The sequence below is a fragment of the Blastochloris sulfoviridis genome, assembly GCF_008630065.1.
GTDB lineage: Bacteria > Pseudomonadota > Alphaproteobacteria > Rhizobiales > Xanthobacteraceae > Blastochloris > Blastochloris sulfoviridis.
This window is the reverse complement of the sequence record NZ_VWPL01000002.1, coordinates 111628-169298: the sequence shown is the minus strand read 5'-3', so window position 1 is coordinate 169298 and position 57671 is coordinate 111628. Positions and strand designations below refer to the sequence as shown.

50 protein-coding genes and 1 other RNA gene (1 of these 51 running past the window's edge) are annotated in these 57671 nt (G+C 68.3%); 23 read left to right on the top strand and 28 right to left on the bottom strand.

The window, feature by feature from the left end; translation table 11 throughout:
* Positions 1-5: 5 nt before the first annotated feature.
* The 4 genes from F1193_RS01820 to F1193_RS01805 all read right to left on the bottom strand — a co-directional run bounded on the left by F1193_RS01820 (position 6) and on the right by F1193_RS01805 (position 6698).
* Positions 6-1568, bottom strand: a complete 1563-nt coding sequence (locus tag F1193_RS01820; protein ID WP_170263266.1) for a methyl-accepting chemotaxis protein — start codon at positions 1566-1568, stop codon at positions 6-8.
* A gap of 329 nt (positions 1569-1897) precedes the next feature.
* On the bottom strand, positions 1898-4363 hold the full coding sequence (gene hrpB, locus F1193_RS01815) for an ATP-dependent helicase HrpB (protein ID WP_150095957.1): 2466 nt from the start codon (positions 4361-4363) through the stop codon (positions 1898-1900).
* 19 nt (positions 4364-4382) lie between these two features.
* The gene (locus F1193_RS01810) at positions 4383-5687 is read right to left on the bottom strand and encodes a UDP-glucose dehydrogenase family protein (protein WP_150095956.1); all 1305 of its coding nucleotides are present in this window, start codon (positions 5685-5687) and stop codon (positions 4383-4385) included.
* 114 nt (positions 5688-5801) lie between these two features.
* Entirely contained in the window at positions 5802-6698 is an 897-nt protein-coding gene (locus tag F1193_RS01805) for an EamA family transporter (protein ID WP_150095955.1), read from the bottom strand.
* A 495-nt stretch (positions 6699-7193) separates the two neighbouring features.
* On the opposite strand from F1193_RS01805, the gene F1193_RS01800 reads away from it, so the two are divergent.
* Together F1193_RS01800 and F1193_RS01795 are read left to right on the top strand one after the other, a co-directional pair.
* Complete coding sequence (locus F1193_RS01800; protein ID WP_170263263.1) at positions 7194-8489, top strand: D-alanyl-D-alanine carboxypeptidase family protein; 1296 nt, start codon at positions 7194-7196, stop codon at positions 8487-8489.
* 97 nt (positions 8490-8586) lie between these two features.
* The gene (locus F1193_RS01795) at positions 8587-9696 is read left to right on the top strand and encodes a CobW family GTP-binding protein (RefSeq protein ID WP_246164063.1); all 1110 of its coding nucleotides are present in this window, start codon (positions 8587-8589) and stop codon (positions 9694-9696) included.
* Between the two features lie 1028 nt (positions 9697-10724).
* On the opposite strand, the gene F1193_RS01790 is transcribed toward F1193_RS01795, so the two are convergent.
* A complete protein-coding gene (locus tag F1193_RS01790) occupies positions 10725-11561 on the bottom strand; it encodes a HAMP domain-containing protein (RefSeq protein WP_150095952.1) in 837 nt (278 codons plus the stop codon).
* Between the two features lie 414 nt (positions 11562-11975).
* On the opposite strand from F1193_RS01790, the gene F1193_RS01785 reads away from it, so the two are divergent.
* A complete protein-coding gene (locus F1193_RS01785) occupies positions 11976-13121 on the top strand; it encodes a GNAT family N-acetyltransferase (protein ID WP_150095951.1) in 1146 nt (381 codons plus the stop codon).
* Positions 13122-13143: 22 nt separating this feature from the next.
* Here the strand turns inward: F1193_RS01785 and F1193_RS01780 are convergent, their stop codons facing one another.
* From F1193_RS01780 to F1193_RS01745, 8 genes are all read right to left on the bottom strand, one after another.
* Positions 13144-14766 carry an AMP-binding protein gene (locus F1193_RS01780; RefSeq protein ID WP_150095950.1) on the bottom strand — a complete coding sequence of 541 codons (1623 nt, stop codon included), beginning with the start codon at positions 14764-14766 and terminating at the stop codon, positions 13144-13146.
* A gap of 78 nt (positions 14767-14844) precedes the next feature.
* Positions 14845-15357, bottom strand: a complete 513-nt coding sequence (locus F1193_RS01775; protein WP_150095949.1) for a CAP domain-containing protein — start codon at positions 15355-15357, stop codon at positions 14845-14847.
* Positions 15354-17810 (bottom strand): DUF3772 domain-containing protein, encoded by a 2457-nt coding sequence (locus F1193_RS01770; protein ID WP_150095948.1) that lies wholly within the window; start codon positions 17808-17810, stop codon positions 15354-15356. The genes F1193_RS01775 and F1193_RS01770 overlap by 4 nt, the downstream gene beginning before the upstream one ends.
* Positions 17811-18058: 248 nt before the next feature.
* Complete coding sequence (locus tag F1193_RS01765; protein ID WP_150096011.1) at positions 18059-18787, bottom strand: amino acid ABC transporter ATP-binding protein; 729 nt, start codon at positions 18785-18787, stop codon at positions 18059-18061.
* Between the two features lie 100 nt (positions 18788-18887).
* A complete protein-coding gene (locus tag F1193_RS01760) occupies positions 18888-19580 on the bottom strand; it encodes an amino acid ABC transporter permease (RefSeq protein WP_150095947.1) in 693 nt (230 codons plus the stop codon).
* Between the two features lie 7 nt (positions 19581-19587).
* Positions 19588-20325 (bottom strand): amino acid ABC transporter permease, encoded by a 738-nt coding sequence (locus F1193_RS01755; protein WP_150095946.1) that lies wholly within the window; start codon positions 20323-20325, stop codon positions 19588-19590.
* 216 nt (positions 20326-20541) lie between these two features.
* On the bottom strand, positions 20542-21447 hold the full coding sequence (locus F1193_RS01750; RefSeq protein ID WP_150095945.1) for an amino acid ABC transporter substrate-binding protein: 906 nt from the start codon (positions 21445-21447) through the stop codon (positions 20542-20544).
* 735 nt (positions 21448-22182) lie between these two features.
* A complete protein-coding gene (locus F1193_RS01745; protein WP_150095944.1) occupies positions 22183-22929 on the bottom strand; it encodes a YebC/PmpR family DNA-binding transcriptional regulator in 747 nt (248 codons plus the stop codon).
* A gap of 270 nt (positions 22930-23199) precedes the next feature.
* Here F1193_RS01745 and F1193_RS01740 point away from each other — a divergent pair, with 270 nt between their 5' ends.
* Positions 23200-23688: a hypothetical protein gene (locus F1193_RS01740; protein ID WP_150095943.1), complete on the top strand. Its 489-nt coding sequence runs from the start codon at positions 23200-23202 to the stop codon at positions 23686-23688.
* A gap of 247 nt (positions 23689-23935) precedes the next feature.
* Here F1193_RS01740 and F1193_RS01735 read toward each other — a convergent pair whose 3' ends face one another.
* The 7 genes from F1193_RS01735 to F1193_RS01705 form a co-directional block, all read right to left on the bottom strand.
* A complete protein-coding gene (locus F1193_RS01735; RefSeq protein ID WP_150095942.1) occupies positions 23936-24595 on the bottom strand; it encodes an exopolysaccharide biosynthesis protein in 660 nt (219 codons plus the stop codon).
* Between the two features lie 417 nt (positions 24596-25012).
* The gene (locus F1193_RS01730; RefSeq protein ID WP_150095941.1) at positions 25013-25849 is read right to left on the bottom strand and encodes a TIGR00282 family metallophosphoesterase; all 837 of its coding nucleotides are present in this window, start codon (positions 25847-25849) and stop codon (positions 25013-25015) included.
* Positions 25849-26472, bottom strand: coding sequence for a 5-formyltetrahydrofolate cyclo-ligase (locus tag F1193_RS01725; RefSeq protein WP_150095940.1), 624 nt, complete (start codon positions 26470-26472; stop codon positions 25849-25851). The genes F1193_RS01730 and F1193_RS01725 overlap by 1 nt, the downstream gene beginning before the upstream one ends.
* Positions 26473-26484: 12 nt before the next feature.
* Positions 26485-26643, bottom strand: a non-coding RNA gene (gene ssrS, locus F1193_RS01720) — 6S RNA.
* A 103-nt stretch (positions 26644-26746) separates the two neighbouring features.
* A complete protein-coding gene (locus tag F1193_RS01715; protein ID WP_150095939.1) occupies positions 26747-27925 on the bottom strand; it encodes an AAA family ATPase in 1179 nt (392 codons plus the stop codon).
* A 66-nt stretch (positions 27926-27991) separates the two neighbouring features.
* On the bottom strand, positions 27992-28375 hold the full coding sequence (locus F1193_RS01710) for a cell division protein ZapA (protein WP_150095938.1): 384 nt from the start codon (positions 28373-28375) through the stop codon (positions 27992-27994).
* Between the two features lie 127 nt (positions 28376-28502).
* Positions 28503-28784 (bottom strand): DUF4164 domain-containing protein, encoded by a 282-nt coding sequence (locus F1193_RS01705; protein ID WP_150095937.1) that lies wholly within the window; start codon positions 28782-28784, stop codon positions 28503-28505.
* Between the two features lie 310 nt (positions 28785-29094).
* On the opposite strand from F1193_RS01705, the gene gap reads away from it, so the two are divergent.
* The 6 genes from gap (at position 29095) to F1193_RS01675 (ending at position 34684) form a co-directional block, all read left to right on the top strand.
* Entirely contained in the window at positions 29095-30102 is a 1008-nt protein-coding gene (gene gap / locus F1193_RS01700) for a type I glyceraldehyde-3-phosphate dehydrogenase (RefSeq protein WP_150095936.1), read from the top strand.
* 18 nt (positions 30103-30120) lie between these two features.
* The gene (locus tag F1193_RS01695; RefSeq protein ID WP_150095935.1) at positions 30121-31314 is read left to right on the top strand and encodes a phosphoglycerate kinase; all 1194 of its coding nucleotides are present in this window, start codon (positions 30121-30123) and stop codon (positions 31312-31314) included.
* 181 nt (positions 31315-31495) lie between these two features.
* Positions 31496-32119, top strand: coding sequence for a thiamine phosphate synthase (locus F1193_RS01690; protein ID WP_246164062.1), 624 nt, complete (start codon positions 31496-31498; stop codon positions 32117-32119).
* Between the two features lie 20 nt (positions 32120-32139).
* A complete protein-coding gene (locus tag F1193_RS01685; RefSeq protein ID WP_170263261.1) occupies positions 32140-33240 on the top strand; it encodes a tetratricopeptide repeat protein in 1101 nt (366 codons plus the stop codon).
* Between the two features lie 94 nt (positions 33241-33334).
* Positions 33335-34123, top strand: a complete 789-nt coding sequence (locus F1193_RS01680; RefSeq protein ID WP_150095933.1) for an inositol monophosphatase family protein — start codon at positions 33335-33337, stop codon at positions 34121-34123.
* A 105-nt stretch (positions 34124-34228) separates the two neighbouring features.
* Positions 34229-34684, top strand: coding sequence for a GNAT family N-acetyltransferase (locus tag F1193_RS01675; RefSeq protein WP_150095932.1), 456 nt, complete (start codon positions 34229-34231; stop codon positions 34682-34684).
* 388 nt (positions 34685-35072) lie between these two features.
* Here F1193_RS01675 and F1193_RS16985 read toward each other — a convergent pair whose 3' ends face one another.
* The 3 genes from F1193_RS16985 to F1193_RS01665 all read right to left on the bottom strand — a co-directional run bounded on the left by F1193_RS16985 (position 35073) and on the right by F1193_RS01665 (position 37603).
* Positions 35073-35231, bottom strand: a complete 159-nt coding sequence (locus F1193_RS16985; protein ID WP_170263258.1) for a hypothetical protein — start codon at positions 35229-35231, stop codon at positions 35073-35075.
* A 119-nt stretch (positions 35232-35350) separates the two neighbouring features.
* Positions 35351-36301: a tyrosine recombinase XerC gene (locus tag F1193_RS01670; RefSeq protein ID WP_170263256.1), complete on the bottom strand. Its 951-nt coding sequence runs from the start codon at positions 36299-36301 to the stop codon at positions 35351-35353.
* 27 nt (positions 36302-36328) lie between these two features.
* Positions 36329-37603 carry a RelA/SpoT domain-containing protein gene (locus F1193_RS01665; RefSeq protein ID WP_150095931.1) on the bottom strand — a complete coding sequence of 425 codons (1275 nt, stop codon included), beginning with the start codon at positions 37601-37603 and terminating at the stop codon, positions 36329-36331.
* 412 nt (positions 37604-38015) lie between these two features.
* On the opposite strand from F1193_RS01665, the gene ffh reads away from it, so the two are divergent.
* From ffh to rplS, 5 genes are all read left to right on the top strand, one after another.
* Entirely contained in the window at positions 38016-39536 is a 1521-nt protein-coding gene (gene ffh / locus F1193_RS01660; protein WP_150095930.1) for a signal recognition particle protein, read from the top strand.
* A gap of 39 nt (positions 39537-39575) precedes the next feature.
* The gene (gene rpsP, locus F1193_RS01655; protein ID WP_150095929.1) at positions 39576-39917 is read left to right on the top strand and encodes a 30S ribosomal protein S16; all 342 of its coding nucleotides are present in this window, start codon (positions 39576-39578) and stop codon (positions 39915-39917) included.
* A gap of 280 nt (positions 39918-40197) precedes the next feature.
* Positions 40198-40803 (top strand): ribosome maturation factor RimM, encoded by a 606-nt coding sequence (gene rimM, locus F1193_RS01650; protein WP_150095928.1) that lies wholly within the window; start codon positions 40198-40200, stop codon positions 40801-40803.
* The gene (gene trmD, locus F1193_RS01645) at positions 40800-41501 is read left to right on the top strand and encodes a tRNA (guanosine(37)-N1)-methyltransferase TrmD (RefSeq protein ID WP_150095927.1); all 702 of its coding nucleotides are present in this window, start codon (positions 40800-40802) and stop codon (positions 41499-41501) included. Before rimM ends, trmD begins: the two co-directional genes overlap by 4 nt.
* 117 nt (positions 41502-41618) lie before the next feature.
* Positions 41619-42017: a 50S ribosomal protein L19 gene (rplS, locus tag F1193_RS01640; protein ID WP_150095926.1), complete on the top strand. Its 399-nt coding sequence runs from the start codon at positions 41619-41621 to the stop codon at positions 42015-42017.
* 263 nt (positions 42018-42280) lie between these two features.
* On the opposite strand, the gene F1193_RS01635 is transcribed toward rplS, so the two are convergent.
* A complete protein-coding gene (locus F1193_RS01635; RefSeq protein WP_170263253.1) occupies positions 42281-42661 on the bottom strand; it encodes a VOC family protein in 381 nt (126 codons plus the stop codon).
* Positions 42662-43024: 363 nt separating this feature from the next.
* Between F1193_RS01635 and leuC the strand changes: the two genes are divergently transcribed.
* The gene (leuC, locus tag F1193_RS01630; protein WP_150095924.1) at positions 43025-44431 is read left to right on the top strand and encodes a 3-isopropylmalate dehydratase large subunit; all 1407 of its coding nucleotides are present in this window, start codon (positions 43025-43027) and stop codon (positions 44429-44431) included.
* Between the two features lie 85 nt (positions 44432-44516).
* Here the strand turns inward: leuC and F1193_RS01625 are convergent, their stop codons facing one another.
* Positions 44517-45797 carry an Hsp70 family protein gene (locus F1193_RS01625; protein ID WP_150095923.1) on the bottom strand — a complete coding sequence of 427 codons (1281 nt, stop codon included), beginning with the start codon at positions 45795-45797 and terminating at the stop codon, positions 44517-44519.
* A 561-nt stretch (positions 45798-46358) separates the two neighbouring features.
* The gene (locus F1193_RS01620; RefSeq protein WP_150095922.1) at positions 46359-46652 is read right to left on the bottom strand and encodes a GlsB/YeaQ/YmgE family stress response membrane protein; all 294 of its coding nucleotides are present in this window, start codon (positions 46650-46652) and stop codon (positions 46359-46361) included.
* A gap of 222 nt (positions 46653-46874) precedes the next feature.
* On the opposite strand from F1193_RS01620, the gene F1193_RS01615 reads away from it, so the two are divergent.
* From F1193_RS01615 to F1193_RS01605, 3 genes are all read left to right on the top strand, one after another.
* A complete protein-coding gene (locus F1193_RS01615; protein ID WP_150095921.1) occupies positions 46875-47414 on the top strand; it encodes a Fur family transcriptional regulator in 540 nt (179 codons plus the stop codon).
* 106 nt (positions 47415-47520) lie between these two features.
* Positions 47521-48831, top strand: coding sequence for a flavodoxin-dependent (E)-4-hydroxy-3-methylbut-2-enyl-diphosphate synthase (gene ispG, locus F1193_RS01610; RefSeq protein WP_150095920.1), 1311 nt, complete (start codon positions 47521-47523; stop codon positions 48829-48831).
* A 413-nt stretch (positions 48832-49244) separates the two neighbouring features.
* Positions 49245-51302 (top strand): potassium transporter Kup, encoded by a 2058-nt coding sequence (locus tag F1193_RS01605; RefSeq protein WP_150095919.1) that lies wholly within the window; start codon positions 49245-49247, stop codon positions 51300-51302.
* Positions 51303-51548: 246 nt separating this feature from the next.
* Here the strand turns inward: F1193_RS01605 and F1193_RS01600 are convergent, their stop codons facing one another.
* Positions 51549-52484 carry a polyprenyl synthetase family protein gene (locus tag F1193_RS01600; protein ID WP_150095918.1) on the bottom strand — a complete coding sequence of 312 codons (936 nt, stop codon included), beginning with the start codon at positions 52482-52484 and terminating at the stop codon, positions 51549-51551.
* Between the two features lie 178 nt (positions 52485-52662).
* Between F1193_RS01600 and rpmF the strand changes: the two genes are divergently transcribed.
* Both rpmF and F1193_RS01590 read left to right on the top strand, forming a co-directional pair.
* Positions 52663-52848, top strand: a complete 186-nt coding sequence (gene rpmF / locus F1193_RS01595) for a 50S ribosomal protein L32 (RefSeq protein ID WP_150095917.1) — start codon at positions 52663-52665, stop codon at positions 52846-52848.
* A 282-nt stretch (positions 52849-53130) separates the two neighbouring features.
* A complete protein-coding gene (locus F1193_RS01590; protein WP_246164061.1) occupies positions 53131-53529 on the top strand; it encodes a hypothetical protein in 399 nt (132 codons plus the stop codon).
* Positions 53530-53670: 141 nt separating this feature from the next.
* Here F1193_RS01590 and F1193_RS01585 read toward each other — a convergent pair whose 3' ends face one another.
* Positions 53671-54504: a YihY/virulence factor BrkB family protein gene (locus tag F1193_RS01585; protein ID WP_150095915.1), complete on the bottom strand. Its 834-nt coding sequence runs from the start codon at positions 54502-54504 to the stop codon at positions 53671-53673.
* Between the two features lie 631 nt (positions 54505-55135).
* On the opposite strand from F1193_RS01585, the gene F1193_RS01580 reads away from it, so the two are divergent.
* A complete protein-coding gene (locus F1193_RS01580; protein WP_150095914.1) occupies positions 55136-56017 on the top strand; it encodes a DMT family transporter in 882 nt (293 codons plus the stop codon).
* Positions 56018-56100: 83 nt separating this feature from the next.
* On the top strand, positions 56101-57671 hold the 5' portion of the coding sequence (locus tag F1193_RS01575) for an acyl-CoA dehydrogenase family protein (RefSeq protein ID WP_150095913.1). It continues 106 nt past the right edge of the window; the window shows 1571 of its 1677 coding nt (coding positions 1-1571); it begins with the start codon at positions 56101-56103; the stop codon falls past the right edge of the window.

Genomic DNA, 57671 nt, shown 5'->3' with positions numbered 1-57671 from the left:
GACGGTCAGGCCGCCACCTGCTTCAGGAAGGTGTCGACCGAGCCCTGCAGCCGCTGCGCGGCCTGGGCCAGTTCGCCGGTCGAATCCAGCACGTGGCGGGCCGAGCGGTTGGCCTCGCTGATCGCCGTGGTGACGGAGGAAACGTTCTGGGCCACCGTGGCGGTGCCGGTCGAGGCTTCGGAGACGTTGCGCGAGATTTCGTGGGTGGCGGCGCCCTGCTCCTCCACCGCCGCCGAGATGCCGGCGGTGAAGCGCTGCACCTCGTCCATGGTGGCGCTGATCGCGCCGATCGCCTGCACCGCCTCGCCGGTGGCCGACTGGATGCCGGCAACCTGGGCGCCGATGTCCTCGGTGGCCTTGGCGGTCTGGCTGGCCAGCGTCTTGACCTCGCTCGCCACCACCGCGAAGCCGCGGCCGGCCTCGCCCGCGCGCGCCGCCTCGATGGTGGCGTTGAGCGCGAGTAGATTGGTCTGCTCGGCGATGGCGCGGATCAGGTCCACCACGTCGCCGATCTTCTGCGCCGAGGCGGCGAGCGCGCCGACCTGGCCGTTGGTCGTCTCGGCCATCGCGGCTGCCTTGGTGACGATGTCGTTGGCCTGGGTCACCTGGCGGGCGATCTCCTGGACCGAGGAGCCGAGCTCCTCGGCGGCCGAAGCGACGCTCTGGACGTTGCTCGCCGCCTGCTCGGAGGCGCCGGCGGCGGAGACCGCCTGCTCGCTCGCCTCCTGGGAGACGCCGGTCAGCGACTTGGCGGTGGCCTCCAGCCCCTCGACATTGACATTGAGGGCGCCGAGCACGGTTTGGACGTCGGCGCGGAAGGTCGAGATCGCCGCCTCGATACGCGCCTGACGCTCGGCGCGGGCGGCCTCTTCGGCCTTGGCCTGCGCTTCCAGCTCGGCGCGCTTCCTGGCATTGTCGCGGAACACCAGCACCGCGCCGGCCATCTCGCCGAGCTCATCCTTGCGGGAGGTGTCGATGGCGGCGATGTCGCGCCCTTCGGCGAGGTCGAGCATCGCCTTGCGCAACGACTGCAGCGGCCCGGCGATGCCGCGGGCAATCCAGAACACCACGGCACCGAGCGCCAGAACGATGACCAGGGTCACGGCGCCGCTCTTCAGCGCCGCCTCGGCCACCTCGGCATTGATGTCGTCGACATAGACGCCGGTGCCGACCGCCATGCCCCACGGCTTGAACAGCTTGATGAAGGTGGTCTTGTCGGCGGCCACGTCGCTGCCGGCGCGCGGGAAGGCGTAATCGACGAAGCCCTGGCCGGCACGGTCGACCGCGTCCTTCAGTTGGCGTCCGAAATAGACGCCGTTGCTGTCCTTCAAATCGAGAAGCGTCGCCCCGACCAGCTTGGGGTTGGGATGCACCCGGATGACGCCCTCACGATCCTGCACGAAGAAATAGTCGCCCTCGCCGAAACGGATGTTGCCGAGCACCGTGAAGGCGGCCTCGCGGGCCTTGTCCTCGGCCATGGCGCCGGACTTGGCGAGCTTGTCATAGGCGTCGAGAATGCCGAGGGTGGACTGGACCAGCGCCTCAAGCTGGACACGGCGGGCTTCCACCAATTGTCCGCGTTGCAGCCAGACCATTGCACCCGCGAGGATGCCGCACCCCAGTGCGAACAGGCCAACCAACAGATAAAGACGTCCTCGCACACCCAGGCGCATGGCAGTTCCCCGTACAGGCGACCCCCGGAGGCAGGGCCGATCCCGGATTAGGGACTCAAATCCCTGTATGAATGGTTACAGAGGGGAACATTGGCGCCTAATACTTTCGCACCGCAAAATAATATCGAGCAATCGCCACGCGCTGAAACAGCATTACGCTACGCAATACGCGCTGAGGGTGCAGACTCTTCTTACAACGAACACGCGCATGTGATCGGCCGCGCTCAAGTGCCGCGGGGCTTGGCGCGGGTGGTGGGCACGGCCGCCGCCGGATCCTCCGGCCAGGGGTGCTTGGGGTAGCGGCCCCGCATGTCGGCCCGCACCGCGCTCCACGAGCCGGTCCAGAAGCCCGGCAGGTCACGCGTCACCTGGATCGGCCGGTGGGCGGGCGACAGCAATTCCAGCACCAGCGGCACCCGGCCGCCGGCCAGCGCCGGATGGGTGGAAAGGCCGAACAGCTCCTGCACCCGCACCGACACGGTGGGCCCGGCCTCGGCGGCATAGTCGACGGCGAGGCGCGAGCCGGTTGGGGCGACAAAATGAGTCGGCGCCTCGGCGTCGAGCCGGCGCGCCAGATCCCAGGGCACCAGCGCGTGCAGCGCCGTCGCCAGCGTGTCGGCGCCGATGTCGGCCAGCGCGCTCTTGCCGACGAGATACGGCGCCAGCCAGTCGCCGGCGGTGGCGGCGAGGGCGGCGTCGGCGAGATCCGGCCACCCCTCGCCTTCCGCCTTGCGCAGGAAGGCGACGCGGTCGCGCCATTGCAGGAGCGCCTTGGTCCAGGGCAGGCGGGCGAGCCCGAGCTTCGCGATGCCCTCGGCCAGCGCGCGGGCGGCGGCGTCATCGCCTGGCACCGGCAGCGGCGCCTCGGCGAGCACGAGCGCGCCGAGCCGGCGGACACGGCGCGCCCGCAGCGCCGCCGCGCCCTGGTCGAAGACCAGCTCGGTGCGGCCGACGATGTGTGCCGCGAAATGCGTCTCGATATCGGCAAGGTCGAGCGCACCGGCGATGAGGATGCGCGGCTCGGCCGCCGCCCCGGCCAGTTCGCCGACCGCCAGGAACGGGCTCTTGGCCAGCGCGTGCGCCGGATCGAGCCCGGCGCCACGGCCATTGGCGAGCAGGAAGGCGCCGGGCCGGCCGCGCGCCTTGGCGAGGCGGTCGGGATAGGCCAGCGCCAGCAGCAGCGCCGGCGACAAGGCGGGGGCCTGCCCTTTCGACGACCCACCGGCAAGCCGCGCCCAGCCGGCCGCGGCCCGTCGCGCGTCCTCGGCCCGGCGAGACCGGTCGCGCCGGAAGGATTGTAGCCGGCTATCGACATCGACGTCGTCGGCGCCAAGGCCGCGTTCCGACAGGATGGCGGCGGCCTCTGCGGCCAGCCCCGCCGCGCCGGCACGGGCGCCGTCCACCACCATGCGGGCAAGCCGCGGATGCAGCGGCAGGCGGCGCAGCGCCCGCCCCTCCTCGGTCAGCCGCCCCCCGGCATCGAGCGCGTCGAGATCGACGAGCAACGCGCGGGCCTCGGCCCAGGCCGCGGCCGGCGGCGGGTCGAGCCAGGACAGCGTCGTCGGGTCGGTGACGCCCCAGGCGGCGAGATCGAGCACCAGCGAGGCCAAGTCGGCGGCCAGGATTTCCGGGGTGGCGAAGGCCGGCAGGCTCATGGTCTGCGGCTCGTCCCACAGCCGCCAGCACACGCCGGGCTCGGTGCGCCCAGCGCGGCCGCGCCGCTGGTCGGCGGCGGCCCGCGACACCCGCACGGTCTCAAGCCGCGTCAGGCCGACGTCGGGCTCATAGCGCGGCACCCGGGCGAGCCCGCAATCGATGACGCCCCGCACGCCCGCGATGGTCAGGCTGGTCTCGGCGATCGAGGTCGCCAGCACCACCTTGCGCCGGCCCTTCGGCGACGGCTCGACCGCCCGGTCCTGCGCCGCGGCATCGAGCGCACCGTAGAGCGGGGCGATGTCGACCGCCGGGTCGCGCACGCTCTCGCCGAGGCGGTCGGCGACGCGGCGGATCTCGGCAGCGCCCGGCAGGAACACCAGGAGCGAGCCGTCTTCCTCCGCCAGCGCGCGGCGCACGCACGCCGCGACCTCCTCCTCCAGCCGCAGCGCCGGATTGCGGCCGACATAGCGGGTCTCGACCGGAAAGGCGCGGCCTTCGCTCTCCACCTTCGCCGCATCGCCGAGCAGGCGGGCGACGCGGGCGCCATCCAGCGTCGCCGACATCGCCAGCAGCTTGAGATCAGGGCGAAGCGCGCCTTGGGCGTCGAGCGCCAGCGCGAGGCCGAGATCGGCATCGAGCGAGCGCTCGTGATACTCGTCGAAGATCACCGCCGCGACGCCCTCCAGCGTCGGGTCGTCGAGGACCAGCCGGGTGAACACGCCCTCGGTGATCACCTCCAGCCGGGTGCGGGCGGAGACCTGCGAGGCGAACCGGACGCGCAAGCCCACCGTGTCGCCGACCCGCTCGCCGATCGTCGCCGCCATGCGGGCGGCCGCCGCACGGGCGGCGAGACGCCGCGGCTCCAGAAGCAGGATTCGTTTGCCGGCTGCCCAATCCTCGCCGAGCAGCACCAGCGGCACGCGCGTGGTCTTGCCGGCGCCGGGCGGCGCCACCAGCACGGCGTTCGCGCGCTGGCGAAGCGCTGCGGTCAGCGCCGGCAGCGCCTCGTCGACCGGGAGCGAGCCTCCCGCCATCGCGTCCGTGCGCACCCGCTCAGACGCGCCCGACGCAGGTATAGGTGAAGCCGGCCTTGGCGACGTCGTCCGGACGGTAGATGTTGCGCAGATCGACCAGCGCCGGCTGGTTCATGATGGTCTTGAGCCGGGCGAAATCGAGCGCACGGAAGGCGTCCCATTCGGTGACGATCACCAGCACGTCGGCGCCCTCGGCGGCCTGATAGGGGCCCTCGCAATAGGTGACGTTGGGCAGCAGCGCGCGGGCATGCTCCATGCCCTCGGGGTCGAAGGCGCGCACCGTCACCCCGGCATCCTCGAGCGCGGTGACGATGGCGAGCGCGGGCGAATCGCGCATGTCGTCGGTGTTGGGCTTGAAGGTGAGCCCCAGCACCGCCGCGGTGCGGCCGCGCGGCGCGCCGCCGAGTGCCGCGATCACCTTGCGGGCCATGGCGCGCTTACGCACATCGTTGACCGCCACCACCGTCTCGACGATGCGCAGCGGCACGCCGGCATCCTGCGCCGTCTTGACCAGCGCCTGGGTGTCCTTGGGAAAGCACGAGCCGCCATAGCCCGGCCCGGCGTGCAGGAACTTCGAGCCGATGCGGTTGTCGAGGCCGATGCCGCGCGCCACCTCCTGCACATTGGCGCCGACCTGCTCGCACAGATCGGCGATTTCGTTGATGAAGGTGATCTTCATCGCCAGGAAGGCGTTGGCGGCGTACTTGATCAGCTCCGAGGTGCGGCGCTGGGTGTAGAGGAGCGGCGCGGCGTTGAGATAGAGCGGCCGGTAGAGCTCGGCCATCACCTCGCGGGCGCGCGGATCCTCGGTGCCGACGACGATGCGGTCCGGCCGCTTGAAGTCGGAGATCGCCGCGCCCTCGCGCAGGAATTCCGGGTTGGAGACCACCGCGAAATCGGCATCGGGCCGGGCCTCGCGGATGACGCGCTCGACCTCGTCGCCGGTGCCGACCGGCACGGTCGACTTGGTGACGACGACCGTGTAGCCGGACAGGCTCGCCGCGATCTCGCGGGCGGCGGCATAGACGTAGGACAGGTCCGCGTGGCCGTCGCCGCGGCGCGACGGCGTGCCGACGGCGATGAACACCGCATCGGCATTCTGCACCGGCTCGGCGAGGGCGGTGGCAAACGACAGCCGGCCGGCCTTGACGTTGTTCGCCACCAGATCTTCGAGCCCCGGCTCGTAGATCGGCATCACGCCACGCTCCAGCGCAGCGATCTTGCCGGCATCCTTGTCGACGCACACCACCTGATGGCCGAAATCGGCGAAGCAGGCGCCGGATACCAGCCCGACATAGCCCGTTCCGATCATTGCGACCCGCATCGGCTCGACTCCCCGCTGCAGCCGGCGCCCAAGCCGGACAGAGGCCACGTTCTAGCAATGGCGGCGGCGGAAGGCGAGATCGGCCTTGGCGCCACCACAGGATGATCTGCCGCATCAGCCCAGCAGCAGCACCGCCACCCCCGCCACGATCAGCACCATGCCGGCGATCTCGCGCCGCGACACCGCCTCGTGCAGCCGGCCGGACACGACGTGCGCGAACGGCACCTCGACCAGCGCCAGGGTGCGGACATTGGCGGCCGAGGTGAGGGCGAAGCCGATGTACCAGAACTGCGAGGCCAGCGCCCCGGTGAAGCCGGCCGCCAGCGACGCCCGCCAGGCCGCGAGCGTCGCGGCCAACCGTGGGCGGTCGGCAATCATCAGCCAAAACACGAGAACTGCCGTCTGGAAGGCGAGCGCCACGACCAGGATGGTGGACGCCGCCAGCACCGCATTGGCCGCCGGCACCGCCAGGATGGCCCCACGGAAGCCGACCGCCGCGACCGCGAACAGCGCCCCCGCGGCGAGCCCGAGGCCCGCCGCGCCGGGATCGGCCCCGCCGCCACGGCCGCGCGTTGGCGACAGCGACACCAGCACCACGCCGCAGGTGGCGGTTGCAATGCCGGCGGCGTCGGCGACGCTCGGCAGGTCGTTCAGCATGTAGACGCCCGCCAGCGCCACCAGCACCGGCTCGGCCTTCAGCATGGCGATGGTGACGGCGAACGAGCGGCGCCGCATCGCCGCCAGCATCATCGCCGTGCCGCCGATCTGGGCGAGTCCGCCGCACGCGGCCCAGGCCAGCGCCCCCTGCCCCGGCAGCGGCGGCAGCGCGCCCGAGCCGGCCGCGACCAGCGCCAGGAACAGGAGCGAGAACGGCAGGCCGTAGAGGAAGCGCACCAGCGTCGCGCCGACCGTGCCGAGGCTGTCGGTGAGGTTTCGCTGCAGCACGTTGCGGGCGGTCTGGGTGGCGGCGGCGAACAGGGTCGCCGGTATCCACAGGAGTTCGAAGGCCATTCGCGTCGGCCGCTCCGCAGCGTCATGCAAGGTCCGGCGGACCAAGCCGGAGCTTCGCGTTCGGTTCGCCGCAACACCCGGATCCGAACATGGGTTTTTCGGCGGGATCGTTTCCGGTACCCGAAGCGATCGACCGGAAACCGCACCGGGCGCGTTCGCACGGCACACGAGCGGCTCCGGCGGCCGGTGCAACGGGCCGTTCCAGCGTTGTATACCCCAGATCCGGCGCTGTTGCGCGCAAACCGCATCTCGCCCACAGCGTGTCTGCCGCCCGGCCGGCGCGGTTTGCGCCCCGGTCCAAATGGGCTAGAAAGGCGTGTTGTGCCCGCTCCATGCGGCGGGCTGCCGGCCGGCGGAAGCTTGACCGGGACGGCAGTGGCGCGGGCCAATTCGCGCATCAACGGACAGTGCCGGAACAGGAGCGAGGTCTTGCCGACGTTACATTCTCGTTCGGTTTGTCATTCTCGTTCGGTTTGCTGGCTCGCCGCGGCCGGAGTGCTTCTCGCGGCCGCCCCAGCCGGCGCGGCGCCGGCTTTGCTGGTTGAGGCCGACAGCGGTCAGGTTCTGCAGCAGCGCGAGGCCGGACGGCCCTGGTATCCCGCCTCGGTCACCAAGCTGATGACCACCTATGTGGCGCTCGCCCGCATCCGCGATGGCCGCGCCTGGCCGGAGACGATCGTCACCTTCTCGGACAATGCGGTGGCGCAGTCCCCCTCCAAGATGGGCTTCAAGGCCGGCACGCAGATCACGCTGGAGAACGCCCTGCGCATGCTGATGGTGAAGTCGGCCAACGACGTCGCCGTCGCCGTCGCCGAGACGCTGGGCGGCTCGGTCGCAGGCTTTGCTGCCGACATGAACGCCTATGCCCAGCGGCTCGGCATGAGCGGGTCGAACTTCGTCAATCCGCACGGCCTGCCCGACGCCGAGCAGTACACCACCGCGCGCGATATGGCGGTGCTGACCCGCGCGCTGATCCACGAGTTTCCGCAGGCCGAGGCGCTGTTCCGCATTCCGGCGATCCAGCTCGGCAAGATCAAGATGCGCAACCACAACGCCTTGCTGCACCGCTACGACGGCACGGACGGGATGAAGACCGGCTTCATCTGCGCCTCGGGCTTCAATGTGGTCGTGACTGCGACGCGCGGCGGCAAGCGGCTGATCGCGGTGGTGTTCGGCGGCGCCACGGCGAACGAGCGCAACGAGACCGCCGCCGCCCTGCTGGAGAAGGGGTTCCAGCCGCGCTTCAGCCTGTTCGAGTCCTCGTCCAGCGTCGAGTCGATTTCCAACACCGGCGGCGGGCCGGCCAATATCAGCGACGTGGTGTGCGGCAAGGGCCGCAAGCAGGCCGAGGACACCGACGACGAGCCGGCGGGCGCGGCGGTGCCCAGGACCACCTCCGACCCCGACGACATCTACGCCACCATACGCGGCGACCGGTCGGCGGCGGCCAGTGCAAATGCGGCCGGCGCAGGCGCGGCCAAGCCCGGCAAGGTGGCGCGACCGAGCCTGCTCGGGCCGGTGGTGATCCGTCCGGCGGTGCCGGTCTATGTCGGCCCGGCGCGCGGCGACACCCTGCTGGCCGGGATCGCCTCCACCCCGGCGACGCTCGCAGCAGCCCCCCGCCGTCTCAATCCCGACGGCCGGGCGGTCGCGGCAAGCGTGGCGGCCGGCGGCGCACCCTTGCCGCTGACAAAGCCCATAACACCGGCCATTCCCAACCTCTCGGCCTATGCCCCCGGCGGCGGCACAGCCAGCGTACCGGTTCCGCGGCCGCGGCCGCGCAGCAACTGAGGCGGGGCCGACCGGTCACGCCGGAATGCCGGAAACCGCACGAGCCGCCTGCGGCTTGGCGCACACGGCGCTGCACTTTTCGCGAATGGATGTTGAGATGACCCCTCGTCCGGCCCCCCTGCCGGTGACCGTGCTGACCGGCTTTCTCGGCGCCGGCAAGACGACGCTGCTCAACCGCCTGCTGCACGATCCGGCGATGGCCGACACCGCGGTGCTGATCAACGAGTTCGGCGAGATCGCCCTCGACCATCTCCTGGTCGAGCACGTCGACGAGGGCGTCGTGCTGCTGTCGTCGGGCTGCCTGTGCTGCAGCGTGCGCGGCGAGCTGGTGTCGGCGCTGGAGGATCTGCTGCGGCGGATCGACAATGGCCGCGCCCCGCCGATCGCCCGCGTCGCGATCGAGACCACCGGGCTGGCCGACCCGGCCCCGGTGCTGCACACCTTGATGGCGCACCCCTATCTCGTCCAGCGCTACCGGCTGGACGGCGTCGTCACCGTTGTCGACGCCATCAATGGCGCGGCGACGCTCAACACCCACCCCGAGGCCGTGAAGCAGGTGGCGGTGGCCGACCGCATCGTGCTGACCAAGACCGACCTCGTCACCGGCGCCATCCGCGCCGCGTTCCACGGCCTGCTCGCCCGCCTCGATCGGCTGGCGCCGGGAGCGCTGAGGTTCGACGCGGCGGCTGGCGAGGCCACCCCCGCGGCGCTGCTCGGCGCCGGGCCCTTCGATCCGGCGAGCAAGCCCAGCGACGTCATGCGCTGGCTGTCGGACGAATCGGTCGCCGCCGCGGAGGCGCAGGGCCGCTGCGACAGCCCGAACCGCCACGACGAGCGCATCCGCGCCTTCACCGTCACCACCGAGCGGGCGATTTCAAGTGCCGCACTCGACGGGTTCGTCGATCTCCTGCGGGCCGCGCACGGCCCGAACCTTCTCCGCTTCAAGGGGGTGGTGAAGCTCGCAGAGCATCCGGACACGCCGGTCGTGCTGCACGGCGTCCAGCACATCTTCCACCCGCCGCTGACGCTGCCGGCCTGGCCGGACGGCGACGCGCGCACCCGGCTCGTTCTGATCGCCCGCGACCTCGACGCCTCCGTGGTCCGCCGCCTGTTTGCGGCATTCCTCGGCGAGCCGCAGATCGACACGCCGGATGCCACGGCACTCATCGACAACCCGCTGGCGGTGCCCGGCCTGCGCCTGTCCTGAGCACAGCCCTCCGCTCACGGTCCCCCTCGGCGTCCGGTGCGCCGGACGGTCCGAACCAATCGGCCACTTTCGAGGATCGGATCGATCTTGAAAACCGGGTCGATCTTGGGAGACGCCGACGATTTGCCGGCTATCCTCCCCGGCCCAACGTCCGCCGCTTCACTCTTTCCGCACGCCGTCTTTGGATCCGCAAGAGCGGCGTGCGGCACACGCTGTCTTCGATTTCGTCTTCAACCTCCCTGCCGGCGCGAGCATCCCGGGACCGCAACCGGTCCGTCGATCCTGCAATGGGCAGGCACTCCACCCGGCGTCCTATGAACCCCGCCGGGTTTCAGCACTCCGGTGACGCATCCCGGCTCCTGCCCGAATCCAACACCCGGAACCGAAGCTCTCGACACCACGTCGCCGGAACCACCCCGTCAACCACGCTGTCAAGCCCCCCCTCCAGAACCGTCCCTCCGGGACCGGCCACCGTCCGCCCGACACTGCCACCGCGAACACCGCCCCGCTCGATCGTCCCGCCTTCGGCCTCTCCGGCTGAACCCTCGACCTGGAACCGCGAGCCCGGTGGTCTCCCCCCTTCCGGCGGCCTGACCGCTTCGACCCGCTGTGTCCGCCGCACGTCCGGCGGCAACCGATACTCCCAATGGCCAAGTTCGATTTACAGGTTCGATTTCCAAGTTCGATTTGTCTGCGCGTTCGTCCGGGATTTGGCGTCTCGATGCTTTGCCGCATACCGAACGGTCGTCTTTTGGAAGCTGGCTTTTCGCCCTGCCGTCGTCCGGTCGGAAGTCTTCTTCCGCTCGGAAATCGTCTTCGGTTCGAATTTCCCGTCGCTTAAGTTCGTGTCGCTTGGGTTCCTATCGTTTGGGTTCCGGCCTCCCGTCGTTTCCGGTCTCCGCCGCTTCTGGTGTCCGCCTCGGGCGCCCGGCGCCAAGCGCCCGAGGAACGGATGTCAAGAAGCTTGGAGACTTCAGTGACCGTCTAAGTTCTTAACCGAGCGAAGTCCTTGACCGAGGTCGTCCGGATCAGGCCCGGGCCTGCTGGCCGAAGAAGCCGCGGATGGCGCCGCCGAGATCGAGCTTGACGACCTCGCGGCCGACAGAGGCCAGTTCGTTGGTGACGATCTCCAGGACGCGGATGATGCCGCGGCCAAGCTCGAACGCCGTGTCGCTGAGGCGGTCGACCGCACCGTTCAACGCCGCGCTGTCCAGACGGAGGCCGGAGAACATCTGGCCGAGGCCGGCGCCCTGGCTGTAGGTCTGCTTCGAACGGCCGGCCTCGACGATCGAGTCACGGACGGTCTCGAGAGCGCGCGACATTTCGCCGACTTCGTCATACCGGCTGCTGTTGGTGAACTTGAGGTTGGTGTCGCCCTTGGCGAGGCGCTTCATGTCCGCGGTCAGGCGGGCGAACGGCGCGGTGACCGAGCGGGCGACGAACAGGCCGATCACGCCGGCGAGCAGCATGACGATGGCGGTGGTGCTGATCAGGGTCGAGCGCATCTGCTCGATCGGAACGAGCGCGTCATCCGCGCCGCTCATCGCCGCGGCCGAGATGAACACCACATCCTTGGCGGACGGGGCGGTGTTGGAGGCCTTGATGATCGTCGGCTCGTTGGCGGCGCCGCCGCGCACAACCAGGATGCCCACCACGCTGCCATCGGCCCGCACAACCGGCGTCACGGAATCCGTGGCGGTGATCTGCGCCGTGTTGATGTGGTTGAGGCGGGCCTGCTTCAGGTCGGTGCCGACTCGGCGAAGGGTCCAGTCGCCCACCGAGGCGATGGCCACGCCGACAAAAAGGGCGATGCCGAGAACCAGCAGTGTAATCTTTTCCGTCAATCGGAGATTAGCCATGGACATTGTCGGTCTCCAAGCTTTTCAAGGGCTTACCTGCCCCAGGGTCATATGTTTGTGCCAAGATCGGCACATGTAACAGATACGAACGCGTGGTTAATGGATGGTTAACGCAGGCGACTCCGCCGTGAACAAACAGCGCACCACAATCACCCCGAGCGCCTTCGTTCGGATACACGCGATCCGCCCGAAACCTACCCGGGTACCGAAAATCCCGATCGACAACGCCGAGTTACCCACACGCATGGCGCCGCCCCCCGCGACTCAGTGTGGTAAACGTATACGACTCCCGCGATTAATTGTCTTCTGGATTTCGCCCGCGGACCGCAGATTCCGATTGACTCGCAATTTCATTGCAGACGAGATCGCTCGAGATTCCCCGCACTTGTGCCCCTCCAAGCAACCCTGACGGACTCACCAATGGCGATCGCCGAGACCGCGAAGTCTCAAGGAGACAACTCTTCCGAGTCCCGTCCGCTCTTGGGGTGGCAGCCGGAATCCGCCGCCTGGGAGGCGCTGATCGGCCGCGCTACCGAACGCAATATATTCTATGTGCCCGCCTTCGCCCTTGCCGCTGCCCGCTCTCTTCTTGCCGCCCGCGCTGCCAATACCATTGGCATTTGGCGTAACGGTGCCCTTGCCGGCCTGTTTCCGGGATCCTTAGCCGGGGGGGCGCTACCGGTGTGGCGAGCCCTGGCGCATCCCTACGGGCCGCTGTCGACCCCCCTGGTCGACCGTTTCTCACTCGAATCAACACTGGGCTCGTGGATCGATGCGGTGGCGGCGCTGCACCCCCGCCCGCGCGCCATCCTCCTGCCGCTGATGACCGACGACGGGCCAGTCGCAGGAGCCCTTAGCCGGCTTCTCGCGCAGCGCGGGCTCGAATTCGTGCGACTCGACGCCCACCGGCGCGCCGCGCTGGTGCCCACGGCCGGTGCCGCCACGCCAAGCGGCAAGCGCCGCAAGGAGCTGGCGCGGTTGCGCCGCCGCCTGGAGGAAACCGGCACGCCGACGCTGGCCATCGCCCCCGCCGATGCCCCGATCGCCGAGGCGATCGACACCTATATCTCTCTGGAGCGTACGGGCTGGAAGGGCCGCGGCGGTAGCGCGCTTGCCGCCGACCCGGACGCCGAGGCCTTCTTCCGCCAGGCGATTACCGCGCTCGCCGCCAAGGGCGAGGCCGAGATCGCCGTGACGCGGCTCGACGGCGCACCGCTCGCGGCCACCGTCACGCTGCGCAGCGGCCCGCAGGCCTGGTATTGGAAAACCGCCTACGACGAGACCCACGCCCGTTTCTCGCCGGGCGTGCTGGCGACGCTCGACCTCACCGCCCGGCTTGCCGCCGACCCCACCCTCGCCCAGGTCGACTCCTGCGCCATCGCCGGCCACCCGATGATCGACCGGCTGTGGAGCGGCCGCCTCGCGGTGTCCGACTGGATCGTCGCCCTGCCGCCGGCCGGCGCCGGCTTCGCCCTCGTGGTTGCGCGCGAGCGGCTGCGGCGCGCAGCCCGCCGTGCCGCTCGGCGGATGCGCGACGCCTTGCGTGCCATGTTTCACGGCCGGTGAGCGCCCGGCGGATCGCCGCCGCTCACCCCAGCGCCCGCAAGGCCCGGCGGATGATCTTGCCGGTCGTCGTCATCGGCATCTCGTCGATGAAGGCCACTTCGCGCGGATATTCGTGCGCCGACAGGCGCTGCTTGACGAACATTTGTATGTCGCCGGCTAATTTATCGCTCGCCGCGACATTTTCCTTCAGCACCACGAAGGCCTTGACGATCTCGGTGCGCAGCGGATCGGGCTTGCCGACCACAGCCGCCAGCGCCACCGCCGGGTGCTTGAGCAGGCAGTCCTCAATCTCGCCCGGGCCGATGCGGTAGCCAGACGAGGTGATGACGTCGTCGTCGCGGCCGACGAAATGGACGTAGCCGTCCTCGTCGCGGCTGCCCTGGTCGCCGGTGGTCATCCAGTTGTCGATGAACTTCTCGGCGGTGGCGTCGGGCTGGTTCCAGTATTCGAGGAACATCACCGGGTCGGGCCGGCGCACCGCGATCTGCCCGGTCTCGCCGATGTCGCAGGTGGTACCATCGGGTCGAATCACCGCCACCTCGTGCCCCGGCACCGGCAGGCCGATCGCCCCCGGACGCGACACGCCGATCGCCGCGCACGACGACAGCACCAGATTGCACTCGGTCTGACCGTAGAATTCATTGATCGTCAGCCCCAGCGCCGTGCGCCCCCAGTCGAGCGTCTCGGCGCCGAGCGCCTCGCCGCCCGAGCCCAGCGTGCGCAGCCGCAGCCGGTGGCGGCCCTTCGGCGAGGGCACCGCCCGCAGCATGCGCAGCGCCGTCGGCGGCACGAAGGCATTGGCGACATCGAGTTCGCCCATCAGCCGGAAGGCGTCCTCCGGATCGAAGCGCTCGGCCCGCCGGCCGACCACCGGCACGCCGAGCTTCAGCCCCGGCAGCAGCACGTTGAGCAGCCCGCCGGCCCACGCCCAGTCGGCCGGCGTCCAGTAGCGGTCGCCCGGCTGCGGCGTGAACTCGTGGAACATCTGCACGCCGGGCATGTGGCCGAGCAGCACGCGGTGGCCGTGCAGCGCCCCCTTGGGATTGCCGGTGGTGCCGGAGGTGAAGATCATCATCGCCGGATCGTCCGGCGAGGTGTGCTCCGGCAGGAAGTGCGGCGCCCCGGCCTCGACGAGCGCCGAAAAACTTTTAGCCGGCTTTTCATCTCCATCGATCGAGATGACAAGCTTGAGATCCGGCAAATCATCCGACACCGCGGCGAGCTTGCCGAGGCCGGCCGTGTCGGTGACCAGCGCCTTGGCGCCGGCGGTGGCGAGGCGATAGGCGATGGCGTCCGGCCCGAACAGCGCCGCCAGCGGCACCGCGATCGTCGCGAGCTTGTAGAGCGCGAGGTGGGTGACCACCGTTTCGACCGCCTGCGGCAGCAGGATGGCGACACGGTCGCCGCGCCCGATGCCGTGGGCGGCGAGCGCATTGGCCAGCCGGCTGGAGGTCTCCGACAGCCGGCCATAGGTAACCTGCTCGACGCGGCCATCGGCGTGCTTGAAGATCAGCGCCAAGCGGTCCGGGTCGGCCGCCGCCCAGCGCTCGCAGGCATCGACGGCGATGTTGTAGCGGTCCGGAATGCGCCAGCGGAATTCGTCGTACAGGCTCCGGTAGTCGCGTCTGTCCGGCAGAAGACCCATCGGCGGCCCCCATCAAGAGAGCGCCGACGCTAACCTTACGCGCGAGCCCGGTCCAGATCGGCGCCTCGCCCCGGTCCGTCAGCTCTCGGGCGGCCGCGCCACGATCATCGCCCAGAAGATCTTGTAGGCGGAATTGGGCGCCTGCACCGCGGCGATGCCCATGCGGGTCGCGTCGCCGCTCAGCATCACCGAGCGGTGGCCGGGCGAGGCCCGCCAGCCGCCGAACACGTCGACCAGCGTATCCTGGCCAGCGGCAATGTTCTCGCCGGCGGTGGCGAAGCGGTAGCCGCCGCGACGCAGCCGCGAGGGCAGGTCGCCGCCGACCTCGTGCGACAGTCGGCCGGCTGACGCCATGGTGCGGGCCTGCTCCTCGGCGAGCGCGCTCAGGTGCGAATCGAGCGCCAGCGTCCCGAGCCCGTTGCTCCTGCGGAACGAATTGACGAGATCGACGGCCTGCTGGCGGTCGAGCTTGGCGCCCGGCCGGGTGAGCGAGGCGCCGGAGCTTTCCGGCAGGTCGATCTTCGCGCTTTCGCAAGCGGCGGTCAGCCCCGCGAGTCCGCCGGCCAGCAGCAGGCGTCGAGTCAGGGTCATGGCGTGACATCCCCGGTTGAGATCGCCGGTGGCATGCGCGGCACCGGCTCGGGCAGCGGGGGAATCACCGGCATCACGATGCCGGCTTTGCGCAGGCGGTAGAGAATCGAGAAGTGCAGATCGCTGCGCACCGTCAGCGAATAGTCGACATTGGCGACCACGCAGCGCAGTTCGAACTGCAGCGCGGAGTCGCCGAACTTGAGCAGGAACACCCGCGGCGTCGGGTTCTTCAGCACCTGCGGGTGCTCGCAGGCGGCGGCGATCAGGATGTCGCGCACGTCGTCCGGATCGGCGTCGTAGGGGATGTTGACGGCGACGATGATCCGGCCCGTCGGGTTGCCGTGCGTCCAGTTCTTGACGACGCCGGTGATCAGGTCGGTGTTGGGGATGATCACGCTCGACCGCTCGAACGTCTCGATCTCGGTGGAGCGCACGCTGATGCGCCGCACATAGCCTTCCTCGCCCTTCACCGCGATGGTGTCGCCGACGCGGATCGGCCGCTCGGTGAGCAGGATCAGGCCCGAGACGAAGTTGGAGACGATCGACTGCAGGCCGAAACCGATGCCGACCGACAGGGCACCGGCGACCAGCGCGATGTTCTGCAGGTCGATGCCGAGCTGGCCGAGCGCCAGCAGCACCGCTACGATGATGCCGAGATAGCCGATGATCTGCTTCACCGAGTGCTGCAGCGAATGCTCGATCCGCGTCCGCGGCAGCAGGTTGCGCTCCAGCCAGCCCTGCAGCAGGCGCGTCACGACCAGCATGCCGACGAGCAGCACCACCGCGCCGGCGACCGCCATCACCGGGCCGACCAGCGAATCGAGCTGCACGCTGAAGAACGCCTCCGAGAAGGTGGAGGTGACGTCGACGACGTGCACGCCCCAGGGGCCGACCGCGACCAGCGCCGCGAACGCCACCAGCACCACCTTGACGAAGCCGGACAGCACGGTGCCGGTGACGTCCAGCGTCGACGGCGACACGCCGAGCATGCTGGCGACGCGGCGCCCGCGCGACGCCGACGCGGACATCGCTTCCTGCACCACGGCATCGATCAGCGCGATCGCCAGATAGATGATGCCGATCAGGATGGCGGCGATCACCAGCCGGCCGATGAAGAACGCCGCAAAGCCCACATAGCCGAGCGACAGCGAAACCAGGCAGACCAGGATGACGATCCAGCCGAACAGGCGCAGCCAGCGCTGCGCCCGCGAATCGTCATCCTCCGGCTCGGAGGCCAGCGCCTGATCGGGCTCGACGGCTTCGGCATCGTCCTCGGGCGCCTCCGGCCTGGTCGCCAACAGCGTCCAGGCCACCAGCGCCAGCATCGCCAGCACCATCACCGCACTGGTGGCGAGCGTCAGCGCCAGCGGCGCCACCACCGCCTTGTGCAGGGCGTTGAGCACGACGGTGGCGGCGAACACCCGCGACCCCCACACCACCAGGCGGTGAAGGTGGCCGGCGCGCACGCTGTCGAAATTGAGCAGGCGGCGGGCCTGCCGGTCGGGTGCCAGCACCGCCCGGCTGGTGGACCGCGCCAGCGCCATCACCGCCACCGCGACGAGAATGCTCTGGCCGAGATCGACCAGCCGCGGCGGCAGCAGGTCGTGCGACTGCAGCACCCACAACAGCACCGCGGCGACAGCGATGGACGGAACCGCGCCGGCCAGGAACACCCGCCAGGCCGACAGCGCGTGCGCCAGCCGCGGGGCATCGAACGCCAGATCCCGCGAGGCGCGCTTGCGCCCCCACCAGCGGGCGACAATGAGGCCGATGACCGTCATCGCCGCCAGCACCAGCGCCGGCTGCACCAGCGCGGACTGTCCGCCCCGCGCCTCCACCCAGGTGCGCCAGTCGGTGCCGAGATACGCAACGCCGCGCATCTCATCCGGCGCCACGGCAATGGCCCGCGTCCAGAAGCCGGGATTGAAGATGCCGCTGGAGCGCGAGAACACCTCGGCCGCGAACAGCGCGCGGCGGCGCTCGGTGATGCGTTCGCCAACCTGATCGATCCGCAGCAGCAGAACCCGTGCCTGCTTGAGATCGGCATCGAGCGCGCTGATGGCCTTTTCGAGCTCCTCGCGCTCGGCCGTGATGCTGCCATCCTCCGGCGGCGCGTCGGCCTCGGGCTTCTTGCCGAGCTCCTTCAGGCGGGCGCTGATCTCGGCAAAGCGCGGCTCGGTGGTGTTGATCGCCGTCTGCAGCGCCTCGCGCAGCGGGTCGAGCTTCAGTTTGAGCTGTTCGAGATCGCGGTCGCGCAGCGTGTCGCGTCCCAGCAGCGCCTCGACCTGCTCGACGTCGCCGCGCGCGTCGTCCAGCTTGGACGAAGCCGGCGTCGTGGCGGTCGCCGCGAGCGCCACCAGCGGCACGAGCACGACCAGCGGCAGCAGGCACAGCACGGCCACGGCGGCCAGCCGGCGCACGGCCAGGGCGAAGCGGGTGAGGAATATCGTCATGGGTGGAACCGATCCGGCGTCTCGCCCAGGCGGGCGGCGTCTGTCAGACCATCGTCCGGCGGGACCCGGGCGCAGGCACATCAGTTCGCCGTGCCTTGCCGGCTCACTCGGGCCGAAATGCGGCAGAACGCTCAAACCTGCGGTTTGCGCGCGCCAGATGGCGGGCCGTCCCGGTCGGGACCACCCGCCGGCCTTCCCTTGCGAAAGACGGCGCGGCGCCGCCGTCCCCACTCAGTGCGACAGGAGGTTCAGTGCGAGAGGATCTTGGACAGGAACGCCTGCGCCCGTTCGCTGCGCGGGCTGCCGAAGAACGTGTCGGTCGGCGCATCCTCGACGATCTCGCCGGCATCCATGAACACCACGCGGTTCGCCACCTTGCGGGCGAAGCCCATCTCGTGGGTCACCACCATCATGGTCATGCCCTCCTTGGCGAGCGCCACCATGACGTCGAGCACCTCGTTGATCATCTCGGGGTCGAGCGCCGAGGTCGGCTCGTCGAACAGCATGGCGATCGGATCCATCGCCAAGGCACGGGCGATGGCGACGCGCTGCTGCTGGCCGCCGGACAGCTGGCCGGGATACTTGTCGGCGTGCATCTTGATGCCGACGCGGTCGAGCAGCTTGAGGCCCTTGGCATTGGCCTCCTCGAACGAGCGGCCGAGCACCTTCATCTGCGCAAGGCGCAGGTTCTCGATGATCTTGAGGTGGGGAAACAGCTCGAAATGCTGGAACACCATGCCGACGCGAGCGCGCAGCTTGGGCAGGTCGGTCTTCGGATCGCCCACCGGGATGCCGTCGACGGTGATGCGGCCCTGCTGGAACACTTCGAGCCCATTGACGGTCTTGATCAGCGTCGACTTGCCCGATCCCGACGGGCCGCACACCACCACCACCTCGCCCTTCTCGACGCGGGTGGTGCAGGTCTTCAGCACCTGGATCGGACCGTACCATTTGCTGACGCCCTCGATCTGGATCATCGGCGCCACCGTCTTCGCCGGCTCAAGCGCACGGCCGATGGGAGCGGCGGTCTCGGGGCCAGCGGTCTCGGGGCCGTTCGTCATGGACATGGGACGCTCCTCAACGCACCACCGCGATACGCATCTGCAGGTGGCGCACATAGGTCGATGCGGCGAACGAGATGATGAAATAGACCGCGGCGGCGAACAGATACATCTCCACCAGCCGGCCGTCGCGCTGGGCGACCTTGCTCGCCGCACCGAGGAAATCGGGAATCGACAGCACGTAGACCAGCGAGGTGTCCTGGAACAGGATGATGGTCTGGGTGAGGATGAGCGGGATCATGGCGCGGAACGCCTGCGGCAGCACGACATGGCCCATGGTCTGCCAATAGGTCATGCCGAGCGCCTGGCTCGCCGCGATCTGGCCCTTGGGGATCGACTGGATGCCGGCGCGCATGATCTCGGCGAAATAGGCCGCCTCGAACAACGTGAAGGTGACCAGCGCCGAGGTGAAGGCGCCGACCTGGATCGGCCGCGATGCGCCCGTCACCCACTGGCCGATCCACGGCAGCAGGAAGTAGAACCAGAAGATGATCAGCACCAGCGGCAGGGCCCGCATCAGGTTGACGTAGCCCATCGCCAGGAGGGACAGCGCCCGGATGCTGGAGAGCTGCATCAGCGCCACCAGCGTGCCCAGCACCAGGCTTCCGGCCAGCGACAGCCCGGTCAGCGTGAGCGTGAACGCCATGCCGTGGAAGAACAGATAGGGCAGCGACCGGACGATGACGTCGAAATCGAAATCCGCGAACATCGGCGCCTCACGTCCGGCTTGAGCCGATATAGCCCGGCACCGCCACCGACTTCTCCAGCCAGCGCATGCCGAACGTCACGACCAGATTGATGGCGACATAGAGCAGCGTCGCCGCGGTGAAGGCCTCGAACACCTGGAAGGAGAATTCCTGCATCGAGCGGGCGCGGGCGGTGAGCTCCATCAGGCCGATGGTCAGCGCCACCGAGGAATTCTTGATGCAGTTGAGGAACTCCGATGTCAGCGGCGGCAGGATGATGCGAAACACCATCGGCATCAGCACGTAGCGATAGACCTGGGTCAGCGTCAGGCCGAGCGCGGTGCCGGCCATCCTCTGGCCGCGCGGCAGCGCATCGACGCCGGCGCGCACCTGCTCGGCGACGCGCGCCGAGGTGAAGAAGCCGAGGCTGATCACCGCCGTATAGAACGGCGCGTTGGGCATCTGCTTGAGCCAGCGGCCGAAATCCTCCGGCACCAGCTCCGGCATCACGAAGAACCACAAGAACATCTGCACCAGAAGCGGGATGTTCCGAAACAGCTCGACATAGGCGTAGGCAAACGCGGCCGGGATCCGGTAGGGCATGGTGCGCAGCACGCCGACGATGACGCCGAGCACCAGCGCCATGATCCAGGCGGCGATCGAGGTGGCGAGCGTCCAATAGAGCCCCGACATCAGCATGTCGGCATAGCTGCCCCAGCCTTCCGGCGACGGCTCCCAGAAGATCGCCCAGTTCCAATGATAGTTCACGCGCCTCACTCCCGCCCTTGCGAGTGGCGCCGGGGCTGGCCCTGGCGCCGGATCGTCGCCTGCAACGCCGGCTCTTCAGGCCGGATGCCGCACCACACGGTTTCCGGTTGATCCCTTCGGGATACCGGAACCGGTCTCGCCGAAAGATCCTTCAACCGATGAGGATCTTTCGGCGATCGGAATACGGTTCTCCGGCTTGATCAGCCGGGCACCGCATCACTTGTAGGCGGCAGGATCGCCCGAATCGGTGGGGTTGGCGACCACCTTGGCGAACGCCTCGCTCATGGGCAGGTTGAGATTGACGCCCCGCGGCGGGATCGGGGCGAGGAACCACTTCTTGTAGATCGGCTCGATGGCGCCTGACGTGTAGGTGTTGATCATCGCCTTGTCGACGACGGCCTTGAACTGCGGATCGTCGCGGCGGAGCATGATGCCGTAGGGCTCCACCGACAGCGCATCGGCGGAGATCACATAGTCGTTCGGCGCCTTGGAGTTCGCGGCCAGGCCGTAGAGCAGGATGTCGTCCATCACGAAGGCGGCGGCGCGGTCGGTTTCCATCATCAGGAAGCCCTCGGCGTGGTCCTTGGCCGCCAGGATGGTCATGCCGAGGTTCCGCTCGGCGTTGATCTGGTTGATCTGCTTGATGTTGGCGGTGCCGGACGTCGAGACGATGGTCTTGCCCTTGAGGTCGTCGAGCGTCTTGAGGTTGTTCGCCTTCTTGGAGACGAAGCGGTTGGCGGTGACGAAGTGGGTGATGGTGAAGCCCACCTGCTTCTGGCGCTCCAGGTTGTTGGTGGTCGAGCCGCACTCGAGATCGATGGTGCCGTTGGCCATCAGCGGGATGCGGGTCGCCGAGGTGACCGGGTTGAGCACGACCTTGAGGTCGGGCAGCTTCAGCTCATCCCTCACCGCATCGACGATGCGGTAGCACAGGTCCATCGCATAGCCGATCACCTGCTGCCGGTCGTCGTAATAGGAGAACGGGATCGACGAGTCGCGGTGGCCGATGGTGATGGTTCCGAGCTCCTTGATCTTCTTCAGCGTGCCGGTCAATTCCTCGGCCCCGGCCGGAGCGGCCACCAAAGCGAGACCCATGGCGGCGGCGATTAGGCTTCGTTTCATCGCGATGTTCCTGTCTCTGTGACGTCTTCACGCCGCCGTTCGGCGGCGGCTCGTTGGGCGTGCTCCCGGATCACGAGGTGCCCGGAAACCATGGGATCTAGAGCATTTTCCGCAGAAGTAGATACCGCTTTTGCGGACGAGAGTGCGCCGGATCAAAGACTTGAGGCGCGTCCGATCCGGTGCGGTCGAATCGGATGACGCTCCAAAGCGGACGCCCGTCCGCAGCAGACCTCCTTCCCCGGCGCGGCCGGAAAGAACGCCAGACGCGCCGGAGCCGGACGGCGGCCTCCGGGCCGCAATCCGTACGCAGTGTCCGACGCCCGGCGGGCGCCTGCAAGGTCGTTGCGGGCGAGTCTGGTGGTGTCGGGATGCGAGCGCGGACGGGGCACACGCCTCTGCTGGCGGGCGCAGGCCCGCCGCCGCCGATGCCGCTCTCCTGCTGCCGCATGCGCCCCGACCCGCCCGGCCTGCCCGCGATCGGCGCTTTCCGCGCGGATTTGCCTATTGGCTGGGCACGCGCGCCCCGTGCACGTTCCGAAGGCTGACATCGGGCCAGCGGCAGGCAGCGATGTGCCAGCCCGCCGGGCGCGCGGGCTGGCGAAAGCCGGCCGGGCGGGGCCTTGGACCAGGCACCCGATCAGGGCAGGCCCGAATCAAGGGCGCTTCCCTGCCCTGCGGCTTCCGGCCGGTCGGGCCTTCGGGCCCCGTGCGGATTGCCGAAAAATCCCTTGCGGATCAGGAGCCCATCTTGGCCATCAGCGCGTCGGACACCTCGAAGTTCGAATAGACGTGCTGCACGTCGTCATTGTCTTCGAGCGTCTCGATCAGCCGAATCAGCTTCTCGCCAGCTTCGTCGTCGACGGCCACGGAGGTCTGGGGCTTCCACACCAGCGCCGCCTTGCGCGGCTCGCCGAAGCGCGCCTCCAGCGCCTTGGACACCGCCGCCAGGGCATCGCCGCCGCAATAGATCTCGTGGCCGTCGTCGGAGGACACCACGTCGTCGGCGCCGGCATCGATCGCCGCCTCCAGCATGGCCTCGGCGCCGGCCTTTTCGGCGTCGAATTCGACCACGCCGACGCGGTCGAACATGAAGGACACCGCGCCGGTCTCGGCGAGGTTGCCGCCATGCTTGGTGAAATAGGAGCGCACCTCGGAGGCGGTGCGGTTGCGGTTGTCGGTCAGCGCCTCGACGATGACCGCGACGCCGCCGGGGCCGTAGCCCTCGTAGCGGATCTCGTCGAAATTCTCGCCGTCATTGCCCATCGCCTTCTTGATGGCGCGCTCGATATTGTCCTTGGGCATGTTTTCGGCGCGCGCGGCCAGGATGGCGGCCCGCAGGCGGGCGTTCATCGTGGGGTCGGGCAGGCCAAGCTTGGCTGACACCGTGATTTCGCGGGCCAGCTTGCTGAACAGCTTGGAGCGCATCGCATCCTGGCGCCCCTTGCGATGCATGATGTTCTTGAATTGCGAATGTCCGGCCATGGCTAACTCGAAGCCTGAGGACGGCGCTGCACAGGCAGCGCCGATCTACCATCGTGGAAAGGGCTCGCTATAGCGTGGCAAAGCGCGAAAATAAAGAAAGCGGCGATTCGCCGCCCATCCGCCTCAGCCAACGGGTTCGTTGATCCAAACTTTCGCCGAAAACACAACGACTTTTCGCAAGCGACTTCCACGCGCGGATGTTTCAAGGCACTATCGTCCGCGCGGATGCGACTGTTGCGCCGCAACACGCAGCAAACGGGGGACGCTGCCATGGCTGCCACTTCTGGTTTTGAAAATATTGTCACAGGCCTGCTGTTTCGCGGGTTCCAGGGCTATTTCCGCGGATTCCAGACCGCGATTGCCCAGGTTGCTCCGAACTTCCGCCTGTTCAGGGAGGACCAGACCTTCACCAATGAGAGCCTGAAGGGTCGCTTCGATGCGATCGAACAGGCACGCGCGAACGCGGAAACCACGCTGAACCAGCTTGCCGAGCTCCGTCGTCAGACCGAGCAGCAGCAGGCGGAACTCGCCCTCGCGCTCAGTCAAATCAAGGATCTCCAGCAGGCGAAACCGGAGCTGACGCAGGAAACGGCGGCGCTGGAAAATATCGCTGTTCTCGACACCAACACGTTCCGCGAGACGATCGGGGCGCCGTCCATCCTGGACATCTGGCGCGAGCGGGCGCTCGGTTTCGGCAGCGGCTTCGTCGGCTGCATCCTTTTCTATCTTATTCTCAAGTTCCTGTCGGTCCTTCTGTAAAGACAGTCAGCGGCGCGGCTCCCCCGAGGCCGCGCCGCGATATCTTGTTGCCTGCCGGCGGCGCCTCGCTCCGCCGAAGTGGAAGGTTTTGCCGTTTTCGGCACGCCAGCGGGCCGCGAGCGCCCGTCCGGCCCATTCAGCTCGGCCCGCATCAGGCTCGATCCGCATCAGGCTCGGCCATCATCAGGACCGCGGTCGTACCGCAGCAATGCGATTCGGGATTGGCTGATCGGGGCCGCGAGATATCTCACATGCCCAGCACGCTGCGGGAGGCGGCCACCGCCGCCCAGGCCACCGCACCGCCGACCAGCGTGGTGTAGATGAGGCCGAGACTGCCGATGGTCAGGCCGACCGTCAGCACCACGCCGTCCTCCTCCAGCATCGCCAGCGACATCAGGACAGACGCGATCGCCGGGGGAAAATTGCTGCCCGGCAGCGGCAGGATCACCGAAATGGCGGCCAGCACGAAGAACGCGCCCATCAGCCGGTCGGCCGCATCCGAGAACAGGAAGGTGTAGCGCGGCTTGAGAACCGACTCGACCTTGCGCAGGCGCGGCTCGGCCACGTCAATCAGCCGAATATAGTCCTTCACCTTGAACCGCCGATTGAGCACCGCCGCCGGCAGCCACGGCTTGTGGCGCCCCATCACCATCTGCATGGCGACCAGAAGCATCGGAAAGCCGAACACCAGCCCGACACCGGGCGGCACCGGCACGCAGTTCGGCAGGCAGAACAGGATCAGCAGGATGGCCATCGCCCGGTCGCCGAGCGCCTCGACGATGTCGCCGATGGTCAGGGTCTCACCCTCGGCCTGCTCGCCGACGGTGCGCAGCACCTGGCTGATCGGCATGGCCCCCGCGTCTGCCGCGGGCGGCTCGATCTTGGCCGACACGTCCATCTCTGTCATCCCGACCGCTCCGCCTCTCAAGCATCCTCCGCAAACCTGGATACCGGTCTTGCGGAAAAGAATACGACAAATTCAAAGGCTTGGAGCGTTCGCCCGGTTCGATCGGATCGGCACACGCTCCCGCCTCCGCCTCATCCGGCGCGGCCCGCTCACTCGGTTTCCTGTCGATCCCTTCGGGATCCCGGAAACGGTCTCGCCGAAAACCCCTTGTTCGGAAGCGGGATTTGCGGCGATCGGAATACGGCTCGAAGGCCTGACCGGCCGGACGCCGTCTCCGGCCTCCAGTCTCGGCGCGCACCGATTTCCAAATCGGAAACCATCCGGTCCGCCGGGCCGGATCCGCGTCCCATATAGGTACGGCAAGGTCGCATTGTGACCTCGGCCGGGGCCGCCGGAGGATGCGCGATCTTGCCGCCCTCAGGCCGACGGCGCCGGCAGCCAGCCGGCCGGCACCACCGGATCGAGCCGGCCGCCGATCCGCACCGGCGCCACCATGCGCGCAAGGCCGGTGCGCGCGTCGAGCTCCACCGCCAGGCCGCACAGCGTGGCCGGTCCCGTCGCCGCCTCGAAGCGCGCCGACTGAATCTTTCGTACGAACCGCTGCAGCGGTTCGGTCTTGTCCATGCCGATCACTGAATCGTAATCGCCGGTCATGCCGACATCGGTCATGAAGGCGGTGCCGCCCGGCAGCACGCGGTGGTCGGCGGTCGGCACATGGGTGTGGGTGCCGGCGACCACGCTTACCCGGCCGTCGAGCAGATAGGCGAAGGCCTGCTTCTCGCTGGTCGCCTCGGCGTGGAAATCGACGACGATGGCGTCGCACGCCCGGCCGAGCGGGCAGGCGGCCACCTCGCGGTCGACCGCAGAGAACGGATCGTCCAGCGGATCCATGAACACCCGGCCCATGACATTCATCACCAAGAGCCGCAGGCCGGTGCGGGTGGTGACCAGGTTGGCGCCGCGCCCGGGGGTGCCGGGCGGATAGTTGATCGGACGCAGCAGCCGGGGGGCGCGCTCGATGAACACCAGCGCCTCCTTCTGGTCCCAGGCGTGGTTGCCCAACGTCACCGCGTCGGCGCCGGCCTCGATCAGGTCGTTGTAGATCGCCTCGGTGATACCGAAGCCGCCGGCGGCATTCTCGCCATTGACGATCACGGCGTCGAGCTTCCACTCGGTCACCAGCCGCGGCAGATGGTGGGTCACCGCGTGGCGCCCGGCGCGGCCGACCACGTCCCCCACGAACAGCACCCGCATCAGCTCGCACTCCGGCAATCGATGGTTTCGCGCTCGGTGACGATCCTGTCGAGCCGGATATCGTGCGGCTGGTCGGGAACCCGGGCCACCTCCTGTACGGCGAAGGCCAGACCGACCGCAACCGGCCGGCCGGTTTTCTCCAGCGCCCCGAGCGTGCGGTCATAATAACCGCCGCCATAGCCGATGCGGAAGCCACGCCGGTCGAAGGCGGTGAGCGGCACGAAGATCAGCGCCGGCACCACCACACAGGCCTCGGCCGCGGGCTCGGGCACCCCCATCGGCCCGCGTACCAGCGCCTCGCCCGGCCGCCAGCGGCGAAATTCCAGCGGCGCATCCGGCGCGATCACCGCCGGCAGCGCGAGCGCGCGGCCCGCGGCGTCGAGCGCCCGGGCCAGCGGAATGGTGTCGATCTCCTTCGGCAGGCTGGCAAACAGCGCCACCGCCTGCCCCGCGGCGGCCAGCATGGCCGCATCGAGCCCCCGCGCCACCACGGCTGCGGCGGCGGCCGCGCGCGCGGCCGCCTCCAGCCCGGTGCAGCGCGCGAGCGCCTCCCGCCGCAGGCTCGGCTTGTCGGCGAACGGGGGTGGCAAGGCGCCGGGCGGCGGAAAATGAGGCAGTGACATGGATGGATGAAGCGCGGAGCCGCGATGGCCGTCGGAGTATCGATCCCGGGAAACCTACAGCGTAGGTGGGCGCCGTGTGCCTGGACCCAGGGGTCCGGACAGGGACAGCTCCCGTTCGGATCGATAAGGCCCCGGGGATACGTGTCTCCAAGACGCGCCCCGCAGCCCCGCTGTTTGAATCTAGGGCTTCGGGGGACGGACAGGAAGGGGCAGCGAACGATTTCCTCAACGCTTCAGCGATGGCTTGGCATCCCAAACAGATGCAAGCACCTCCTCAGCCGAGCGGCATAACTCGTCGCATGTAATCATCGAACAACGGGACCGTGAAAGCGGTGTCGCCATGAGATGGCGAGTAGATCATTCCCTTCTTGATAAGTGCACTGCGTGTTGGTGCCACCGACGTTACCTTTACACCGAGTTTCTCTGCTACATCGCCGGAACGGTGTTTTCCATGTCCAAATTCGGCCAAAGCCCTCATATATTTTTTCTCGGACGGCGTGCACCGGTCAAACCGAACCTTGAAAAAGCTTCTGTCGAGTTCCCTTATGGCCATGCGGGTCGCAACATCGACCGTACCGAGCGAAATTCTCGACGACTCGGACGCATTCCACGCTTCATAAGCCCACTGCTGAAGAAAATACGGGTAGCGCTCGGTCACCTGCAGAATTCGTTCGATCGCTTCGTCCTCGAAATAGACGTCTTCAGCTGTGGCCGGATTGGCAATTGCTGCAATGGCGTCCTGTCGCTCCAGTGCACCAATTTCAGGAAATCGAAACAGCCGTTCGGCATATGATTTGGACGTCCCGGCCAGTCCATGAATTTGGGGAAGCCCAGCTCCAACCATAACAAGCGGCAAATCGCGCTGGTTGACGCGATGTATGGACATGATCAAGGCGCTGAATTCCGCCGGAGATAGGTATTGCAGTTCATCGACCAGCAAAACAACCGGCGTCTCGCCATCCTTCGCCGCTTCTCCAATAGCAGCAATTAGATCAGGAAGGTCAGACTCCAAGTTCCCGCTATCGGCGAGACCCCTCTCAGGGTCCACGCTCAACCCAACCTCGAAGTCTCCTATCTTGATATTGATATTCCCCAAAAACCCCTTAAGCGCCCGCAGGCCGCGCCTAGCCTTCTCCTTCGCATTTTCCTTTATACTCAGATAATAAAGAATCGAACGCAAACTTGGGACAATCAATTCTGGTAAAGACTTCCCCTCATGCGCCTCGATAAATGCAGATTTGAAACCTATCTCGTCGGCCGTATCCCTCAACTTGTTCAAGAGAACCGTCTTTCCGACGCCGCGAAGGCCGACCAGGATCAAGCTTTGTGATGGGCGCCCCGAGGCAATCCTCTTCAAAGCCACGGTTCCAGCGGTGAGCACTTCGCTTCGTCCCGCCAGTTCCGGCGGCGGGGTTCCCGCACCTGGAGCGTAAGGGTTGCGGATCGGATCCATGGAAATGTTATCCGTTTATAGATGATTTGGGCTATAAACCCATAACCTTGCTAGGTCAAAGCGCCCTCACCCCATCGCCGGCCCCTCGCGCGGGGTGGTGGCGATGCCCTGGGCCATGCGCTCGATGCGCTGGGCGGCGGTCTCGAGCGCCTCGGCCGCGGCCCGCTCGTTGGCCTCGACCTGCGCCGCCGCCTGGGCGCGGGCCGCGTTCAGCGCGTCGCGCTCGGCCTCCAGGATCTGGATGCGGCGGCCGGCCTCGTGCAGCTCGTCCGCCACCATGATCGCCGCCATCATCGTCAGGCGCTGATCGCCGATCTCGCCGAACGCCGCGCGCAGGCTGTTGATCCGCTTCTCGAGATCCTCCGCCAAGCCGACCAGATGGCTTTCCTGCCCATCCTCGCAGGCCATGCGGTACTGGCGGCCATTGATCGTGACGTTGACCTGCCCCATCCCAACTCACCTCACATCCGGCCCAAAACTATCCGGCCCGAGACGATCCCACCCGAGTCGATCCGGGCCGAGCCCCTCCGGCCTGCATCGTCATGCGAGAAACGGCCCGCCGACCGGCCGGCCGGCGTCACCGGCCGGATTCGCCCAGCACGGTGCGGATCGTCTCCATCGCCACCGCCAGCCGGTGGGAGACATCGCGATTGACGCCCTCCAGCTCGTCTGCCCGGTGGCGCATCTGGTCGAGCTCGGCGGCAAGCCGCGCCCGGTCGACGCCGAGTGCCTGCACCTGGGCTTCGAGCCCAGCCTCCTGGCGCTCCTGCGCCAGCCGCCGCTCCACCGCCGCCTCGAGCTGGTCGAGCGCTGCCGTCAGCCGGCGAGTGGCCTTCTCGAGCGGCGGACCGTCCAGCATCCCGCAAAGCCTCCGATTTGGCACGCACCGAATAGGCGTTCGGCGAGCCCCGATGACCGAGATTAGGTGCGCCGCACGCTGAGGGCAACCGAACGGCATTGCTCCGGATGTTTTGGCAGCGCACAAAAACGGCTCGGGCGACGGCCCCTCGGCCCGCGCGCCAGAAGATTGCATTTGCTTGCAAAATCTTTGCCCCTGGAGAATTGACTATGACCGCCGGGTTGGTATGCCATCACCCAACGGTGGATGGCCCGCGCAACGGCAACGGTCCGACGCGGGCAGCATCAGGTCGCACACAGGAGAGAGCAGGATGACCCTTCGCGTTGCCATCAACGGATTCGGCCGGATCGGCCGCAACGTCTTGCGTGCCCTTATCGAGTCCGACCGTCGCGACATCGAGGTGGTCGCCATCAACGATCTCGGGCCGGTGGAGACCAACGCCCACCTGTTCCGCTACGACTCCGTGCACGGCCGCTTCCCCGGCGTGGTCAAGGTGGCGGGCGATACGATCGACGTCGGCCGCGGCCCGATCAAGGTCACCGCGATCAAGGATCCGACCCAGCTCCCCTACAAGGAGCTCGGCATCGACATCGCCATGGAATGCACCGGCATCTTCACCGCCCGCGACAAGGCGGCGCTGCTGCTTCAGGCCGGCGCCAAGCGCGTGCTGGTCTCCGCCCCGTCCGACGGCGCCGACTTCACCGCGGTCTACAAGGTCAACCATGAGGGGCTGACCAAGGAGCACCTCGTGGTCTCCAACGGCTCCTGCACCACCAACTGCCTGGCGCCGGTCGCCAAGGTGCTGCACGAACTGGTCGGCATCGAGCGCGGCTATATGACCACGGTGCATTCCTATACCGGCGACCAGCCGACGCTGGACACCCTGCACAAGGACCTCTACCGCGGCCGTGCCGCCGCCCTGTCAGCGATCCCGACCTCGACCGGCGCCGCCAAGGCCATCGGCCTCGTGCTGCCGGCGCTGAAGGGCAAGCTCGACGGCTCGGCCATCCGCATCCCCACCCCCAACGTGTCGCTGGTCGACCTCAAGATCGTCGCCTCCCGCGCGACCACCAAGGAGGAGATCGTCGCGGCGATGAAGGCGGCCTCCGAAGGCCCGCTCAAGGGCGTGCTCGGCTTCACCGACCAGCCCAATGTCGGCATCGACTTCAACCACGACCCGCACTCCTCGACCTTCCACGCCGACCAGACCAAGGTGATCGACGGCACCTTCGTGCGCGTGCTCGCCTGGTACGACAACGAGTGGGGCTTCTCGAACCGCATGGCCGACGTCGCCGCGGCGATGGGCAAGCTGATCTGAGCCGGGGGGCAGCAGCAGATGACCGCCTTCCGAACCCTTGACGACGCCGACGTCGCCGGCAACCGCGTGCTGGTGCGCGTCGACCTCAACGTGCCGATGGAAAACGGCACCGTCTCCGATGCCACCCGCATCGAGCGGGTGCTCCCGACGATCAAGGAGATCTCCGGCAAGGGCGGCAAGGTCATCCTGCTCGCCCATTTCGGCCGCCCCAAGGGCGTCGATCCCACCCAGTCGCTGAAGTCCATCGCGCCTGCGGTGGCCGACAAGCTCGGCAAGCCGGTGGCGTTCGCCCCCGACTGCATCGGCGAGGCGGCGGCCGCGGCCGTCGCCGCGATGAAGCCCGGCGACGTGCTGCTGCTGGAGAACACCCGCTTCCATGCGGGCGAGGAGAAGAACGACCCCGAGTTCGCCCGCGCGCTCGCCGCCAATGGCGACCTCTGGGTCAATGACGCCTTCTCGGCCGCCCACCGCGCCCACGCCTCGACCGAGGGGCTGGGCCACCTGCTGCCGGCCTATGCCGGCCGCACCATGCAGGCCGAGCTCGACGCGCTGACCAAGGCGCTGGGGGCGCCGGCCCGGCCGGTCGCCGCCATCGTCGGCGGCGCCAAGGTGTCGACCAAGCTCGACCTGCTCGGCAATCTCAGCGGCAAGGTCGATATCCTGATCATCGGCGGCGCCATGGCCAACACCTTCCTGTTCGCGGAAGGAAAGGCGGTCGGCAAGTCGCTGTGCGAGCGGGAGATGGCCGACACGGCACGCAGCATCCTCGCCACCGCCGCCTCGCGCGGCTGCACCGTGGTACTGCCGGTGGACGTGGTCGCCGCCGCCGAGTTCAAGGCCAACGCCCCCTCCAAGACGGTCACGGTCGACGTCATCGGCGCCGACGACATGGTGCTCGACATCGGGCCGAAGTCGGTGCTCGACGTCACTACCCGGCTGGCCGCCGCCAAGACGGTGCTGTGGAACGGACCGTTCGGCGCCTTCGAGCTGGAACCGTTCGACCGCGGCACGGTGCAGGTGGCCAAGGCGGTCGCCGAGCTCACCGAGGCCGGCACGGTGGTGTCGGTCGCCGGCGGCGGCGACACGGTGTCCGCCCTCAACCATGCGGGCGTCGCCGAGCGATTCACCTATATCTCGACCGCCGGCGGCGCCTTCCTGGAGTTCCTGGAAGGCAAGGTGCTGCCCGGCGTCGAGGTGCTGCGCAAGCGCTGAGGCCCGACCGAACCCTGCTCCCGGGCCGCGGCGCGGCCCGGGCCTATCCTGACCTGACCTGTCCTGACCCAGGGAAACCCTCGCGCCAGCCATGTTTGCGCCCATCCGGGCGGGTGGCCGCGATTTCGCCGCTTTCGCGGGGATGCTCAACGCGATGGTGGCGAAATCGGGTGTCGCGAGTATGCGGACGCGCTTGTATCTGATCACGCCGGTGATCGCCGACGCGGACGCATTCATTCCGGCGCTGACCGCAGCGCTGGAGGCTGCCGAGGTCGCCGCGGTGCGGCTTCGCCTGGCGGACGCCGACGAGCGGACGCTGATCAACCGCATCCGTCACATCGCCCCCCTGGTGCAGGAGGCCAGCGCCGCCCTGCTGGTCGACGGCCGGCCCGACCTCGTCGCCCGCAGCGGCGCCGACGGCGCCCATGTCACTGGCGTCGGCCAGTTGCAGACCGTGCGCGGCACCCTGCCGGCCGAGCGGATCGTCGGCGTCGGGGGCGTCCGGACGCGCCACGACGCCATGACCGCCGGCGAAAGCGGTGCCGATTACGTGATGTTCGGCGAGCCCGACCTCGACGGCACCGGCCCGCCGCCCGAGTCCGTCATCGAGCGCACGGCGTGGTGGGCGGAGATTTTCGAGCCCCCCTGCGTCGCCTATGCCGCGGATATCCGCACCGCCGCCGCCCTCGCCGAGGCCGGAGCCGATTTCGTCGCCCTCGGGGATGCGATATGGAACGACCCGAGGGGCGCAGCCGCCGCAATGCGCGACGCCGCGGCGTCGCTGACGAGGGACAAGGTGCCGTGATCTTTTGCACCGCGGCCGTCATGTTCGCGTCCCTGATCGGCGCGACGGCGGCGATGGGGCAGGGTGCTCCGCTTTCGGTCGTGCCGCAGCCGGCACCGCCCGCCAACCTGCCGGCGAAACCGCCGGCCGTGCCCAAACCGATGCCGCCGGCCCCGCGCACCGCCGCGCCGCAGCCGGTGAAGCCCCAGCCGCCCATTCCCCAGCCGCCGGCGGCGGCCAAGCCGGGCGCGCCGGCATCGGCCGACGCGCATGGCGACACCGCCTTCGGCGCCTTCCAGCGCGGGCTCTACCTCACCGCTCTCAAGGAGGCGACGCGGCGGGCGGCCGAGACGCCCGACCCCGCGGCGATGACGCTGCTCGGCGAGCTCTACTCGTCGGGTCTCGGCGTGGCACGGGACGACCGCAAGGCCGCCCAATGGTACCAGCTTGCCGCCAGCCGCAACGACCCGACCGCCATCTTCCAGCTCGGCATGATGCATCTTGAGGGCCGCGGCGTGCGCAAGGACCGCGCCGATGCCGCCAACCTGTTCCAGCGCGCCGCCGAGGCCGGCTATGCGCCGGCGGCCTACAATCTGGCCCTGCTCCATATCGAGGGGCAGGCGATGCCGCAGGATTTCGCCCAGGCTGCGCGCTGGTTCCGCGTCGCCGCCGACAAGGACCTGCCCGAGGCGCAGTACGCGCTGGCGGTGTTCTACAAGGAAGGCCGCGGCGTCGGCGCCGACCCGGTTCAGGCCGCCCATTGGCTGGCCCGCGCCGCCATGCTCGACAATATCGACGCGATGGTCGACTACGCCATCGCTTTGTTCAACGGCACCGGCGTCGACAAGGACGAGGCGGCGGCGGCCCGCTGGTTCCGCAAGGCGGCGCTGAAGGGCAACGTCATCGCCTGGAACCGCTATGCCCGACTCCTGCTCGCCGGCCGCGGCGTGCCGGCGGACCGCGTCGAGGCGGCGCGCTGGCACCTGATGGCCCGCACCGTCGGCCTGTCCGACCCCTGGCTCGACCAGCAGATCGCCGCCCTCACCCCCGAGGAGCGCACCCGCGCCGAAGAGCAGGCCCGCGCCTGGCTCGACCGGGCCACCCGCGACCGGACGAGCTCCCCCCTGGTCGTCCAGCGCTGAAGTGACCCGCCGCGGGCTGTCGGCGCCGCCGCCACAGGCCTATAGAGAGCGCGGCTCCGCTCCCGCCCGATTCACAATCTGTCCCGGATTCATCATGCTCCGCTCGCCTCTCCTCACCGTCATGGTCCAGGCCGCCCTCAAGGCCGGCCGCAGCCTGAAGCGCGATTTCGGCGAGGTCGAAGAGTTGCAGGTCTCGCTCAAGGGACCGGCCAATTTCGTCTCGGTCGCCGACCGCCGGGCCGAGCAGATCGTCTTTGCCGAGCTCAAGAAGGCCCGGCCCGACTATGGCTTCCTGATGGAGGAGAGCGGCGCGGTCGAGGGCTCCGACAAGAGCCACCGCTGGCTGGTCGACCCGCTCGACGGCACCACCAACTTCCTGCACGGCATCCCGCACTTCGCGGTGTCGATCGGGCTGGAGCGCGACGGCGTGCCGGTGGCCGGCGTGATCTACAACCCGGCCACCGACGAGCTGTTCACCGCCGAGCGCGGCCGCGGCGCCTTCGTCAATGACCGCCGGCTGCGCGTCGCCGCCCGCAAGGACTTGTCGGCCGCCGTCATCACCTGCGGCATCCCGCATCTGGCCCGCGGCGACCACGACCTGTTCCGGCGCGAACTGGCGGTGGTGCAGTCCAAGGCGGCGGGCCTGCGCCGCTTCGGCGCCGCCTCGCTCGACCTCGCCTGGGTGGCGGCTGGCCGGTTCGACGGCTATTGGGAGCGGCACCTGTCGCCCTGGGACATCGGCGCCGGCATCGTGATGGTGCGCGAGGCCGGCGGCTTCGTCACCGACCTCGACGGCGGCGAGGACATGCTGGCTTCGGGCGGCCTCATCGCCGGCAACGAGGCGATCCTGCGCAGCCTGCTGGCGACGCTGAAGAGCGCTTGAGGCGAAACCCGGCCGGGCCGGCGTTTGATAATAATCTTCGGCCGATCAAGCTGCGGATCGTTGTCCCCTCGCCGGAACGTCCCGGTTTTCGCAGCCGAGCGAACGATGAGCCCTTCAGACCCGGTTTCGCTTCGCCCCTTCGCGCCGGGCGACCTCGATCAGATCGAAGCGCTGTGGGTGGCGGGCTGGCAGGCGACCATGCCCGACATCGATTTCACCCAGCGCCTGCCATGGTTCCGCGAACACATGGCCTCGCTGATGCGCGACGATTACGCGGTGACCTGCGCCGTCGATGCGGCCGATCATGTGGTCGGCTTCACAGCCGTCTCCGAAAGCCAGGGGCACCTCGCCCAGATCGCCGTTCATCCCGACCAATGGGGGAGCGACGCCGCCGACCTGTTGATCGTCGCCGCCAAGGAGCGTGCCGGCCAGCTCACCCTCGACGTCAACCAGGAAAACCCGCGCGCCGTGCGTTTCTACGAAAAGCACGGCTTCCGGCGGCTGCGGGCGGACGTCAATTCCGCCTCCGGCCGGCCGACCTGGTGGTACGGCTGGCCGTGAGGCGTCCTCGGAGCGCTGTCATCCCGGCCAAGCGCCAAAGGCGCGCGAGCCGGGCTCGTCCGCCTTGTGGCGTCATCCCGGCCGAGCGTCAGCGAGAGCCGGGATCGTGGTCAGGACGGGGGCGCAAGTTCTGAGAACGATCCCGGATTGGCGCCGCGCGCCGTGCGGGATCACGAGGTACAAAGAACGCGGTCCCAGGTGGCGCAGCTTCGCGGCCTGGCCGGGACGATGTCGCGGGAGGCGAGAGGCGCCGGATGCGAGAACGCCCGGACGGGGGATCCGGGCGTTCAGGGCGGGGGACACCTGCGGGGGATGCGGCACCGGTTCGCTCACGGCGCCGCGTGTCGGAGCGTTTCCGTCGATCCCGGAGGATCAACCGGAAACCATGTCACTTCGTCTCGGCGGGTGGAGCGCCCGGCGCCTGCGCCGTCTTGATCGGCGTATAGTCGCCGTTCGACGCAGAAGTGTTTTTAGCCCCCGGACAGGCGAAGGCAGAAAACGGGGCGGCCACTGCCAGTGCCGCAACAATAGCGAGCGTCTTGGTCATCGGGTCTTCCCTGATTCGCCGGATCGTTCCGATCCTTGACCAAGCTTCTCGTGCAATTCACGCTAAGACAACTCGCAAATCTGTGAGGCGCTGCGACGCGTCGTCTCAGCGCCGCCGGCTCAACGCTGCGCCCGCGGGTGGGCGGCGCGGTAGGCCGCCATCAGTGCCGAGCTATCGACCGCGGTATAGACCTGGGTGGTCGATAGCGAGGCGTGGCCGAGCAGGTCCTGGATGGCGCGCAGGTCGCCGCCCTTCGCAAGCAAATGGGTGGCGAAGGAGTGGCGCAGCGCGTGCGGCGTCGCGGTCTCCGGCAGGCCGAGCGCGCCGCGCAAGCTCGCCATCGCCAACTGGATGATGCGCGGCGACAGCGGCCCGCCCTTGACGCCGACGAACAGCGGCCCCTCGGGATCGAGCGGGTGCGGGCAGAGCTTGAGATAGTCTTCGATCGCCGCGGCCACCTTGGGCAGCACCGGCACCATGCGGGTCTTGCCGCCCTTGCCGGTGATGCGCAGCGCCGCCCCCGGCGCCGGCGCCTCGCGCCGCTTTAAGGACAACGCCTCCGAAATGCGCAGCCCGCAGCCATAGCACAGCGCCAGCACCGCGGCGTCGCGCACCAGGACCCAGGTCTCGCGCGCCTCACCGGCGCGGGTGTCGGCGTCGGCCACCGCCTTGGCATCCGCGACGGGAAGCGGCCGCGGCAGGCGGGGCTTGGCCTTGGGCGTCGACACCGCCTGGAGCGCACCCACCTTGCCGAGCCCGTTGCGCTCCAGGAAGCGGCCGAACGAGCGCACCCCGGCCAGCACCCGGCCCAGCGAGCGCTGGTCGAGCCCGGCTGAGCGGCGCTCGGCCAGGAACGCCCGCACGTCGCGCGGCGCGAGCGCGGCGAGGTCGGGCAGGCTCGGCGGCCCACCGAGGTGGGCGGTGAGAAAGGTGAGGAACTGGCGCACGTCGCGGCCATAGGCCTCGACGGTCTTGGGCGAGCACCGCCGCTCGTGCGCCAGATACGACAGCCAGCGGCGCACCTCGGCGATCACCGAGGGCGCGGCGGGGATCAAGTGCGTATCATTCACCGAATCAAACCAACGTATAGTTGCCAATTAAAGATAGCTCTCAATATCAGATTTTCGCTTTCTGTTTAATGAAACGGGGGACTGAGCATCCTCCATGTTTACAAGCCCCCGCTCGACCAGCGTCCGCAGAGAGGAATCAAAAGTCATCGACTCTTTCAAATAGTGATTTCTTAGCGTTTCAACAGAAATAGTTTTTCTTCCAAAGTATTTTTTACGAAACAAAACCGCAAGTATCTGCCTTGCTTCTACATCTATATCCATCCTAGTGGAAAGACCAACAATCGTTTGACTTAAGCTTTCTAGAATATTTTCATATTTCTCAATCCCAAAATAATGACTATGGGTTTGGCGCACAGATGCGACATCTGAGGATCCAATCATAACAACTTCATAATTATCTTCCGCCGGGAACTGCGCCTCATAGCGTGCATACTCGCGAGCAGCGTCGCTTGAGTTCCTTCCAACAACATCCCACGCCACGAAAGATCCTGTATTCCAATCAAATACTATTATCCAATTATTTAGTAATTCAGATTTATTTTCCTTGGAGGTTAGGGTTTTAACTATATCTTCGTTGACGTAACTATTAAGTATTCGCTTCTTGTCTGATCTTATAATGACGTTTTCAGATTGAACTCGCAGTTTATCAAGATCAATTTTCGCATTAGATGTCGGGTCGCGTCCGCACTCGATCTCAAAAAGGATATCGGACAGACGCTTGAAGTAATTAATGATTATTGGATCCCCCTCCTTCTCCTTTAAATAATGACCATATATTATCGATGTTCGCTCAATAGATTCTGCCCAATAATGCTGAATTCGACTCCTGATCTGTAATTCAAGGGCAATTTTGTTTCTATCTATTATGAGATGTATCGCCCTGTAACCTGTATCATCGCGGCCCCTGTCGCGATAATCTGTCTTCTTCGCAATCTTAAAGCTGGATTGCTTACAAATTTCGTTCTGAATATATTCGACTAAATCACTTACGTCACGATTTGTGTCAACAACAATCCGACACCCCCCAATATCCTGCAATTGAGTTAGGCGAACACTGAGCCTCCGTAGCTTCCTTATAATCTGCGGTTTTCTTTTCAACCGTTGAGCCGCATAGTAACGCTTCCCACTACCCTGCAACCATCTTTGGAGTTCAAGCGTCGTTTCGGATAGCGGCTCCAAATGAGATGCACGATAAACATCTACTATAAAATCAGACTCTATATATTCTTCAGTTATATCATTTTTGCCAGATAAATATTTTCCGGCTCTATCTACTTTTGCCTTTGAATGATTTAATTCCATCGCCAGCCTTCATCTCATCAAAAATTGACCGAAGGGATGATGTATCCAGTCTATTTCATTAAGATTGCATGCCCAAATAACCCATAGCCACTTTGTGGCGCGCTTGCATGAAATAGCCAAGGCGATTCTCTATATCTATATCTAAACTGCGCTTCTAAATCCAGGGATTGCGCATCTGGCGCCAATCGTGCCTCTGGGTACCAAACTCGGCCACCGCAGCCACCTTGACACCCCGCCTCCCCGCGCTTAGCTAGCCGGTCATTCCAGACGGCGTTCGACCACAGCCGCCGACCGGGCCAGCGATCTCGATCCAGAGCCCGGAGGTCAACACCCGACAGCGCGATGCGCCCTCGGGTGCGCTCGGCGCTACGCAATTGGAATTTGAGGCAGCCGCATCGCGGCGGAGGTGACGATGTTCGAGACGCTGACGGACCGCCTCGGCGGCATTCTCGAAAAGCTGACCCGGCGCGGCGCGCTCACCGAGGGCGACGTCAACGAGGCGATGCGCGAGGTGCGCCGCGCGCTGCTGGAGGCCGACGTCGCCCTGGATGTGGTGCGAAGCTTCACCGACCGCGTGAAGAGCCGCGCCGTCGGCGCCGAGGTGCTGCGCTCGGTGACGCCGGGCCAGATGCTGATCAAGATCGTCCATGACGAGCTGATCAAGACGCTGGGCTCCGACGCCCAGTCCATCGACCTCGACGCCCCGGCGCCGGTGGCCATCCTGATGGTCGGCCTGCAGGGCTCGGGCAAGACCACCACCACCGCCAAGATCGCCCGCCGCCTCACCGAGCGCAACAAGAGCAAGGTGCTGATGGCCTCGCTCGACACCCGCCGCCCGGCTGCGATGGAGCAGCTCGCGGTGCTGGGCGAGCAGGTCGGCGTCACCACCTTGCCGATCGTCACAGGCCAGCAGCCGGTGCAGATCGCCAAGCGCGCCATGGAGGCCGCCCGCCTCGGCGGCTACGACGTGGTGATGCTCGATACCGCCGGCCGCACCACGGTCGACGAAGCCTTGATGGCCGAGGTCGCCGAGGTCAAGAAGCAGGTCAAGCCGCACGAGGTGCTGCTGGTCGCCGACAGCCTCACCGGCCAGGACGCGGTGAACACCGCCCGCGCCTTCGAGGAGCGGGTGGGCATCACCGGCATCGTGCTGACCCGCATCGACGGCGACGGCCGCGGTGGCGCCGCGCTGTCCATGCGCCACGTCACCGGCAAGCCGATCAAGCTGCTCGGCACCGGCGAGAAGGTCGACGCGCTGGAGGATTTCGACCCTGGCCGCGTCGCCGGCCGCATCCTCGGCAAGGGCGACATCGTCGCGCTGGTCGAGAAGGCGGCGCAGGCGATCGACGCCGAGAAGGCGGCCAAGATGGCCGCCCGCCTGCAGAAGGGCGCCTTCGACCTCGCCGACCTGCGCGAGCAGCTTCTCCAGATGGAGAAGATCGGCGGCGTCGGCGGCGTGCTCGGCATGCTGCCCGGCGTCGCCAAGATGAAGGACCAGATCGCCGCCTCCGGCATGAACGACGCCACCTTCCGCCGCCAGCGCGCCATCATCGATTCGATGACCCCGCAGGAGCGCCGCAACCCCGACCTGCTGAAGGCCAGCCGCAAGCGGCGCATCGCCAGCGGCTCCGGCACCAAGGTCGAGGAGATCAACCGCCTGCTGAAGCTGCACCGCGGCATGGCCGACATGATGAAGGCCATGGGCGGCGCCAAGCGCGGCCCGCTGGCCGGCATCGGCCGGGCGCTCGGCTTCGGCGGCGGCATGCCCCAGCCGACGCCCGAGATGATCGAGGACTACCAGCGCCGCGGGCCGGCGGCGATCGCCGACAAGATGCCCGATCTGCCCGCCGATTTCGGCAAGGCGCTGCCGCCGGGTCTGCCCGGCCTGCCGGGACGCCTGCCCGGCCTGCCGTTCGGGCCGAAGAAGAAGTGATTTCAGAACTTTAAGTTCGAGACTGGAAAGGACCACTCAATGTCTCTCAAGATCCGCCTTGCCCGCCGCGGCACCAAGAAGCGCCCGCACTACGCGATCGTGCTCGCCGACGAGCGCGCCCCGCGCGACGGCCGCTTCCTGGAGAAGCTCGGCACCTATGACCCGCTGCGCGGCAAGGACGACGCCGCCCGCGTGCAGTTCGACACCGAGGCGGTGAAGTCCTGGCTCGCCAAGGGCGCCCAGCCGACCGACCGCGTCGCCCGCTTCTTCGACGCCGCGGGCCTTCTGACCCGCAAGGCGCACGCCAATCCGGAGAAGGCCAAGCCGAAGAAGAAGGCGCAGGAGCGCGCCGCCGCGGCCGCTGCCGCCGCCGGCGAGTGACGATGCCTGTCGTCCCGGGCGAGGCGGGATGCGGAGCATCCGGCCGATACCCGGGACCGGCTGACGGCATCCCGCTTCTCTTCCCCTCTCCCCTTGCGGGAGAGGGTGGCGAGGATGAGCGAAGCGGCATCCGAGCCGGGTGAGGGGTAACTTCAGGCCGGGCTTGATTCGACCCCTCACCCGCCTCGCGATCGTTCGATCGCTCGGCACCCTCTCCCGCAAGGGGAGAGGGAAAGAGCGCCAACGGCTGAGCTTTTCTCTCCGACCTGGAGCCGCCCCGATGACCGCCGCACCCCCGCCTGGCCCCGGTAAGGAGACCGGCGCGGCGCGGCGCGTCTGCGTCGCCCGCATCGCCGGCGCCTATGGCGTGCGCGGCGAGGTGCGTCTCATGGTCTTTACGGAAGATCGCGGCGTTCTGAATTCGCTCGGGCCGTTCACCGACGCGGCAGGCCTCCGCGCCTTCGCGCTGACAGCCTTGCGCGCCCACGGCGAGGGCGTGGTCGCCCGCTTTGCCGAGATCGCCAGCCGCGAGGACGCCGAGGCGTTGCGCGGTACCGACCTCTATATCCCCCGCGACCGCCTGCCGGCGATCGAGGAGGACGAGAGCTACTACCACGCCGACCTGATCGGCCTTGCGGTGCGCGCGCCGGAGGGCGACACCCTCGGCCGGGTGATCGCGGTGGAGAATTTCGGCGCCGGCGACATTCTCGACGTCGCGCCAAGCTGGGGCGGCGCCTCGGTGATGGTGCCGTTCACCAAGGCGATGGTGCCGGCGGTGGATTTGCAGGCCGGACACCTCACGCTGGCCGCGCGCGACCTGGTGCCGCCGCCCAAGCCCCCCAAGGAAGGCCCCAGGCGGGGGCCCAAAATGCGGGGACAGGGATGAGCTGGCGCGCTGACATCCTCACGCTGTTTCCCGAGGCGTTTCCCGGTCCGCTCGGCCTGTCTCTGGCCGGACGCGCGCTCAATGAGGGCCGCTGGGCGCTTCAGGCCACCGACATCCGCACCTTCGCGCAGGACCGCCACCGCTCGGTCGACGACACCCCGGCCGGCGGCGGCCCGGGCATGGTGATGCGCGCCGACGTGCTGGCCCGCGCCATCGACGCGGTCTCGCCCGAGGGCGACCCACGGCCGCGGCTCCTGATGTCGCCGCGCGGCGCGCCACTGACGCAAGGAAAAGTGCGCGAGTTCGCCGCCGGCCCCGGTGTGCTGGTGGCGTGCGGCCGCTTCGAAGGCATCGACCAGCGGGTCATCGAGGCGCGCGCGCTGGAGGAGGTCTCGATCGGCGACTATGTGCTGTCGGGCGGCGAGATCGCGGCGATGGCGCTCATCGACGCCTGCGTGCGGCTGATCCCCGGCGTGATGGGCAACGCCCTCTCCGGCACGGAAGAGAGCTTCTCGTCCGGCCTGCTGGAATATCCGCAATACACCCGCCCGCAGCTCTTCGAGGGCCGCGCCATCCCGGATGTTCTCATCTCGGGCGACCACGGCAGGGTCGCCGCGTGGCGGCGCGACGAGGCCGAGAGGCTGACGAGGGAGCGCCGGCCGGATCTCTACGAGATCTACCGGCGCGGAAGGGCATGACAGCGGCCGCGGCTTCGTGTATGAGCGCCCATCCCAACTGAAAACAGCGTGCCCAAGCGCTCGCGATCCCTTGGGAATCCCTCGACGGATTCCAGGTCGCGCAATGGAGTTGCCGCCATGAACATCATCGCCGAACTCGACCAGGAACAGATCGCCAAGCTCACCACGGGCAAGGAGATTCCCGAGTTCCAGCCGGGCGACACGGTCATCGTCAATGTCAAGGTGGTCGAAGGCGACCGCTCGCGCGTGCAGGCCTATGAGGGCGTGTGCATCGCCCGCAATGGCGGCGGCCTGAACCAGAGCTTCACCGTCCGCAAGATTTCCTATGGCGAGGGCGTCGAGCGCGTGTTCCCGCTCTATTCGCCGCTGATCGATTCGATCAAGCTGGTCCGCCGCGGCAAGGTCCGCCGCGCCAAGCTCTATTACCTGCGCGATCGCCGCGGCAAGTCGGCCCGCATCGCCGAGCGCACCGATACCGCCGGGAAGACCGGCAAGGCCGGGAAGACCGGCAAGTGATCGCGCAAGCGATCGTGCGATAGAGACGGCGGCCGGCGCGGCCGCCAGATCGTCTTCTCCATGGCCGGGCCTCGTCCCGGCCATGTGCGTTTCGGGGCCTTGGGGCGTTCAGGGTCTTGGAGCATCCAGGGAGCTTGGAGCACTGAGGGATCCTGGAGCGTCCGGGGATCTTGGAGCGTCCAGGGATCCTGGGCGTTGAGGGATCTTGGAGCGTTGAGGGATCCTGGAATCTCGGGGTTCGGGTGAGGGCTGAGAAAGCGCGCTCACTCCGCCTCGGTGCGCGCCTGCAGGATCCAGCGGTGGCCGAACGGATCGCGCACCGCGGCGAAGCGCAGGCCCCAATAGGCGCTGGTCGGCGCCATGTCGGGGGCGGCGCCGTTGGAGACGGCGCGCGCATACCAGGCGTCGACCTGCGCCGGGCCGGACAGCATCAGCCGCAGCGATACCGGCGTGGCGCATTCGGGCGTCGGCGCGGCGGTGGCGCTGCAGGCAGCCCGTGCGTCCGACAGCACGATCAGGCCGCGATTGATCATGATTTCGGCGTGCACGACGACGCCGTCGCGACCGGCCAGGCAGCGCCGCTCCACCGCGTCGAACGCGACGCGATAGAACGCCATCGCCGCCGATGCGCTGCGAACGGTCAAGTGGGGGGCAACCGGCGGATAATCCCGCCCGACTGCGAGCATGCGTGACCCTCGACGCCTCGCCCCCTCGGCCGCCTCGGGGCTGCGAGGCCACGCCCTCACATTTCGTCAGGGGGGTGTTTCAATCAAAGCTCGGAGGATTGCCTATTCCGCCGGGCTGCGGCCGATCCGTAACGGCCAAGGCTTAGCGGCAGAACCGGGCCAAAGACCGGCCAAAGGCCGGCCGATTGATGGCGGCCGGCCTTTGGGCGCTCTGTCGCACGCTGTTGATCGCCGCGGCGTTGCACCGGCGAAGGGCGCATGTTACCCCGCGCCACTCCCCAACACCCGGCGCCCCGCGCCCGTTCACGAGTTCGCGATCCGATGACCAAGCCGCGCACGCTCTACGACAAGATCTGGGACGACCATCTGGTCGAGGTTCAGCCCGATGGAACGTGCCTGCTCTATATCGACCGCCACCTCGTCCACGAGGTGACCAGCCCGCAGGCGTTCGAGGGCCTGCGCACCGCCGGACGCAAGGTGCGCGCGCCGCAAAAGACGCTGGCCGTGGTCGACCACAACGTGCCGACCTCCGACCGCTCCAAGGGCATCGACGACCCCGAGAGCGCGCTGCAGGTGGCGACGCTGGCCGAGAACGCCCGCGACTTCGGCATCGAGTATTACAACGAGATCGACGTCCGCCAGGGCGTGGTACACGTCGTCGGCCCCGAGCAGGGCTTCACGCTGCCCGGCACCACCATCGTGTGCGGCGACAGCCACACCTCGACCCACGGCGCCTTCGGCGCGCTGGCCCACGGCATCGGCACCTCGGAGGTCGAGCACGTGCTCGCCACTCAGACGCTGATCCAGAAGAAGGCCAAGAACATGCGGGTGACGGTGGACGGCCAATTGCCGCCCGGCGTCACAGCGAAAGACGTGGTGCTGGCGATCATCGGCGAGATCGGCACCGCCGGCGGCACCGGCTCGGTGATCGAATATGCCGGCGAGGCCATCCGCTCCCTCTCGATGGAAGGCCGCATGACGGTCTGCAACATGTCGATCGAGGGCGGCGCGCGGGCCGGCATGATCGCGCCCGACGAAAAGACCTTCGCCTATATCAAGGACCGCCCCAAGGCGCCCAAGGGCGCCCATTGGGACGCCGCGCTGCGCTACTGGGAGACGCTCCGCAGCGACGACGGCGCCCACTTCGACCACGAGCTCAAGCTCGACGGCGCCAGTCTGCCGCCGATCGTGACCTGGGGCACCAGCCCTGAGGACGTCGTCGCGATCACCGGCGTGGTGCCGAACCCCGACGACATCACGGACGAGAACAAGCGCACCTCGAAATGGCGGGCGCTGGACTATATCGGCCTCAAGCCCGGCACCAAGATCACCGACATCCCGATCGACGCGGTGTTCATCGGCTCGTGCACCAATGGCCGCATCGAGGATCTGCGCGAGGCCGCCCGCATCGCCGCCGGCAAGACCGTGCACGCCGGCGTGCGGGCGATGATCGTGCCGGGCTCCGGCCTGGTGAAGGCGCAGGCCGAGGCCGAGGGGCTTGATGCGATCTTCAAGGCGGCCGGCTTCGACTGGCGCGAGCCGGGCTGCTCGATGTGCCTGGCCATGAACCCCGACAAGCTTGCGCCCGGCGAGCGCTGCGCCTCGACCTCGAACCGCAATTTCGAGGGCCGCCAGGGCTTCAAGGGCCGCACCCACCTGGTCTCGCCGGCCATGGCGGCCGCCGCCGCGATCGCCGGGCGGTTCGTGGACGTGCGGGAGTGGGGCTGAAGAACCTGGGGCTGAGCGCCTCCTGCAAATCACGGCTTTCAGACTGACAACCCCGCGCCGAGGCGCGGGGTTTTCGTTTGCCGGCTCACCCATACCTCCTCTGCGCCTCCACCGCCAAGCCGGTGCCGACGGCGCCGAAGCGGTCGCCGTCGACCACCGCGGCCTGCGGCACCACCCCCCGGATCACCGACCGCACCGCCGGAATGGCGGACGTGCCGCCGGTGAAGAACAGCGCATCGACGTCGTCCGGCTGAACGCCCGCCGCAGCGAGGCAGCGCCGCACGGTGTCGGCAAGGCGCGACGTCAGGCGGGCGGTCGAGTCCTCGAAGCCGTCGCGGGTGGCCTCGGCGGCAAGCCCCGCCTCCAGCCAGGAGAGGTCGATGGCGGCGCGGTCCTTGTCTGAGAGCGTGATCTTGGCCTCTTCCACCGCCATCAGGATGCCGTGGCCGCGCCGCGCCTCGATGACGTGCAGCAGGCGCTCGACCAATTCCGGCTGCGCCGCATCGCGGCGGGTCGAGCGGATCTGCGAAATCGCCTTCGGGTCATAGAGCCGGTTGACCTGCGACCAGGTGGCGAGATCCCAATAGGGCCCGCCCGGCACGTCGATGTCGCCGCGCGCCATGCGCGAGCCGAAGCCGAATTGCGGCATCACGCTGGCCATGGCGAGGCGCTGGTCGTAATCGGTGCCGCCGATGCGCACGCCGTCATTGGCCAGGAGGTCCGCGGCGCGGTCGGCCGCCTTGCGCCGCTCTGGGCCGAGCCGCACCAAGGTGAAGTCGGCGGTGCCGCCGCCCAGATCGGCGATCAGCGCCAGCGTCTCGCGCGCGACCTCCTGCTCATAGGCCAGCGCCGCCGCCACCGGCTCGTACTGGAACGACACCTCCTTGAAGCCGACATGGTGCGCCACCTCGGCGAGCGTCGCCTCGGCGCGGGCGTCGGCGTCCGCGTCGTCGTCGACGAAATGGACGGGGCGGCCCATCACCACCTTGGTGAGGGGGCTGCCGAGCTGGGCTTCCGCCCGCGTCTTCACCTCGCGCACGAAGGCGCTCACGATGTCGCGGAAGGGGATGCGGCGGCGGTGGACCTGCGTCGTCTCCTCGATCAGCGCGGTGCCCAGCACCGACTTCAGCGAGCGCATCAGCCGCCCGCCATGGCCCTCGACATAGGCCGCCACGGCGGCCCGGCCGATCAAAAAGCGGGTGTCGGGCTCGGTGCCGTAGAACACCGCGGTCGGCAGGTCGGTCGCGGCGCCCTCCAGCGGCACGAGGCGCGGCGCGCCGTCGACGACGCCGAGGGTGGAGTTGGAGGTGCCGAAGTCGATGCCGCAGGGACGGCTCGGGAGTGCGCGGCGGGGGGTCGGGTTCATCGGTCCTTCAAGGGCGAAACGGCCGCCCTCCGGCGGCGCGGAACGGCGCCGGGGTCGGCCGGTGTGGCGATGGCTGGCGTCATGCGAAATCCGGCCTCAGGGGCCGGAGTCTCGCGTTCCAGTCGCCGAAAATCCCCTTTTCGAACAGGGGTTGTCGGCGAGACTGCGGTCGGGAAACACGGCGTTATCGCCGGCAAGCTACATCATAGACCGCGCGGAAGACGAGGGGGAGGCGCGCGGCGGCAGCCGGCCCGCCCGAGCCGGGTTGCGCGATATGTCGCGCGGCGGACCGCGACCGGCCCCGGCGGGCGCCGCCCCTCGACATCAAACCGATTTCGCGGGGCCGCCAGGGCTTCAGGCCAAGGGCAGGGTTTCAAGGGCAGGGGTTCGAGACAGGACGTCAAGGGCGGGCGTCAGGGGAGGATCTTCAAGGGGCGCACCCGCCGCGTCTCGCCGGCAATGGCAACGGCGAGACGCGAGGTTCGTGGATGCGCGCGGGACTGCACGGATTGCGTGCAAGCGGCCGGCCCGGGCACGCCGGGTCGGCCCTCTTTGGCCAAGCTACCAGCGCCGGCTCCAGCCGCCGCCCCACCCCGGCCCATTGCGCACGAGGCCGATGATGAAGAGCAGCACCAGCGCGCCGATCGTGGCGTTGACGATGGCGGCGAGAAGGCCGCTGCCGAGGTGAACGCCGAGCTGCGGCAACAGCCAGCTGCCGATCACCGCGCCGAGCAGGCCGACGATCAGATCGCCGGCAATGCCGAACCCGGTGCCCCGGAAGATCTGCCCGGCGAGCCACCCGGCGACCAGACCGACCACCAGAATAATCAAAAGGCTTTCGCCCGAAAGCGTCATCGCCAGTCCTCCGAGTTGGGTGCAATCGCAGGTCACAGGCTCGCGGCCGGAGGACGATGCCGACCGGGCCCGGAATGCTGTATAGGTGCGTGACAGGACAACCCGCGCGCGATCCACTTGTTCCGCCGTGTCGGACGACTGGCGGGGCGCAGACAGGGCGGCGCCGAAGGTACATCCTTGCCTCAGAGGTGCACCCTTGACCTCAAAGTGTATGATCGCGCCATGACGACATCGGGCGTTCTCCCCCAGCACGGCGACGCGCACGCCGATCATGCGCCCGCCGATCGTCCGGCCGGGTGCTTCGGTTGCGATCCTGCCGGCCGCGACGCGGCCTCGATCCTCGCCGAGGCCGAGGCAGCGTGCAGCGGCCGCGAGCGGCGGCTGACGCCGATGCGGCGGCGGGTGCTGGAGGCGCTGGCGGCCAGCGAGGTGCCGCTCGGCGCCTACGACATCATGGACCGGCTCGGCCGGCACGGCGTGCGGCCGGCGCCGATCTCGGTCTATCGGGCGCTCGACTTTCTGGTCGCCGAGGGCTTCGTCCACCGGCTGGAGAGCCGCAACGCCTTCATTGTCTGCACCCACCGCCACGGCGCCGGCGAGCCGGTGGTGTTCCTGATCTGCGAGCGCTGCGGCGCCACCGCCGAGGCGAGCTCGCCTGAGATGCAGTGCGCCATCCAGGCCGCCGCCGCCGGCCGGGACTTCGCGGCGCGGGCGCCGGTGATCGAGGTGCCGGGCCTGTGCGCGGCATGCCGGCGGCCGTGAGCGCCTGCGGCAATGTTGCCCCCGGCGGGTCGGCATTGAGGGGACGTTCGCATTGACTGGGAGGCCGCGGTCTCCTACCTCGACGGCAGCGAACGGAGTGGTGCCGATGAACGCGCCCCTGACGGCCCCGGCCGACATCCAACTCGACAACATCCCGGTCAGTCTGGCCGTTTCCGACGCCGGGCCGGCGCCGCGGCGCAAGTCCGTCGCCGTCTCGGTCGGCGGCGTTCGGGTCGGCGGCGGCGCCCCGGTGGTGGTGCAGTCGATGACCAACACCGACACCGCCGATGTCGAGGCCACCGCCGAGCAGGTGGCGGCGCTGGCGCAGGCGGGCTCGGAGCTGGTGCGCATCACCGTCGACCGCGAGGAGGCCGCCGCCGCGGTGCCGCTCATCCGCGACCGGCTCGACCGCATGGGCGTCGACGTGCCGCTGATCGGCGACTTCCATTATGTCGGCCATAAGCTGCTCGCCGAATATCCGGCATGCGCCGAGGCCCTGGCGAAGTACCGCATCAACCCGGGCAATGTCGGCTTCAAGGACAAGAAGGACAAGCAGTTCGGCACCATCGTCGAGATGGCCGCCAAGTACGGCAAGGCGGTGCGCATCGGCGTCAATTGGGGCTCGCTCGACCAGGAGCTGCTGACCCACCTCATGGACATCAACGCCCGCACCGACCGGCCGGCCGACGTGCGCGCGGTCACCCGCGAGGCGATGGTACAGTCGGCGCTGCTGTCGGCGGCGCGCGCCGAGGAGATCGGCCTTGGCCGCGACCGCATCGTGCTGTCGGGCAAGGTGTCGGCGGTGCAGGATCTGATCGCGGTCTATCGCGAGCTCGCCCGCCGGTCGGACTATGCGCTGCATCTCGGCCTCACCGAGGCCGGCATGGGCTCCAAGGGCATCGTCGCCTCGGCGGCGGCGCTGTCGGTGCTGCTGCAGGAGGGCATCGGCGACACCATCCGCGTGTCGCTGACGCCCGAGCCCGGCGCCACCCGCACGCTGGAGGTCAAGGTGGCGCAGGAGATCCTGCAGACCATGGGCTTCCGCACCTTCGTGCCGCTGGTCGCCTCCTGCCCGGGCTGCGGGCGCACCACCTCGACCACCTTCCAGGAACTGGCCAAGACCATCCAGACCTACATTCTGGACCGCATGCCGGAATGGAAGAAGACGCTCCCTGGCGTCGAGACCCTGCAGGTGGCGGTGATGGGCTGCATCGTCAACGGCCCCGGCGAATCCAAGCACGCCGACATCGGCATCTCGCTGCCCGGCACCGGCGAGGCGCCGACCGCGCCGGTGTTCATCGACGGCAAGAAGGCGGCGACCCTGCGCGGCCCGACGATGGCCGCCGACTTCCAGACGATGGTCGAGGAGTATGTCGTGCGCCGGTTCGGCGACGGCACCGGCTCCGCGACGTTCTGAGCACGCCCGGACTGGCGGCGCGCCCGATCCGCCGGACGGAGCGTGGAGCGATTCTACGCAGCATTCCCATCCGCCGCCGCCAGGATGGCCAGCGGGCGGGATTGGCCGTAAAGCACGCGGCCCCGGCGGGGTGCTGCAGCGTTGCTGCGCCTGCAGCGAAAACGCGTCCACAGGAACGTCTTCGAAACGAACGTCTTCGGAACGCTGCGAACGGTCCTGCACAAGATGCCGAAAAAGAATCCGTGCGCGAAAGCGTGCAAGACGTCGTGCAGAACGCCGTGCAAAACCCGATGCGCCAGCCGGTGACAGCGCCCTAACCGAGGCGCCGGTGTGGTGCATCGGACTGGAAAATGCTCTAGAGACGTCGGAACGATTTGCCCCCGGCCGCAAGCCCGCGAACCATTGCCCTGGTCATGAACAACAAGATCGAGGCCGCCCCCTCGGGCCGCGATACGCCGGAGCGTCCGCCAAGCCAGCCGACTCCGGACAGCGCGCCGTCCCCGGAAAGCCCGGCGGGTCCGCCGCCTGCGACTCCGGCATCCGCGAGCCTGCCGCCGCCGGCCGGCGCGGCCGGCCTGCCGGGCGCGCGCGAGCCGGTGAGCCGCGAGCACCGCGTGACCGCGGGGTTCGGCACGCTGGCGCTGGGCTCGCTCGGCGTGGTCTATGGCGACATCGGCACCAGCCCGCTCTATGCGTTCCGCGAAGCGGTGGTGGCGGCGAGCGGCCATGGCGCGGTCGACCGCGCCGCGGTGATCGGCATCCTGTCGCTGATCCTGTGGTCGCTGATCCTGGTGGTGACGGTCAAATACGTCGTCATCCTGCTGCGCGCCGACAACAATGGAGAAGGCGGCACGCTGACGCTGGTGGCGCTGGCCCAGCGGGCGCTGGGGCGCAGCAACAATCTGGTGATTTTGCTCGGCATCGCCGGCGCGGCGCTGTTCTACGGCGATTCGATCATCACCCCGGCGATCTCGGTGCTCTCGGCGGTCGAGGGCCTGGAACTGATCGCCCCGGCGCTGGAGCCGGTGGTGGTGCCGATCACCCTCGTCATCCTGATCGTTCTCTTCGCGGTTCAGAGCAGCGGCACCGGGCGGGTGGCGGCGTTCTTCGGGCCGATCATGGCGGTGTGGTTCGCAACCCTCGCCGCCACTGGGCTGAGCCACATCACCGACGATCCGGCGGTGTTCGCGGCACTCAACCCGCTGGAAGGCGTGGCGTTCCTGTACCGCCACGGCACGGTGGCGCTGATCACGCTGGGCGCGGTGTGCCTGGCGGTGACCGGCGCCGAGGCGCTCTATGCCGATCTCGGCCATTTCGGCAGGAAGCCGATCCGCTTCGCCTGGCTCGGCTTCGTCTTCCCGGCGCTGGTGCTCAACTATTTCGGCCAGGGCGCGCTGGTGCTGGCCCATCCCGAGGCGATCGAGAACCCGTTCTACCGCATGGCGCCGGACTGGGCGCTGATGCCGATGATCGTGCTCGCCACCCTTGCCACGGTGATCGCCAGCCAGGCCGTGATCACCGGCGCCTACTCGCTGACGCGCCAGGGCGTGCAGCTCGGCCTGATGCCGCGGCTGTCGGTGCACTACACCTCCGAAAGCCACGCCGGCCAGTTCTACATGCCGCGGGTGAACTGGTTCCTGCTCGCCGGCGTGGTGAGCCTCGTGCTGCTGTTCCAGCGCTCGGGCGACCTCGCCGCGGCCTACGGCATCGCGGTGACCTCGTCGATGGCGGTGGACGCCATGCTGGCCTTCATCGTGATCTGGCGGATCTGGGGCTGGCACCCGGCCGCCTCGGCGCTGCTGATCCTGCCGTTCCTGTTCATCGACCTGTCGTTCGTGGTCGCCAACACGCTGAAATTCGTCCAGGGTGGCTATGTGCCGGTGGCGCTCGGCCTGTTCCTGGCGCTCCTGATGTGGACCTGGGTCAAGGGCACCCGCATCCTGTTCGAGAAGACGCGCAAGTCCCATGTCGCGCTCACCGGCCTCGTCGCCTCGCTGGAGCGGCGGCCGCCGCCGCGGGTGCCGGGCACCGCGGTCTTCCTCACCACCGACGCCGAGACGGCGCCCAGCGCGCTGCTGCACAATCTCAAGCACAACAAGGTGCTGCACGAGAAGAACCTGATCGTCACCGTCGCCAGCGCCGATGAGCCGCGGGTGGCGGACGACGAGCGGGCGGTGGTGGAATGCCTGTCGCCGAGCTTCATGCGCATCCGGCTGACCTTCGGCTACATGGAATCGCCCAATGTGCCGCGCGGCCTCGCGCTGGCGCGCAAGCTCGGCGTCAGCTTCGACATCATGTCGACGTCATTCTTCCTGTCGCGGCGCTCGCTCAGGCCCGCCGCCGAGCCCGGAATGCCGCTGTGGCAGGACCACCTGTTCATCCTGCTGTCCAAGACGGCGAGCGACGCCACCGACTTCTTCCAGATCCCGGCCGGCCGGGTGGTGGAGGTCGGCACCCAGATCACGGTGTAGCGGCGAAACGGTCCGGGGGCGGGCAGTTCTCGTCGCCGCGGGCGAGCAACGCGAGACCCGGGGCCGTCATCCGAAAAGGCACCCCTTCCTGAAAACGGTCCCGGGTCTCGGCTCACGCCTCGCCCGGGACGACCCCAGTTTCGTCTAAAGCATTCTCCGCAAAAGTGGGAACCGGTTTTGCGAAAGAGAATGCGATAAACCAAGAACTTAGAGCGTCCGCTTGATTCAACCGGATCGGCGGACGCTCTACGCCTTGCGGTCGGCGACGAAACGGGCGGCGGCGGCCAGCATGCCGGCGCGTGCGCCGAACGGCGCGAGCGCCGCGCCCGCTTCGCGCACCAGCTCCTCCAGCCGGGCGTGGGCGCGCTCGGTGCCCATCAGGCTGATCAGCGTCGCCTTGCCGAGAGTTGCATCCTTGCCCACCGCCTTGCCGGTGGTGGCGGCGTCGCCGTAGGCGTCGAGCAGGTCGTCGGCGGTCTGGAACGCCACGCCGCGCGCGGTCGAATAGGCGGCGAGTGCCGCCGTCTCGGCCGCGGAGGCGCCGCCGATCAGCGCCCCGGCATGGCAGGCATAGGCCAGGAGCGCCCCGGTCTTCATCGCCTGCAGCTCCAGCACCTCGGCCTCCGACAGCGCCAGGGGCTTGCGGTCGGCGGCGAAGCGGCCCTCGGCCGCGAGGTCGCGCATCTGGCCGCCGGCCATGCCGCCCACGCCCGAATTGCGGGCGAGCCCCAGCACCAAAGCGATGCGGACCGCGGGGTCGGGATGGGCGGTCTCGCTCGCCAGCACGTCGAAGGCCAGCGTCATCAGCGCGTCGCCGGCCAGGATGGCCGTGGCCTCGTCGAAGGCGATGTGGGTGGTCGGCCGGCCGCGGCGCAGCGCGTCATTGTCCATCGCCGGCAGGTCGTCATGGACCAGCGAATAGCAATGCACCAGTTCGAGCGCGCAGGCCGTCGGCATCGCCGCCTGGAGCGGCACGCCGAACAGCGCGGCGGTCTCCACCACCAGGAACGGCCGGAAGCGCTTGCCGCCGGCGAGCGCGCCGTAGCGCATTGCCGCGACCAGGCGGTCGCTCCCCTTTGCCTCGGGCCCGTCGGCCAGGAGCGTTTCGAGCGCCGTTTCCGTGGCGGCGGCAACGTCGGCGAGGCGGGCCGAAAAGGCGGCCGGGCTGATCACGTTAGACATGCGACAATTTCCCCCCGCCGGGGCGATGCCCGAGCCCGGCCGCCCCGTCAAGCCCGGGCGGCAACCGTGTCGGGCGCCTCTGGCCAAGGGCGAAGCGATCGGCTATAGGCACCTTTCCGATCGGTTTCGCGGACCGCGCGAGCGGGCACCCGCGCTGGAAGTGTTTTCGAGGACCATCATGGCTGTTCCGAAGAAGAAGACCTCGCCGTCGCGGCGGGGCATGCGCCGCTCCGCCGACGGGCTGAAGGCGCCGACCTATGTCGAGGACAAGGATTCGGGCGAGCTGCGCCGTCCGCACCATCTCGATCTCAAGACCGGCATGTATCGCGGCCGGCAGATTCTGACGCCCAAGGCCGAGTACTGATACGGTTTCCGGCCGACCGGGCCGGACAGCCGCATTCCGACCGCCGAAAAATCCCGGTTGCGATCAGGGATTTTTCGGAGAGGCCGCTTCCGGCATCCCGAGGGGATCGACCGGAAACCGTTTGAATGTCGTCTTCGACCGATCCTGGCCGGCGCCGCGCCGGCGGGTGATCGTCCGGGCGTGCGCGGGATCATCAGGGGGCAGCCTGCGCCGTTCCGGCCTTGCCGCACCCGCGGCAGGCGCATGGTGTCCGCCGGGTTGCCCCCGGAGGTTACCGTCGTGGTGGGTTTTCCGCTTCTGCTCATTCCGCTCGCAATCTATTTCATCCTGGCCTTCCTGATGCCGGGGGTGGAGTGGACGGCGGTGATGGCCGACGTGCCGATGATGTCGGGCGCGACCTGGAGGGTGACCTTCTCGGACGCGCTGATCTGCAGCGCGCTGTTCCTGCTGTTTCTCGAAATCCTCAAGGCCACCCGCACGGCGGCGCGCTCGATCGTCGACCATCTCTTGTCGACCCTGATCTTCGTCGGCGCGATGGCGGCCTTCATCACGCTGCCGCAGGCTGCGACCTCGACCTTCGCCATCCTGGTGGTGATCTCGTTCGTCGACGTCATCGGCGGCTGGTCGGTGTCGGTGCGCACCGCCTCGCGCGACTTCAGCGTCCAGCGCCTGTCGGATTGATACGGTTTCCGGCTGATCCGGCCGGGAAACCGTATTCCGATCACAGAAAATCCCGTTACGGAACAAGGGGTTTTCGGCGAGGCCGTTTCCGGTATCCCGAAGGGATCAACCGGAAACCGCCTGACCGCAAGGCCCGGCGGATCACCGCAGGCCGCGGCGCTCCTCCTCGATCACCGAATTGAGCTCGCCGCCATAGACGAAGATCGCCGCGGCGAAATACAGAAACGCCAAGGCGATCATCACCGAGGCGAGGCCGGCATAGGTGGTGACGTAGTTGGACGCGAATTCGGCGAGGTAGCGGCCGAAGGCGGCGCCGGCCCCGAGCCACAGCAGCAGCGTCACCACGATGCCCGGCCACACATCGCCGGTGGTGCGCCGCCCGGCCGGCAGCCACAGGTGCACGACGATCAGCGTCATTATCAGCACCGAGGCCGCCGCCGCCAGCCGGATGAAGGTGACGGTCCAGCCGAGCGGCTCCAGTGCCGGGGCGAAGCGCACCGCGGTGGCCCAGGCGAGCGGCCCGAGCACCACCAGGAACGACACCGCCAGCATCGCCATCGAGCCGACCAGCACGTAGCCGATCGACTCCAGCCGCAGGAAGTACCACGGCCGGGTCTCCTTGACGCTGTAGGCGCGGTTGAGCCCGATGCGCAGCGATTCGACGCCGTTCGAGGCGAAATAGAGCGCCAGCGCCACGCCGACGGTCAGCACGTCGGTGCGCACGTGGGTAAGCACGTTGTGGATCTCGCGGGCGATCGGGGTCGCCACCTGCTGCGGCCAGGCTTCGAGGATGATGCGCACCGCCTCGTCGGCCAGGTCCTTGGAGCCGAAGAAGCCGGCCAGCGCCGTGACGAAGATCAGGAACGGAAACAGCGCCATCAGGCTGGACAGCGCGACGTGGCTGGCCAGCGCCCAGCCGTCATCGTCGACGAATCGCCAGAACGCATCGTAGCCGATTCGCCACAGCCGCAGCATCACACCTCCCCGCCTGTCCGCCGACCCCGGCTTCCGGTCGTTGGGACCGAAAAGAGCGGACAAACCCGACATGAACCAACCCGATGAAGCTAGAGCATCCTCCGCAAGAGCGGATACCGGTCTTGCGAAAGGGGAATGACAATCCGACGACCAATACGAACGGCCCCGGACGCTGACGCGTGGGACCGTTGACGCCCGCGGATTATCTCATCTGAAATCAAAGATTTCGCGAGAATCCGCGACCGGAACCACCGGCCAGATGCCGCGGCCGCTGGCAGTCCGCGGTTTCCGGTCGATCCTCTGGGGATACCGGAAACGGTTTGGCCGAAAACCCCAGTCCTGCAAGAGCCTCTCGATAACGGGATTTTCGGCGGTCGGAAGACGGTTCGCCGGCAAGGCCGATCGGGTGCGCCGCTCCGCCCGGCGCCAACGCCGGCATCAGATCGTCGGTGCCGGCCGGTTTGGCAAGGGCGAAAGCGCCGGTCAGAGCTGCAGCGGCGCGGTTTCCCCGCGCAAGCCGTCTAAGCTATGACCTGAGATCCGCGCCCTGCGCGGGGTCTTGCTCCGATCGGAGCCTCTTGCTCCGCGTGGAGTTTCCGGCGCCCCCTTTTCCGTCCCGCAGGAAGCCCCGATGACTGCCACGACGCTCAACCGGCTCGCGCCGCTGTCCTTCGTGCTGATCTGGTCGACCGGCTGGATCGTCGCCCGGGCGATCGCGCCCTATGCCGACCCGCTGACCTTCCTCAGCGCCCGCTACGCCTTCGCCGGCTTCTGCCTCGCCATCTTCGCCGTGGCGGTGGCCGCCCCCTGGCCGCAGCGGCGGGCCGACATCGGCCACGGCCTGGTGTCGGGGATGCTGATCCACGCGGTCTATCTCGGCGGGGTGTGGTGGGCGGTCGCCAACGGCGTGCCGGCCGGCATGTCGGCGCTGATCGCCGCCCTGCAGCCGATCCTCACCGCCGCCTTCGCCCCCTGGCTGATCGGCGAGCGCATCCGCCCCGGCCACTGGATCGGCATCGTGCTGGGCTTCATCGGCATCGTGCTGGTGGTGACGCCGAAGATCGCCTCGGCCGAGCCCGGCCATATCAGCGCGGTGCTGGTGCCGCTCGCGGTGAATGTCGCGGCGATGGTGTCGGTGACGCTCGGCACCTTCTATCAGAAGCGCTTCGTCGCCACCGCCGACCTGCGGACCACCACCGTGGTGCAATATGTCGGGGCGCTGATCGTCACCATTCCGGCCGCCCTGCTGCTGGAGGACATGCGGCTGGAATGGAACGCGGTCACCATCGGCTGGATGGCGTGGTCGGTGCTGGCCATCTCGATCGGCGCCGTGGCGCTGCTGCTGCTGCTGATCCGCCGCGGTGCGGTAGCCCGCGCCGCAGCCCTGATCTATCTGGTGCCGCCGGCCGCCGCGGTGCAGGCCTATTTCCTGTTCGACGAGACGCTGAGCTGGGTGCAGGTCCTCGGCATGGCGCTCGCCGCTGTCGGCGTGTGGCGGGCAACGCGCGGATAGGCCCGCCTTTCGTCCCATTGCAAACCAATGCACCGGCATTAGGGTGCCGGCCCGCAATTGCCGCAACTGCGAAAGGACACGCCATGAGCAGCGCCGCCGCCCGCGATTTCGCCGATTTCGACATCGTCGCGGCCGCCGCGGCCGCCGCCGCCGCGATGGACCAGCTCCTCGCCGACGCCACGAGCGCGGTGCGGGCGCGCGTCTCCGCCGACGGTCGGCTGTCGTCGGCGGCGCTCGACCGCGAGCAGCGCGCCACCCACGGGCTGGCCTGGCTCGCCACCTACGTCGAGGCCGTGCGCCAGCTCGCCGCCTATGCCGGGCGGATGCAGGATGCCGGCCGCTTCGGCGAGACCGAGGCGCTGCTGGTCGAGATCGGGCTTGGCGAATACCTCGCCCAGGTTTCCGGCGGCATCCCGATGAGCCAGGGCGAGATCGTCCGCTTGGCCGACCTCGGCCTCGATCCGCATCACCCGGCGCTCGCCGCCGAGGCGGTCGGGACGCTGATCGCCCGCGGCAACACCGCCGAGAACCGCGCCCGCCTCACCCAGCTGATGCAGGCGGCGCATGGGTCGGCCACCTTCGGCGACACCGGGCTTGAAGACACCTACGAGCAGATGCGCACCGAGATGCGCCGCTTCGCCGACGCCGAGGTGATGCCGCACGCTCATTCCTGGCACCTGAAGAACGCCTACATCCCGCTCGACCTCGTGGCCAAGATGGCCGAGCTCGGCGTGTTCGGCCTGACGATCCCGGAGGAATATGGCGGCCTGGGCCTCGGCAAGGAATCGATGTGCATGGTCTCCGAGGAGCTGTCGCGCGCCTATATCGGCGTGGGCTCGCTCGGCACCCGCTCGGAGATCGCCGCCGAACTGATCCTCGGCGGCGGCACGGAAGAGCAGAAGCAGGAATGGCTGCCGCGCATCGCCACGGGCGAGGTGCTGCCGACCGCGGTGTTCACCGAGCCCAACACCGGCTCCGATCTCGCCAGCCTGCGCACCCGCGCGGTGCTCCAAGGCGAGGTCTACAAGGTCACCGGCAACAAGACCTGGATCACCCACCCGGTGCGCGCCGACCTGATGACGCTTTTGGTGCGCACCAACCCGGCCGAGCCCGGCTACAAGGGCCTCTCCATGCTGCTGGCCGAGAAGCCGCGCGGCACGGATGAGAATCCGTTCCCGGCCCCCGGCATGACCGGCGGCGAGATCGAGGTTCTCGGCTACCGCGGCATGAAGGAATACGAGATCGGCTTCGACGGCTTCACCGTGCCGGCGGCGAACCTGCTCGGCGGTGTCGAGGGCCAGGGCTTCAAGCAGCTCATGCAGACCTTCGAGTCCGCCCGCATCCAGACCGCGGCCCGCGCCATCGGCGTTGCGCAATCGGCGCTGGAATTGGGCCTGCGCTATGCCGAGGAGCGCATCCAGTTTGGCAAGCCGCTGATCGCCTTCCCGCGCGTCTCCGACAAGCTGGCGATGATGGCGGTGGAGATCATGATCGCCCGCCAGATCACCTATTTCGCCGCGCGCGAGAAGGACGAGGGCAAGCGCTGCGACCTCGAAGCCGGCATGGCCAAGCTGCTCGCCGCCCGCGTCGCCTGGGCCGCCGCCGACAACGCGCTGCAGATCCACGGCGGCAACGGCTTCGCGCTGGAATATCC

Coding starts and splice junctions, on each gene's coding strand:
- hrpB (WP_150095957.1), bottom strand. CDS start 4,363: ATGGCGGGAGGCTCGCTCCCGGTCGACGAGGCGCTGCCGGCGCTGACC.
- F1193_RS01810 (WP_150095956.1), bottom strand. CDS start 5,687: ATGCGGGTCGCAATGATCGGAACGGGCTATGTCGGGCTGGTATCCGGC.
- F1193_RS01805 (WP_150095955.1), bottom strand. CDS start 6,698: ATGGCCTTCGAACTCCTGTGGATACCGGCGACCCTGTTCGCCGCCGCC.
- F1193_RS01795 (WP_246164063.1), top strand. CDS start 8,587: ATGACCCCTCGTCCGGCCCCCCTGCCGGTGACCGTGCTGACCGGCTTT.
- F1193_RS01790 (WP_150095952.1), bottom strand. CDS start 11,561: ATGTCCATGGCTAATCTCCGATTGACGGAAAAGATTACACTGCTGGTT.
- F1193_RS01785 (WP_150095951.1), top strand. CDS start 11,976: ATGGCGATCGCCGAGACCGCGAAGTCTCAAGGAGACAACTCTTCCGAG.
- F1193_RS01780 (WP_150095950.1), bottom strand. CDS start 14,766: ATGGGTCTTCTGCCGGACAGACGCGACTACCGGAGCCTGTACGACGAA.
- F1193_RS01775 (WP_150095949.1), bottom strand. CDS start 15,357: ATGACCCTGACTCGACGCCTGCTGCTGGCCGGCGGACTCGCGGGGCTG.
- F1193_RS01770 (WP_150095948.1), bottom strand. CDS start 17,810: ATGACGATATTCCTCACCCGCTTCGCCCTGGCCGTGCGCCGGCTGGCC.
- F1193_RS01765 (WP_150096011.1), bottom strand. CDS start 18,787: ATGATCCAGATCGAGGGCGTCAGCAAATGGTACGGTCCGATCCAGGTG.
- F1193_RS01760 (WP_150095947.1), bottom strand. CDS start 19,580: ATGTTCGCGGATTTCGATTTCGACGTCATCGTCCGGTCGCTGCCCTAT.
- F1193_RS01750 (WP_150095945.1), bottom strand. CDS start 21,447: ATGAAACGAAGCCTAATCGCCGCCGCCATGGGTCTCGCTTTGGTGGCC.
- F1193_RS01745 (WP_150095944.1), bottom strand. CDS start 22,929: ATGGCCGGACATTCGCAATTCAAGAACATCATGCATCGCAAGGGGCGC.
- F1193_RS01740 (WP_150095943.1), top strand. CDS start 23,200: ATGGCTGCCACTTCTGGTTTTGAAAATATTGTCACAGGCCTGCTGTTT.
- F1193_RS01735 (WP_150095942.1), bottom strand. CDS start 24,595: ATGACAGAGATGGACGTGTCGGCCAAGATCGAGCCGCCCGCGGCAGAC.
- F1193_RS01730 (WP_150095941.1), bottom strand. CDS start 25,849: ATGCGGGTGCTGTTCGTGGGGGACGTGGTCGGCCGCGCCGGGCGCCAC.
- F1193_RS01725 (WP_150095940.1), bottom strand. CDS start 26,472: ATGTCACTGCCTCATTTTCCGCCGCCCGGCGCCTTGCCACCCCCGTTC.
- F1193_RS01715 (WP_150095939.1), bottom strand. CDS start 27,925: ATGGATCCGATCCGCAACCCTTACGCTCCAGGTGCGGGAACCCCGCCG.
- F1193_RS01710 (WP_150095938.1), bottom strand. CDS start 28,375: ATGGGGCAGGTCAACGTCACGATCAATGGCCGCCAGTACCGCATGGCC.
- F1193_RS01705 (WP_150095937.1), bottom strand. CDS start 28,784: ATGCTGGACGGTCCGCCGCTCGAGAAGGCCACTCGCCGGCTGACGGCA.
- gap (WP_150095936.1), top strand. CDS start 29,095: ATGACCCTTCGCGTTGCCATCAACGGATTCGGCCGGATCGGCCGCAAC.
- F1193_RS01695 (WP_150095935.1), top strand. CDS start 30,121: ATGACCGCCTTCCGAACCCTTGACGACGCCGACGTCGCCGGCAACCGC.
- F1193_RS01690 (WP_246164062.1), top strand. CDS start 31,496: ATGCGGACGCGCTTGTATCTGATCACGCCGGTGATCGCCGACGCGGAC.
- F1193_RS01685 (WP_170263261.1), top strand. CDS start 32,140: ATGTTCGCGTCCCTGATCGGCGCGACGGCGGCGATGGGGCAGGGTGCT.
- F1193_RS01680 (WP_150095933.1), top strand. CDS start 33,335: ATGCTCCGCTCGCCTCTCCTCACCGTCATGGTCCAGGCCGCCCTCAAG.
- F1193_RS01675 (WP_150095932.1), top strand. CDS start 34,229: ATGAGCCCTTCAGACCCGGTTTCGCTTCGCCCCTTCGCGCCGGGCGAC.
- F1193_RS16985 (WP_170263258.1), bottom strand. CDS start 35,231: ATGACCAAGACGCTCGCTATTGTTGCGGCACTGGCAGTGGCCGCCCCG.
- F1193_RS01665 (WP_150095931.1), bottom strand. CDS start 37,603: ATGGAATTAAATCATTCAAAGGCAAAAGTAGATAGAGCCGGAAAATAT.
- ffh (WP_150095930.1), top strand. CDS start 38,016: ATGTTCGAGACGCTGACGGACCGCCTCGGCGGCATTCTCGAAAAGCTG.
- rpsP (WP_150095929.1), top strand. CDS start 39,576: ATGTCTCTCAAGATCCGCCTTGCCCGCCGCGGCACCAAGAAGCGCCCG.
- rimM (WP_150095928.1), top strand. CDS start 40,198: ATGACCGCCGCACCCCCGCCTGGCCCCGGTAAGGAGACCGGCGCGGCG.
- trmD (WP_150095927.1), top strand. CDS start 40,800: ATGAGCTGGCGCGCTGACATCCTCACGCTGTTTCCCGAGGCGTTTCCC.
- rplS (WP_150095926.1), top strand. CDS start 41,619: ATGAACATCATCGCCGAACTCGACCAGGAACAGATCGCCAAGCTCACC.
- leuC (WP_150095924.1), top strand. CDS start 43,025: ATGACCAAGCCGCGCACGCTCTACGACAAGATCTGGGACGACCATCTG.
- F1193_RS01625 (WP_150095923.1), bottom strand. CDS start 45,797: ATGAACCCGACCCCCCGCCGCGCACTCCCGAGCCGTCCCTGCGGCATC.
- F1193_RS01620 (WP_150095922.1), bottom strand. CDS start 46,652: ATGACGCTTTCGGGCGAAAGCCTTTTGATTATTCTGGTGGTCGGTCTG.
- F1193_RS01615 (WP_150095921.1), top strand. CDS start 46,875: ATGACGACATCGGGCGTTCTCCCCCAGCACGGCGACGCGCACGCCGAT.
- ispG (WP_150095920.1), top strand. CDS start 47,521: ATGAACGCGCCCCTGACGGCCCCGGCCGACATCCAACTCGACAACATC.
- F1193_RS01605 (WP_150095919.1), top strand. CDS start 49,245: ATGAACAACAAGATCGAGGCCGCCCCCTCGGGCCGCGATACGCCGGAG.
- F1193_RS01600 (WP_150095918.1), bottom strand. CDS start 52,484: ATGTCTAACGTGATCAGCCCGGCCGCCTTTTCGGCCCGCCTCGCCGAC.
- rpmF (WP_150095917.1), top strand. CDS start 52,663: ATGGCTGTTCCGAAGAAGAAGACCTCGCCGTCGCGGCGGGGCATGCGC.
- F1193_RS01585 (WP_150095915.1), bottom strand. CDS start 54,504: ATGCTGCGGCTGTGGCGAATCGGCTACGATGCGTTCTGGCGATTCGTC.
- F1193_RS01580 (WP_150095914.1), top strand. CDS start 55,136: ATGACTGCCACGACGCTCAACCGGCTCGCGCCGCTGTCCTTCGTGCTG.